This window comes from Photorhabdus sp. RM71S (assembly GCF_042879355.1).
GTDB lineage: Bacteria > Pseudomonadota > Gammaproteobacteria > Enterobacterales > Enterobacteriaceae > Photorhabdus > Photorhabdus kayaii.
Map to the genome: position 1 here is coordinate 57,672 of NZ_JBHFKV010000008.1, position 57,671 is coordinate 115,342.

42 protein-coding genes, 1 tRNA gene and 3 pseudogenes (2 of these 46 cut by a window edge) are annotated in these 57,671 nt (G+C 39.6%); 34 read left to right on the forward strand and 12 right to left on the reverse strand.

Features of this window, described 5'->3' with window-relative positions:
• From ACGF5R_RS06675 to ACGF5R_RS06715, 9 genes are all read left to right on the forward strand, one after another.
• Positions 1–8,561, forward strand: partial view of an amino acid adenylation domain-containing protein gene (locus tag ACGF5R_RS06675; RefSeq protein WP_387690204.1) — the 3' portion only. Its footprint begins 1,297 nt before the window's first position; only the last 8,561 of its 9,858 coding nucleotides appear in the window; its start codon lies beyond the left edge, outside the window; its stop codon occupies positions 8,559–8,561.
• Positions 8,558–10,435: a thioesterase domain-containing protein gene (locus ACGF5R_RS06680; protein ID WP_262980174.1), complete on the forward strand. Its 1,878-nt coding sequence runs from the start codon at positions 8,558–8,560 to the stop codon at positions 10,433–10,435. The genes ACGF5R_RS06675 and ACGF5R_RS06680 overlap by 4 nt, the downstream gene beginning before the upstream one ends.
• 40 nt (positions 10,436–10,475) lie before the next feature.
• Positions 10,476–12,122 (forward strand): cyclic peptide export ABC transporter, encoded by a 1,647-nt coding sequence (locus tag ACGF5R_RS06685; RefSeq protein WP_112876697.1) that lies wholly within the window; start codon positions 10,476–10,478, stop codon positions 12,120–12,122.
• Between the two features lie 178 nt (positions 12,123–12,300).
• Positions 12,301–13,044 carry an aspartyl/asparaginyl beta-hydroxylase domain-containing protein gene (locus tag ACGF5R_RS06690; protein WP_262980173.1) on the forward strand — a complete coding sequence of 248 codons (744 nt, stop codon included), beginning with the start codon at positions 12,301–12,303 and terminating at the stop codon, positions 13,042–13,044.
• 164 nt (positions 13,045–13,208) lie between these two features.
• Entirely contained in the window at positions 13,209–14,189 is a 981-nt protein-coding gene (locus tag ACGF5R_RS06695; protein ID WP_192880988.1) for a TauD/TfdA family dioxygenase, read from the forward strand.
• A gap of 2 nt (positions 14,190–14,191) precedes the next feature.
• Positions 14,192–16,615, forward strand: coding sequence for an acylase (locus ACGF5R_RS06700; protein ID WP_262980172.1), 2,424 nt, complete (start codon positions 14,192–14,194; stop codon positions 16,613–16,615).
• 296 nt (positions 16,616–16,911) lie between these two features.
• Positions 16,912–17,697 carry a cupin-like domain-containing protein gene (locus tag ACGF5R_RS06705; RefSeq protein ID WP_387690207.1) on the forward strand — a complete coding sequence of 262 codons (786 nt, stop codon included), beginning with the start codon at positions 16,912–16,914 and terminating at the stop codon, positions 17,695–17,697.
• Positions 17,698–18,485: 788 nt separating this feature from the next.
• Positions 18,486–18,965: a DUF2946 domain-containing protein gene (locus ACGF5R_RS06710; RefSeq protein WP_387690209.1), complete on the forward strand. Its 480-nt coding sequence runs from the start codon at positions 18,486–18,488 to the stop codon at positions 18,963–18,965.
• Between the two features lie 145 nt (positions 18,966–19,110).
• Positions 19,111–21,204, forward strand: coding sequence for a TonB-dependent copper receptor (locus ACGF5R_RS06715; protein ID WP_387690211.1), 2,094 nt, complete (start codon positions 19,111–19,113; stop codon positions 21,202–21,204).
• 61 nt (positions 21,205–21,265) lie between these two features.
• Here ACGF5R_RS06715 and ACGF5R_RS06720 read toward each other — a convergent pair whose 3' ends face one another.
• Both ACGF5R_RS06720 and ACGF5R_RS06725 read right to left on the reverse strand, forming a co-directional pair.
• Positions 21,266–22,060, reverse strand: a complete 795-nt coding sequence (locus ACGF5R_RS06720; RefSeq protein WP_112876691.1) for a family 16 glycosylhydrolase — start codon at positions 22,058–22,060, stop codon at positions 21,266–21,268.
• 415 nt (positions 22,061–22,475) lie between these two features.
• Positions 22,476–23,750, reverse strand: a complete 1,275-nt coding sequence (locus ACGF5R_RS06725) for a bifunctional O-acetylhomoserine aminocarboxypropyltransferase/cysteine synthase (RefSeq protein ID WP_112876690.1) — start codon at positions 23,748–23,750, stop codon at positions 22,476–22,478.
• Positions 23,751–24,341: 591 nt separating this feature from the next.
• On the opposite strand from ACGF5R_RS06725, the gene ACGF5R_RS06730 reads away from it, so the two are divergent.
• The 7 genes from ACGF5R_RS06730 to ACGF5R_RS06760 all read left to right on the forward strand — a co-directional run bounded on the left by ACGF5R_RS06730 (position 24,342) and on the right by ACGF5R_RS06760 (position 34,401).
• Positions 24,342–25,700: an MATE family efflux transporter gene (locus tag ACGF5R_RS06730; RefSeq protein WP_387690213.1), complete on the forward strand. Its 1,359-nt coding sequence runs from the start codon at positions 24,342–24,344 to the stop codon at positions 25,698–25,700.
• A 42-nt stretch (positions 25,701–25,742) separates the two neighbouring features.
• Positions 25,743–26,336, forward strand: a complete 594-nt coding sequence (locus ACGF5R_RS06735) for a tetratricopeptide repeat protein (protein ID WP_262980167.1) — start codon at positions 25,743–25,745, stop codon at positions 26,334–26,336.
• 444 nt (positions 26,337–26,780) lie between these two features.
• Positions 26,781–27,284, forward strand: a complete 504-nt coding sequence (locus ACGF5R_RS06740) for a tetratricopeptide repeat protein (RefSeq protein WP_387690216.1) — start codon at positions 26,781–26,783, stop codon at positions 27,282–27,284.
• 869 nt (positions 27,285–28,153) lie between these two features.
• Positions 28,154–28,900, forward strand: coding sequence for a Slam-dependent surface lipoprotein (locus ACGF5R_RS06745; RefSeq protein ID WP_112876688.1), 747 nt, complete (start codon positions 28,154–28,156; stop codon positions 28,898–28,900).
• 94 nt (positions 28,901–28,994) lie between these two features.
• Positions 28,995–30,482 (forward strand): surface lipoprotein assembly modifier, encoded by a 1,488-nt coding sequence (locus ACGF5R_RS06750; protein WP_262980165.1) that lies wholly within the window; start codon positions 28,995–28,997, stop codon positions 30,480–30,482.
• A gap of 52 nt (positions 30,483–30,534) precedes the next feature.
• On the forward strand, positions 30,535–33,534 hold the full coding sequence (locus ACGF5R_RS06755; RefSeq protein WP_192880987.1) for a TonB-dependent receptor domain-containing protein: 3,000 nt from the start codon (positions 30,535–30,537) through the stop codon (positions 33,532–33,534).
• Positions 33,535–33,615: 81 nt separating this feature from the next.
• On the forward strand, positions 33,616–34,401 hold the full coding sequence (locus ACGF5R_RS06760) for an energy transducer TonB (protein WP_112876686.1): 786 nt from the start codon (positions 33,616–33,618) through the stop codon (positions 34,399–34,401).
• A 129-nt stretch (positions 34,402–34,530) separates the two neighbouring features.
• Here ACGF5R_RS06760 and ACGF5R_RS06765 read toward each other — a convergent pair whose 3' ends face one another.
• Positions 34,531–34,986 (reverse strand): acetyltransferase, encoded by a 456-nt coding sequence (locus ACGF5R_RS06765; protein WP_387690218.1) that lies wholly within the window; start codon positions 34,984–34,986, stop codon positions 34,531–34,533.
• A gap of 426 nt (positions 34,987–35,412) precedes the next feature.
• Here ACGF5R_RS06765 and ACGF5R_RS06770 point away from each other — a divergent pair, with 426 nt between their 5' ends.
• On the forward strand, positions 35,413–37,359 hold the full coding sequence (locus ACGF5R_RS06770; RefSeq protein ID WP_387690220.1) for an autotransporter outer membrane beta-barrel domain-containing protein: 1,947 nt from the start codon (positions 35,413–35,415) through the stop codon (positions 37,357–37,359).
• A gap of 126 nt (positions 37,360–37,485) precedes the next feature.
• Here the strand turns inward: ACGF5R_RS06770 and ACGF5R_RS06775 are convergent, their stop codons facing one another.
• Positions 37,486–37,941 carry a GNAT family N-acetyltransferase gene (locus ACGF5R_RS06775; RefSeq protein ID WP_387690222.1) on the reverse strand — a complete coding sequence of 152 codons (456 nt, stop codon included), beginning with the start codon at positions 37,939–37,941 and terminating at the stop codon, positions 37,486–37,488.
• Between the two features lie 205 nt (positions 37,942–38,146).
• Positions 38,147–38,422 (reverse strand): FaeA/PapI family transcriptional regulator, encoded by a 276-nt coding sequence (locus ACGF5R_RS06780; RefSeq protein ID WP_112876683.1) that lies wholly within the window; start codon positions 38,420–38,422, stop codon positions 38,147–38,149.
• 540 nt (positions 38,423–38,962) lie between these two features.
• On the opposite strand from ACGF5R_RS06780, the gene ACGF5R_RS06785 reads away from it, so the two are divergent.
• The 5 genes from ACGF5R_RS06785 to ACGF5R_RS06805 all read left to right on the forward strand — a co-directional run bounded on the left by ACGF5R_RS06785 (position 38,963) and on the right by ACGF5R_RS06805 (position 42,881).
• Positions 38,963–39,358, forward strand: a complete 396-nt coding sequence (locus ACGF5R_RS06785; RefSeq protein WP_387690224.1) for a hypothetical protein — start codon at positions 38,963–38,965, stop codon at positions 39,356–39,358.
• Between the two features lie 1,011 nt (positions 39,359–40,369).
• Positions 40,370–40,855 (forward strand): polymer-forming cytoskeletal protein, encoded by a 486-nt coding sequence (locus tag ACGF5R_RS06790; protein ID WP_229015797.1) that lies wholly within the window; start codon positions 40,370–40,372, stop codon positions 40,853–40,855.
• A 334-nt stretch (positions 40,856–41,189) separates the two neighbouring features.
• Positions 41,190–41,726, forward strand: a complete 537-nt coding sequence (locus tag ACGF5R_RS06795; RefSeq protein ID WP_112876680.1) for a GNAT family N-acetyltransferase — start codon at positions 41,190–41,192, stop codon at positions 41,724–41,726.
• 80 nt (positions 41,727–41,806) lie between these two features.
• Positions 41,807–42,289, forward strand: a complete 483-nt coding sequence (locus ACGF5R_RS06800) for a YhfG family protein (RefSeq protein ID WP_112876679.1) — start codon at positions 41,807–41,809, stop codon at positions 42,287–42,289.
• A 7-nt stretch (positions 42,290–42,296) separates the two neighbouring features.
• On the forward strand, positions 42,297–42,881 hold the full coding sequence (locus tag ACGF5R_RS06805; RefSeq protein ID WP_387690226.1) for a putative adenosine monophosphate-protein transferase Fic: 585 nt from the start codon (positions 42,297–42,299) through the stop codon (positions 42,879–42,881).
• Positions 42,882–44,386: 1,505 nt separating this feature from the next.
• Here ACGF5R_RS06805 and ACGF5R_RS06810 read toward each other — a convergent pair.
• Entirely contained in the window at positions 44,387–44,809 is a 423-nt protein-coding gene (locus tag ACGF5R_RS06810) for a hypothetical protein (protein ID WP_240000694.1), read from the reverse strand.
• A gap of 58 nt (positions 44,810–44,867) precedes the next feature.
• Between ACGF5R_RS06810 and ACGF5R_RS06815 the strand changes: the two are divergent.
• The 3 genes and pseudogenes from ACGF5R_RS06815 to ACGF5R_RS06825 form a co-directional block, all read left to right on the forward strand.
• Positions 44,868–44,960, forward strand: a pseudogene (locus tag ACGF5R_RS06815) (hypothetical protein); the annotation flags it as partial.
• 442 nt (positions 44,961–45,402) lie between these two features.
• Positions 45,403–45,576, forward strand: coding sequence for a type II toxin-antitoxin system HicA family toxin (locus ACGF5R_RS06820; protein ID WP_112876676.1), 174 nt, complete (start codon positions 45,403–45,405; stop codon positions 45,574–45,576).
• Between the two features lie 56 nt (positions 45,577–45,632).
• Positions 45,633–46,049 (forward strand): type II toxin-antitoxin system HicB family antitoxin, encoded by a 417-nt coding sequence (locus tag ACGF5R_RS06825; protein ID WP_112876675.1) that lies wholly within the window; start codon positions 45,633–45,635, stop codon positions 46,047–46,049.
• A 337-nt stretch (positions 46,050–46,386) separates the two neighbouring features.
• Here ACGF5R_RS06825 and ACGF5R_RS06830 read toward each other — a convergent pair.
• From ACGF5R_RS06830 to ACGF5R_RS06850, 5 genes and pseudogenes are all read right to left on the reverse strand, one after another.
• Positions 46,387–46,656: pseudogene (locus ACGF5R_RS06830) on the reverse strand (helix-turn-helix domain-containing protein).
• A gap of 8 nt (positions 46,657–46,664) precedes the next feature.
• The gene (locus ACGF5R_RS06835; protein WP_158537752.1) at positions 46,665–46,814 is read right to left on the reverse strand and encodes a hypothetical protein; all 150 of its coding nucleotides are present in this window, start codon (positions 46,812–46,814) and stop codon (positions 46,665–46,667) included.
• A 566-nt stretch (positions 46,815–47,380) separates the two neighbouring features.
• Positions 47,381–47,483: transfer RNA gene (locus ACGF5R_RS06840), tRNA-OTHER, on the reverse strand.
• A 2-nt stretch (positions 47,484–47,485) separates the two neighbouring features.
• Positions 47,486–48,511 (reverse strand): siphovirus Gp157 family protein, encoded by a 1,026-nt coding sequence (locus ACGF5R_RS06845; RefSeq protein WP_240002997.1) that lies wholly within the window; start codon positions 48,509–48,511, stop codon positions 47,486–47,488.
• The gene (locus ACGF5R_RS06850) at positions 48,511–50,265 is read right to left on the reverse strand and encodes a hypothetical protein (RefSeq protein WP_112876673.1); all 1,755 of its coding nucleotides are present in this window, start codon (positions 50,263–50,265) and stop codon (positions 48,511–48,513) included. Before ACGF5R_RS06850 ends, ACGF5R_RS06845 begins: the two co-directional genes overlap by 1 nt.
• A 146-nt stretch (positions 50,266–50,411) precedes the next feature.
• Here ACGF5R_RS06850 and ACGF5R_RS06855 point away from each other — a divergent pair, with 146 nt between their 5' ends.
• The 8 genes from ACGF5R_RS06855 to ACGF5R_RS06890 all read left to right on the forward strand — a co-directional run bounded on the left by ACGF5R_RS06855 (position 50,412) and on the right by ACGF5R_RS06890 (position 56,990).
• Positions 50,412–51,773: a replicative DNA helicase gene (locus tag ACGF5R_RS06855; protein WP_387690228.1), complete on the forward strand. Its 1,362-nt coding sequence runs from the start codon at positions 50,412–50,414 to the stop codon at positions 51,771–51,773.
• Positions 51,774–52,316: 543 nt separating this feature from the next.
• Complete coding sequence (locus ACGF5R_RS06860) at positions 52,317–52,601, forward strand: hypothetical protein (RefSeq protein ID WP_387690230.1); 285 nt, start codon at positions 52,317–52,319, stop codon at positions 52,599–52,601.
• Complete coding sequence (locus tag ACGF5R_RS06865) at positions 52,561–52,986, forward strand: hypothetical protein (protein WP_387690232.1); 426 nt, start codon at positions 52,561–52,563, stop codon at positions 52,984–52,986. The genes ACGF5R_RS06860 and ACGF5R_RS06865 overlap by 41 nt, the downstream gene beginning before the upstream one ends.
• 15 nt (positions 52,987–53,001) lie before the next feature.
• Complete coding sequence (locus tag ACGF5R_RS06870) at positions 53,002–54,201, forward strand: helix-turn-helix domain-containing protein (protein ID WP_387690234.1); 1,200 nt, start codon at positions 53,002–53,004, stop codon at positions 54,199–54,201.
• Positions 54,202–54,301: 100 nt separating this feature from the next.
• Positions 54,302–54,895, forward strand: coding sequence for a DUF1367 family protein (locus ACGF5R_RS06875; RefSeq protein ID WP_049582240.1), 594 nt, complete (start codon positions 54,302–54,304; stop codon positions 54,893–54,895).
• Between the two features lie 54 nt (positions 54,896–54,949).
• Positions 54,950–55,465, forward strand: coding sequence for an antiterminator Q family protein (locus tag ACGF5R_RS06880; RefSeq protein WP_225816643.1), 516 nt, complete (start codon positions 54,950–54,952; stop codon positions 55,463–55,465).
• A gap of 179 nt (positions 55,466–55,644) precedes the next feature.
• On the forward strand, positions 55,645–55,845 hold the full coding sequence (locus ACGF5R_RS06885; RefSeq protein WP_074524840.1) for a hypothetical protein: 201 nt from the start codon (positions 55,645–55,647) through the stop codon (positions 55,843–55,845).
• Positions 55,846–55,946: 101 nt separating this feature from the next.
• Complete coding sequence (locus ACGF5R_RS06890; RefSeq protein ID WP_387690281.1) at positions 55,947–56,990, forward strand: DNA-methyltransferase; 1,044 nt, start codon at positions 55,947–55,949, stop codon at positions 56,988–56,990.
• Between the two features lie 43 nt (positions 56,991–57,033).
• On the opposite strand, the gene ACGF5R_RS06895 is transcribed toward ACGF5R_RS06890, so the two are convergent.
• The gene (locus tag ACGF5R_RS06895) at positions 57,034–57,435 is read right to left on the reverse strand and encodes a YjaA family stress response protein (RefSeq protein ID WP_112876768.1); all 402 of its coding nucleotides are present in this window, start codon (positions 57,433–57,435) and stop codon (positions 57,034–57,036) included.
• 160 nt (positions 57,436–57,595) lie between these two features.
• Here ACGF5R_RS06895 and ACGF5R_RS06900 point away from each other — a divergent pair.
• Positions 57,596–57,671: pseudogene (locus tag ACGF5R_RS06900) on the forward strand (phage holin family protein); it runs 105 nt beyond the window's last position.

The following is a 57,671-nucleotide window of genomic DNA, read 5'->3' on the forward strand; positions in this document are numbered from 1 at the left end:
TTACGCCGGTATCTTCGGGTGAATCATTCTCTAAATTTGATTTGGAACTCGATGCGATTGATGACAGTGACACGATTCTGTTTGAAGTGGTATACAACAGTAGCCTATTCCATGAACACACGATTGCAAGGTTACTCAAATCATTTGAAGTCTTGTTGATTGATATCGCCGAAAATCCTTATAAAACATTAGACTCTTTAGCGTTGTTAGATGAAGACGAGAAGCGCCGTTTAGGTCAACAATTGGCGATACCGTCTTCTATCGCAACAACGACAGAATCTGTGCAATGCCGGTTTGAACGTCAGGCAGCACAAAGATCTGATGCTACTGCTTTGGTATGGCAGGTTGCAGGAGAAAAGCAAACCCTGACATATCGCGAGTTAAACCAGCGGGCTAACCGATTGGCGCATCACCTAATCGAAAAGGGGGTTGGGCCGGGCAATATTGTCGCGTTATGTTTACCGCGTTCTCCTGAGATGATTGTCAGTATATTGGCTGTACTGAAAGCAGGTGCCGCTTACACCCCCATTGACGTTGACAACCCTCAATCCCGAATTAATCACATTATTGCGGATTGCCGGCCGGCGGTCGTGTTGACCAACAACACATATGCAGACAAGTTTGCTGAACTGAATGTCATTGTTGAGCGGTTAACCGCGGAAATGGAACAGTTTTCAGGGGCTGCATCGGATAATCCAAATGTCAACCATAGTTTGAATCAACTTGCCTACGTCATGTATACCTCCGGATCGACGGGCAAACCTAAAGGGGTCATGGTAGAGCATACGCAGTTGAGCCATTTTGTTGCGGCAGCATTGGCAATGTATGCCGTTAAACCTGACGACAACATATTACAGTTCTCCTCATTTGCATTTGATATTTCCATTGAAGAGTGTTTTGTCACCCTAAGTGCAGGGGCCACTCTGGTATTGAGGAACGATGATTGGCTCGACAGCGCTGACCTATTTTGGCAACAGTGTAGTCAGCACAACATCACTGTAATGAGCTTACCTACCGCCTTTTGGCATCAGGTGAGTAGTGGCGACGCTTTGGTGCCTGACACACTACGGTTGGTTATCGTTGGCGGTGAAGCAATTAATGCTGAAATTGTCAGACATTGGTTCGCATCAACAAACCGTCCTCCGGTGATGAATACCTATGGGCCGACCGAAACAACAGTCTTGGCGAGTTACTACTTGATTGAATCTGCGTTGCAGATTGAGCAATCGGTTCCCATTGGCAAGGTATGTGGTCATGTTAAAGCCTATATTGTTGATGAACGTTTGAATTTGGTGCCACAAGGCGTCATTGGTGAATTAGTTGTTGGCGGTAAAGGCGTTTCCCGCGGTTACTTAAACAGACCTGAGGAGCAGCAGAAAAGTTTTATTCAGGTTGCTTTTTTCGACGGTGAGGTTGAGCGGCTTTACCGAACCGGCGATCTGGTGAGGTTTAATGTTCATGGTGAGATTGAATATATTGGGCGCAAGGATAGTCAGATAAAAATTCGAGGTTTCCGTATTGAGCCAGGTGAGATTGAGAATCAACTTATTACGATTGATGGGATAAGGCAGGCAGTTGTTACGGTTGATGAGCTTAACGGCAATAAACAACTGGTTGCATATTACGTTGCTGATGCGCCGTTGGAGCCAGTGGCGTTGAAGGAACAAATCAGCCAAACCTTGCCGGAATATATGGTCCCTAATGCCTTTATTTCGCTAACCAGCATTCCAATGACGGTAAACGGTAAAGTTGACTACAAAGCGTTACTGAGTGTAGAGACACAAGAGTCATTACCAGAAAACTACTGTTTCCCGCAGGGGGAACTGGAAGAACAACTGGCTGGTATGTGGCAGCAGTTGTTAGGCCATCCTAAAGTGAGTCGTACCGATAACTTTTTCAAGCTAGGGGGACATTCCCTGTTGGCGATTAAGTTGGTATCGGAAATCCAGAAAACCTTAGCCGTACAGATCTCTGTTCGTGCAGTCTTCGAAAGCCAAACCTTGGCTGAATTTGCACAATTGATCGCAGAACAACAGACAGTCACTAGCGGCAATGCAGCGCTAGCGCCAATTACGCCTGTAGTTGAAATGGCACGAGTTGAAATGGCACGAGTTGAAATGGCGAGAGTTGAAATGGCGCGGCTTCCATTGTCGTTTGCTCAACAACGGCTTTGGTTTATTGATCAGTTAGATGGGCAAACGCCTCAATATAATATGCCGCTGGCATTAACCGTCAAAGGGGATTTCAATCTCGCTATCGCTGAACGTGCGATAAACATGATTGTCCAACGCCATCAGGTGCTGCGAACTGTCTATCGGCATGATACCGCCGGTGCATGGCAGGAAGTGTTGGATAAGGTAACCGTGAAGATCGACCGGATTGACTATCAAAGCCTTAGAGAAAAAAGTTGTCAGCAGCAGGTGCAAGAATTTATTCAGCAGCACGCGGAGCAGGCATTTGATTTAGCTAACGATGTCATGCTGCGAGCGGCCTATCTGAAGATAGCCGAAGATCAATGTGTTATGGTCTTCAACATGCACCATATTGCATCAGATGGTTGGTCAATCAAAGTGCTTGCTGATGAATTTGTCGACATATACAGCCAACTGCTTGAGGGCAGTCAGCAACCGGCTTTGCCATCGCTACCCATTCAATATAAAGATTATGCTGTCTGGCAACGGCAACAACTACAGGGTGAAACGTTACAAACGGAGCTTAACTACTGGCTAACTCAGCTTCATGAATTGCCTCCGGTACATGACTTACCGCTGGATTACCCGCGTCCATTACAACTTGGCAGCCGTGGTGGGCTATTTGAATTTAGTGCTGATAAGTCTCTTTTGATTGGGCTTAAATCGCTTGCCGGTCAACATAATACGAGCTTGTTTGTGGTATTGCATGCTGCATTTACCCTGTTACTTGCCCGTCATGGACAAAGCAAGGATATTGTCATCGGGACGCCGGTTGCGAATCGTTTGCAGGCGGAAGTTGAGCCGCTTATCGGCTTTTTCGTCAATATGCTAGTGCTGCGCACCCAATACCAAGCCGATCTCACTTTTGCTGAATATTTGTCACATATTCGCCAGGTTAATATTGATGCTCAAGCGTATCAGTTACTGCCGTTTGAATTGTTGGTTGAAAAAATGCAGCCGGAGCGGAGTACAAGTTATTCGCCGCTATTCCAAATTGTATTCTCGATGGATACCAATGAATCCAAGGTATTGCAATTGAGCGACGTCGAATTTGAGTACCTTGATAGCGAACATGTCACGGCTCAGTTCGATTTGACCTTAGATGCCAGTGAAAGTGAGGACACTCTTGATTTTAGTTTTGAATACAACTGTGAGCTATTCGAACGGTCGACAATAACCCGATTCAGCCAACGGTTCCTGACTTTATTGTCTGCATTAGTGAGTGAGCAATATCAAACGGCTCCTTTGACTAAACTGCCGGTGTTAACTGAGCAGGAAAGACAATATCTGTTGGTCGATATTAATGACAATTGGCAGCCTTATCCGGCTGATAAGTGCATTCATCAATTGTTTGAAGAACAAATGGAACGGAGTCCAGAACAAATAGCGGTTATTGACGGCGAGCTTCATCTCACTTACCGGCAAGTGAATGCTCAAGCGAATCAGGTCGCTCACTTTTTGTTGGGCAAAGGTTATACCTCGGATTCCTTTATTGCGGTTTGTATGGAGCGAACTGCGGCCTCGGTGATTACCGTACTTGGCATCTTGAAGGCGGGTTTAGCCTATGTGCCATTTGATGCTGATCAGCCATTGCAGCGGATTGAATACATTCTTCAAGATAGCGGTGCGCCATTAGTTGTGATTGATGATATTCAGCGTTTGCCTACTGAGGTGGCTTCGGCGTACAACGTCTGGAGATTGGATGAAATATTAAACCAGTCACGGATTGAGACCAATATTGCGGCGACGCAGAGTCATTCAACCGCGACCAATTTGGCTTACATGACTTACACCTCAGGAACAACGGGTCATCCCAAGGGTGTGATGGTTGAGCACACGGCGATGATTGCGCGTTTGTATGGTTGGGATGCGGTATTTGGTTTATTCCAGAAGCCGCCAACCGTATTACAAATGGCGGGTTTGGCTGTGGATATTTTTCTGGGAGACATCGTTAAAAGTCTGACCACCGGTGGTCGCTTGGTGATTTGCCGCAAGTCAGATTTAATTACCACAGAGGCTTTGTATCAGCTTATCGAACAACAACAAGTGACGTTTGGTGACTTTGTGCCGGTCATTCTGAGAAATTTACTCGATTATGCTGAACAAAACAGGGTCCGATTGAATTCACTGCGCCATATATTAGTGGGTTCCGAAGCTTGGTATGGTCGTGATTTGAACCGTTTGCAAAAACTGATGCATACCGATGCCCGTTGTTTCAATATTTATGGACAAACAGAATCAGTGATTGATGCCAGTTACGGTGATGTGACCCATCTCTCTTTGCCTGATGATGCCTATGTTCCCATTGGTACGCCGTTTGCCAACACCCACATTTATATCCTTGATGCTTATGGCGAACCTGTGCCTGTGGGAGTGGTGGGTGAAATTGCGGTAGGCGGCCCTGGTTTGGCAAGAGGTTACAACCGCAATAGCGAATTAACGCAACAAAAATTTGTTAAAGACAACCTTTCTGGTCGTTGTGGTTACATTTATCACACAGGTGATCAAGCTAGATTAAAATCTGATGGAACGTTGGCGTTTTTAGGGCGTAATGATGATCAAATAAAACTGCGTGGATTTCGTATTGAACTGGCTGAAATTGATGCCAAGCTTCGTGCATTGCCTGATGTGCAGAATGCTATTGCCGTGGTGCGGGAAATTGAGCAGGGTAATAAACAAATTATTGCTTATCTGCAAACGCCACAACCGTTATTGATTGAACAGATCAGAGAACAGCTACGGCATCAATTACCTCATTACATGATCCCCAGTGCATTTGTGTGTCTGGATGCTTTCCCGGTGAGTATTACCGGAAAAGTGGATAAAGAAAAACTACCTGCACCAGAAGCCAGTGCTTTTACCAGTACTGAATATGTTGCGCCACAAAATGACGTTGAAAGAACATTAGCGTCTATTTTTGCAGTTGTTTTGAAGCAGGAGAAAGTGAGCCGTTACGATAATTTCTTTGCTTTGGGTGGTGACTCAATATTAATTGTGCGTGTTGTTGCAATGGCTAAACAGGCGGGGTTGGCACTCAATGTAAAAGATATTTTGGCCTATCAAAGTATTCATGAAATAACGCAGCAGTTACCTGATTTAAACAACAAAAATGTCTCTTCTAAAGATGCTTATCACGCTTTTTCATTACTCACAGATGACGAACGGGCGGCATTAAAGGAGCCATCCGCATTGGATGATGCATATTCATTGTCGAGTTTGCAAATGGGGTCTATTTATCATCAGCTAAAAGATGAAAGTTACCACATTGTAGAACATTACTCGATTAATGCTGTATGGAGTGAACAAGCGTTTCGTCAGGCATTTAATGCCATAGTACAGCGCCATGAGTTATTGCGTGCGACATACAACTTCGAATTAGGAAGAGCATTGCAATATATTCATAAAACGATTGCTTTGCCGGTTACGCTTAATGATTGTCGCTACCTTTCCGTGCAGGAATTTGAGCATCAATTAGATCACTGTTTGGAACAGGAAAATAGCAACTTTTTCGTTGAAAATGAATTAATGTGGCGAGTTAATGTATTTATTGATGCTAATAATACATTTGCTCTGGTTTTGTCCCATCAACACGCTATTCTTGATGGTTGGAGTGTTGCCAACCTAAAAGTTGAGTTTATGGAGAACTATTTATCGGTGTTGTCTGGCGGTTCTATTCCACCAAGAGCTGACTTACCGCATTACGGTGAATACATTGCTGAAGAACTGGCTGCTATTGATGATCCTGAACACAAAGCCTATTGGCAGAACATAGCCAACGCTGCGGTATTGCCTGACTGGACAGGAAAAGGGTCAACACAACATTATTCTACTCGTCTTGAGCTATCTTATTTACATGACGATTTGCAACAACTTGCGACGCGTTTAAAAGTGCCGTTGCGCACATTGCTGTTGGCGGTACATGTTTATGTATTGGCGAAAGTCAATGGCACTGATTCCATAACCAGTTCGGTGGTAAGCCACGGGAGACTTGAAGTAGAAGGCGCTGAATCTTGTCTTGGATTATTCTTAAATACGCCGCCGGTTAATGCCGATATTCATCAACAAACCTGGGCGTCGTTGATTCAGCAATTAACCGAATATAGCGCTGCAAGCTGGCCTTATCGGCATTATCCGGTTGCTATGATGCAAGAGGAATTCAAGTGTGATTACTCTGGCGCTTTGTTTAACTATGTCGATTTTCATGTGTCTGATGAGTTACAGACAACGCAAGATGTTGAGCCTGAGCAGGCTTATGATCATGAATATGAACGAGTTGACTATGGTTATGATTTTGTTTGCCATCATAGTTCAGCTAATAGTTTTCTGGTTCTGCAATTAGCGTTGACACAATCGGTGTTTGGAGCACATCAGGCAGGTCAAATATTAGCCTATTATGAAACGGCAATAAAATCGATATTAGTTTCACAACATCATCGCTTGGGGCATGCGGATTATCTGGCATCAGGTCAAATCCAACACTTGCAACAATTAGCCCATAATCCGTCATCTATTGCTAATGATTGCCCATCTCTGACGCAATTATTTGCCCGAGTTGTGCATCAGATACCTGATGAAGTGGCCTTGTCAGGGCCTTGGGGAAGCATGAATTATGCTCAGTTGGCGTTAGCGGCTGACAAGCTGGCGGCACTCCTTGCTGCGCGGGGTATCGGGGTAAATGATACGGTGGGTATTTATTTATCAAGTAGTCCTGAGGTGGTGATTAGTGTCTTGGCTATTTTGAAGGCGAACGCAACGTTTGTGCCATTGGCAACCGATTATCCAACAGAACGCATTGCCCATATTATTAATGATGCTGATATTCAGCTTATTGTTTCACAACGTTCTGAAAGCCACACTTTGCCTGTTGATAAACAGCGTATTGTTATGGTTGATGAGATTGAATCGGTTGATACTGCGGTTGTGACACAAAACGTGGCATTATCAGCGCAAGAGCGTGTTGCTTACATCATGTATACCTCGGGTTCAACGGGTACGCCTAAGGGCATTAAGATCAGTCATCACAATTTACTGAGCTATTATGAGGCGGTTCAACGCTGTTATCCGACAAATTCTGCCTGTGTATTGCAAATTGCCAACATTGGTTTTGATATTTTTATCGAAGAATTAATGTTATCGGTATTTTCCGGTGGTCGTCTGGTTCTGGATAGCCATAAAACAGCGTATAGCGTTAAACAGTTATGTCAGATCATTGATGCACAAAAAGTCACACTGATTTCAGTACCCACAGCCTTATGGCATGAGTGGACGTATCAGTTAACTGCCGACGATGTTGAACAACTGGTTGAGCATTTGAAGATATGCATCGTGGGTGGTGAAGCAATGCGAATGGAGTTATTGGCGCTATGGCAACAAAAAACAGACGGAAGGATCCGTTTATTCAACACGTATGGGCCGACAGAAACAACCATTGTGGCAACCGCCATCGATGTTACACAACTCGATACCTCAACAAACTCAGTGGTGCCGATAGGACGTCCTTTGGCGCATTGTCAGACCTATGTTTTGGATTCTCAGGGTGGATTGGCACCGCCAGATGTTATAGGTGAACTCTATATTGCGGGTGATGCTTTAAGCTTAGGTTATGTGAATAACCCAGAGCAAAATGCGGCACAGTTTATTGAAATGGCTATTTTGCCGGAACAAACAGTACGCTTATATAAAACCGGTGATCGTGTTTATTGGAATAACGAGGGTGAACTGGTTTATGTCGGTCGTCTTGATAATCAGGTCAAGATCAGAGGTTTTCGTATCGAAACCCGCGAAATAGAGTCAGCACTGTCAGCGATTGATGACGTGGCGACAAGTATTGTGCGAGTGACTGTCGATGCAACCGGCGAAAAACAGCTATGTGCTTGGCTAGTGATGCCAGAGGGTGCCGAAACGGATGTTGTCATCCCCTTGATAAGAGAACAACTGAAAACACGATTACCAGAATATATGGTGCCAACCCTATATGCCGTGATAGCCGCTATACCAACCACGGCTAATGGTAAAGTGAATTTTGCTGCCTTACCTGAGCCAAAACCTTGTATTAAGAGTGGGTTAGAGCGTGTTGCAGAAACTGAAATTGAAAAACAATTGGTACAACTGTGTGCCGATGCACTGAAATTACCGTTAAGCATGGTGAAGTTAACCGCGTCTTTTATCGAGTTGGGAGGGAACTCCTTAACCTTGTTGAGATTTTTGCATCAGATACAACAGACTTTCGCTGTAGCGGTAAGCGTTGCCGATATCATGACGGCCGGTGATCTAGCCATGCTCGCACTGATAATTGAGCGTAAGCAGTTGCAACAGGTTGAACAAGCCAATCAGGGACATAACGCTGTGGCAGAAGAAGGCTGGTTATGATGATAAAAATAGACGCGGATAAATCAGGTGGAATAATACGAATCGTTGATATTATTCGGCAAACTTCGGCTGCGGGAGTGCAGCTATTTGTTGAGCACGGCAAATTAGGTTTTAAAGTCATGTCAGGTTGCGTTTTTACCCCTGAACTAAAAAACTTAGTGATTGCCAATAAAGCTGAAATTATTGCTTTTTTAGTGCCCAATGACGCCATTAAATTGGTGTCATTGGGCGCTGACCGAACGCCATTATTTTTGGTTCCTGGCGCAGCTGCTCCAGTATCATCTTTTATTGATTTAGCCCGAGAAATAAAAAACGATTTCTGCCTCAAGGTATTTGACGCAACTTCCCTATTCTTGGAAGGGAAAACAGTGACAGTCAAAACATTGGCTGAACGTTATGTGGCATTACTTTTGCAAGCTTATCCACAACAGCATTATCGATTGGTGGGTGATTGTGTGGGGGCATGTATTGCTTTCGAGATCGCTTTATTGTTGGAAAGTAAAGGGAAAATGGTTGACTTGATAGCGATTGATAGTTTTCTGATCGCCTATGAGCAACAGCCTTATACCCGCGAGGAGATCGATGAAGTGACTGCCGAGTTAGCTCAAGGCATTGAAGGTGAAGCCCTGGAAAGCTTTATTGAAGTTTATAAAAGCTACTCAATGATGACTTGCAATTATGTGCCATCAGCCAAGTTAAAGGGCAAGATGACATTCATTTATTGCGAAAGCTCCATACAATTACGGGCAGAAAAAGAGAAAATTATTGCATCCTTACAAGATTATGTCACACAACCGATTATTTGTGGCATGGTAAGTGGTGATCATTATTCAGTATTAAAACCGGGTTCTGTTGAATCTCTGGCTGAGGCTATATTGCGACAACGTTACCGGCCAGAGCCTTCATTCAAAAAATCGAATTTAACCTATCAGGAGTTGCTCGACATTGTGCAATATCGGGCCGATATTTATCGGCCTGTAAATGACATCAATCATTATCACCGAGTGAGGATATCACAGGTCGGATGTTGGTTTATTGAAATAGCGGATGGCCGTGTACATATTGATTTCAACGCTGATGATGCAATGTATGAACAATATGATTTTTATAGTGAGATTGAAATCAGTGCGGATTTATTAATGGCGTGCGTAACCAGCGAGGAACCCGCAATCGCTATCGCTAAGGCGATATTAGATCATAAAATTCAGGTACAACAAGGAGAAGAGCTATATCACTTATTATGGATTATTTTTGGCATCACGAAACCTGATGAAATTTTTAACTGGATTGATCAACAAGATAGCCAAGACCAATATTTAGGTGTTCAAACTGATGGAATTGCTTTTGACGATAAATGTCATATCAATTCTTACGATGGCACTTACTTTATGCCTGCTCATTACAGTGTGATTCATAAGGCATTAATATCTCTGCCGATCGAGTATCATGACTTTCAATTTATCGACTTAGGGTGTGGGAAAGGGCGAACTATTGTATGTGCATCCAATTACAATTTTAGTAAGATTACCGGAGTAGAGATTATTGAATCGCTAGCATTAATTGCACAGCAAAATGTTAATGTTATAAAGAAAAAAAAGAATATTGAAGTAATACAGGGTGATGTAAATGACTATCAGTTCAATGAAAATCATGTGGTTATTTATAACTATGATAGTTTTTCTAATGATCAGCTTAAGAAAATTTTACAGCGATTGAAAACAGATATTTATGACAAAGGCTATAAGGTTTTTATTTTGCAAATTAATGGTGATAATGCGATTTATCAGCACTGTCTTTGGTTAACGCCAAAAAAAATTGCCCAGGGTTTTATGGGGGGGTGGAATATCACTTTATGGCAAAGTGAAGGTTGTTAAAGTCTGGCAATAGTAAAATCTTATTTAGGAGTTAATCTCGATGATCTCTGATTTGGTTAAAGCCAATCGGTTAAAAATTATTCTTAATAGTATTGTTGGTGCTTTTAGTGCTTTCTTTAGTATTTGGCTAATATCCTTAATTACCGATGATGCATTGGAACAGATTAGTGTTGACTTATTATCATGGACAATTAAGTTCTTCAGTGGGCTGGTTTGTTTATTTATTGTAAGTTCTTTTGCTAATTACTTAATGACAAAGTTAAGTGTGAAAATTATTTTTGAGGTTCGTAGTGCCTTAGTAAAACGAATCTTGAATACCCCTTATGCCATTTTGGATAGGATTGGAGGACATAAAGTTCAGGCCAGCTTAACATCTGATGTAAGTGATATTTCTAGGGCTATTTCTACTATGCCACAGTTTATTTATCATGTGATTACTGTGATTGCATGTTTGGGTTTTTTGGCATTCAAATCGATTGGTCTTTTTGTGGTCATCTTGGTTATTCTCCCATTAGGAATTTTGGTTTCGTGTTATTTCATCAGTAAAGCCGAAGCTTATGATGATATATATCGTGATGATTATGATAATCTTCATGAGCAGTTTAAAAGTCTGGTGGATGGGGTTAAAGAGCTGAATAACAATGAAAGACGAAAAAAATCGTTTTTTAATCGAGGTGTTTTACCATCATTAGAAAAGATTAATGATTCTGATCTTAGATCGGAAATTTTTTGGAAACTGAATGAAAATTGGGGTCAAGTACTATTATTCTTGGTTCTTGGGGCTATTTTATTTTCACATATTATGTGGGGAATAGGGGAAAGTAACGATATTCTTACCTTTATCTTTATAATGACATTCTTACTGGGGCCTGTTGATTTTATTTTATCATCCCAGGAAACTATAGTAAAAGCGCTTATATCTCTGCGTAAGATTGATCGCTTGAGGTTTTCTGAAAACTTATCAATGGAGCCAAGGTTAACCAACACAGAAGAATTTAAAGAGTGGTCTCGAATTTCCCTGCGTTCCATTAGCTTTAAGTATGCCGGTGAAGGGAACTGTTTTTCTGTTGGGCCGATTAATCTGGATATTCAGCGCGGCGAAATTATCCTTATTAAAGGCGGTAATGGCAGTGGTAAGTCAACTTTTGCCAAATTGTTGATTGGCTTATTGAATAAATCTGAAGGTGATATTTTCATAGATGATAAGGTGGTTAATAAAGATAACCGAGAGAATTATCTGAATATGTACAGTGTTATTCATTCGGATTTTTATCTATTTGATACGGTAATTAATCGAAAAGGTGAACTTGCCGATGATGAATTAACTCGTCAATATCTGAAAAAATTGGATTTAGCAGCAAAAGTCACGGTTAAAGATGGAAAATTATCCACAACTAAGCTTTCTCATGGTCAACGTAAGCGCTTAGCGCTGGTTATCTCTTATATGGAAGATGCACCTATTTATTTGTTTGACGAATGGGCAGCCGATCAGGACCCTAATTATAGAAGATTTTTCTATCATGAATTACTTCCTGAAATGAAGCGCGATGGAAAAACTATCATTGTTATTAGCCATGATGATAAATATTTTCATATCGCCGACAGAGTTATCACGATGGATAATGGTTTAGTAGATAATATTGAAATCAATGTACACCCCGATAAAGTAGAAAATGCGGCTTTATAGCCCGCTATTGCTAAGATGTAATCATAATATACCCTATGGATTTCAAGATGCATCGCGGCGGCAAGGGAGCGAATCCCCGGGAGCATAGAGAACGATGTGACCGGGGTGAGTGAGTGCAGCCAACAAAGAGGCAACTTGAAAGATGACGGGTATAAAACATAAATATCAGGAGGTTATCATGTTGGAACTATTTGAAGATCAATTGGCTGGAATTAGAGAAAAATATGGGAGTGACTGTTTAAAAAGAGTAGAGGATATGTTTTATCCTTTACTACAACAAAGAGCGCCATTACAAGCAGATGCCAAATATATCATGCCCGGTCTTTCTACCTCGCCGTGGTTGGATACGAATTCGTTTCCGCAATTGCAGCCGTTAGTCACCTCATTGATGAATAATGCGGGTAAAATAAAACAGGAAATTAACGCAGTCATCAGTGGTGAGTCTCAATATATCACCGATTATGAGCACTATTTGGGAACTCAAAAAGATTGGAAAGCATTATATTTATTTAAAAATGGTCAGCCTAATAACGCCGTTGCCAATATTTTGCCCGCTACATGGCATATTTTTAATAATGAATTACGGGATTGGCATTGTCCTCTATTGGAAGTTCATTTTTCGGTGTTGCAACCGGGTACGGTGATTAAACCGCATTGTGATTTATGGAATTTCACCCTTAATTTACATTTTGCGGTCGATATTCCTGCTAGCAATTGTGAGATCATCGTTGCGAATGAAGCCAGATGTTGGAAAGAAGGTGAGTGTTTACTTTTTGATTACTCTTATCAGCATGAAGCTTATAACCGTTCAGATAAACATAGAATTTGTTTATTAATGGATATCTGGCATCCCAATTTATCATTTGCAGAACGAGAAGCACTGGTTTTGATCATTACCGGTATTCGTAAACTTTTTGGTTAGTTTATACCCTATGGATTTCAAGATGGATCGCGACGGCAAGGGAGCGAATCCCCGGGAGCATAGATAGTGCAGCCAACAAAGAGGCAACTTGAAAGATAACGGGTATATTTTTCTAGGTATGTGTTGCTGGCTATTGGCAACACAGTTTAAAAGGACAGCCTATTATGAATAGAAAAGGGCAGTGCATCGTGTCTGATATTCAGGAGTTTGATGACTTCATTTTTGAGCTTGACTCAGCAGAACAGACATATTTAAAGCAGGCATTTTTAAAGTCTTCTCTAAAATATGACATTGATAATTTCGAATATTTTTATTGGAAATGTTTTTATCAATCATTTAATTTGCCTGTGCGTTTACAGAAAAAACTATTTGATTTTCGAGCGTTAGAAAATGAAAATTATTTATTGATAAAGGGATTGCCTGTCCCTGATGATCTTGGCTTAACGCCTTTATCTTATGAACAAACAAATAGTTCTGAGGTAGCGGGTGTTCGTACTTTGATATCAACGATATTATCTCGAATTGGGTATATTTATTCGTTTGTCAATAAAAAGAACTTTAATTTTATCGATGATGTTTTTCCAATGGAACAATATAAGAATGTGCAATTAGGCACAAATAAAGAGTTTTTGGAATGGCATGTTGAAGATGGTTTCCATGATGCAAAAGCAGACTGGGTTGCTTTATATTGTTTGCGTGGCGACAAAAATGCCGAAACCTACTTATTTCAAACAAAGAATATTCATTTGGATGCTGAAACCATTGCTGAATTGCAAGAACCAAACTTTGAGATCGATGTCGATCCGACCTTTATGTCGAATATTGGTGGCCGCCGTCGTGTTGCCATATTAAGTCAACATAAAGAGCCAGAAATGATATTTGATCCAGCTTATATGCGTTGTTTAACACCAAAGGCAGAAGCCGCGTTGGAAAAGTTGAATCAGTGTATTAATGAAAATAGAGAGGCTTTTATATTATCTCCTGGAGAAATGTTGCTATTTGATAACCGTAAAGTCGCTCATGCGCGTAGCGAATATGAACCTCGATACGATGGTTATGATCGTTGGTTACTCAGAGCATTAATATTGGAATCAAAATTCAAAGCCAGAGATTGCTTTTATACAGGCACTTTAAGGGCAAAATAAAAATGACATCATTTAAAACAGTATTATTTAAAAAAATATCATTTAAAACAATCACATTACTGTCAACTATTCTGTTGACAATAAGTTGTGGCGGATTTAAAAGTTATTCAGAAAAGACGACGACAGCATTTGAAGCGAAAATTGTTCGTACTCATTATGGTGTCCCACATATTTATGCGCAAGACTTGGGAAGCCTGAGTTTTGGCAATGCCTATGCTCAGGCACAAGATAATATATGCATCATGGCGGATCATTATGTACGCATTCGGGGAGAACGTGCGCGTTTCTTTGGTGCTGATAGAGATAAGCAGGGGGATTCACTGAATTTAATTGAGGACTTCGGTTATAAAGCTTTAGCTTTGGTGGAACAGGCGCGTGAGAAATGGCCGCAATTAAGTACTGATTCACAGGTAATTATTGATGGGTTTGTTGCAGGTTATAATACCTACCTGTCCCATGTAAAGGAAGGGCGTTATACCTTACCAAAAGCTTGTCGAGATAAAGAGTGGGTAGTGCCTATTCAACGTGAGGATGTGCTGGCATATGTGTTTTCTATTGCGGTATTTCCTGGTTCTGCTCAATTTCTTGCTGATTATTATGCTGCTGATCCCAATAAAGATGATCAAAAACAGTTGGCTTCACAGACATCAAGGAATAATGGTTATTCCATTGGTTCGAATGGTTGGGCATTAGGCCGTGACAAAGTTGAAGAGGTCAATAGCATGTTATTGGCGAACCCCCATTTTCCTTATGAAGGCAACATGCGTTTTTGGCAAGTGCATCATGTCATGAATGGAAAGATTGATGTCATGGGAGCGTCTTTAATTGGTTTCCCGGGTATTGTTAATATTGGATTTAATCACAATATTGCCTGGACTCACACTTATTCATCGGCTGAACATGTCATTGTTTATAAAATGCAAACTGCTGCTAATAATCCGCTCAATTATGTGATTGATGGTGTTATTAAACCGGTAATGTCGAAACCAATTCATATTGACGTCAAAACCGATAGCGGTATTGAAACTGTCACGAAAGATCATTTTTATACTGATATTGGGCCTATTATTGAAAATGAAGACTTTGCCTGGTCCGAGTCTGAATTTTATGTCGTGAAAGATGTCAATCTTTACAATCTTGATATGATTGATCATTGGTTGGCGTTGAATCGAGCGGATAGTCTTGCCGATGCAAAACAATCTTATAAAGATTTTAATGGCTTGGCTTTTAATAACACGCTGTTAACTGGTAAAGAAGGCGTTGGTATTTTTATTGGTGATAAAGCTGTACCGGCATTACCTCTTGAAGCTATTCAATTATTGAATGACAACGAAACCCTAGCGGCGGCACGTGAGAAGTATGGCGTGACTATTTTACCGGGTAACTCATCATCAATGATTTTTACCGAAGCCTTGGGTTATGATCAGACCCCACAGCTTGTGGAAACATCCTATGTACAAAATTCCAATGGTTCTCACTGGGCAACGAATCTGGAACATTTGCTCGAAGGTTTTTCTCCACTTCTTGGTAACGAGCGGAAGCCACTATCATTCAGAACTCGTATGGGGTTGCAACTAATAGAGGATGCGGCGGGTGATAATAAGCGATTTTCTCTCATGGAGTTAGAACGGGCGTTATTCTCTGAGCGTTCATATTTAGCCGAACTGATATTAAAAGATGTGATTTACCTATGTGATAAAACACCTAGCCGATTAATTAAACTGGAGAATGGCATGAAGGTGGATATTACGCAGGCATGTCAATTGCTATCACAATGGAACGGTGAATTTAATGCGGATAGTCGGGGCGCGATTATATTCCGTGAATTAGCGTTTTTAATTGATCAGCAAGAACATTTTGCCGTACCGTTTGATATAGTCCACCCGGCAACAACGCCACGCCAATTAAAACAAAGTGAAGAGCTTGTTACCTTGTTAGCACGGGCGGTTGCTAATGTGAAGAATGTGGGGCTGGCTTTAGATATTCCGGTAAGTAAATTTCAATTTATTGAAAGTACCGCACCTGACGGTAAACCGGCAGGTAATCGCATGAGTTGGCCGGGGTTATTTCAAGAAGAAGGCGGCTTTAATATGATCGCGACATGGGATGGGGATGAAACCCTATTTCCTAAACATCATTATACTGTGGGTAATGATGTGGTGAGTGGTGAAGTATTGGAATCGGAGCTAACTGATCAGGGATATCATATTCGTTATGGGTCTAGTTGGATAATGTTGGTGGCATTTGATCAACAAGGGCCTAATGCGCGCGGGTTACTCACTTATTCGCAATCTTCTGATATTGATTCGCCTCATTTTGCAGATCAGAGCAGATATTATTCTCATTATAAACAGCTATTGCCGTTGCCTTATTGGTTAGAAGAAGTTCAGCAATCAACTATTTCGGAATTGATTATCCAACATTAAGTTAAGATTGCTTGGCACCGGTTCACAAGAAATTTTTTGATGTTTTTAACATATACCCTATGGATTTCAAGATGCATTGCGACGGCAAGGGAGCGAATCCCCGGGAGCATAGATAACGATGTGACCGGGGTGAGTGAGTGCAGCCAACAAAGAGGCAACTTGAAAGATAACGGGTATAAGCATTATAACTGGCTGGCTGCTTCAGCCAGTTATAGAAAATACTATTTATTCTTTGGAACGATATAAATATGATGGATTTTTCTAATTCTAGTTATCAGAAATGCGTAGAGTTCACCATGCCATCCATAGAGGATGTATCTGCTTGTATGATGAATAGAGTCCCTTTTATTATTCGAGGAGGCGCTGAACAGTGGGTAGCAAGAACAAAGTGGACATGGGACTATTTTCAGCAAAAATTTGGTCATCACCTGATAAAAGTATTTCGATCATCAAATAATAAAGATAATAAATATATGTCTCTTGGTGACTATATTGATTATATAAAAGATGTGGAAGAACCCGATCCTTATTATGCTTCTGCGTGGCCGTTTTCGCTCTATTTTAAAGAATTGGTGAGTGATTATGAGGTTCCTGACTACTTTTCTTGCTTAATTCGTCAACGTGTTTCAGACGATATTTTGCATAATGAAGCAGCATTACTATTACTTCGCTGGATTTATATGGGGCCTAAAAACAGCGGCTCTCGTATGCATTTGGATATTGCTTCTACTCATGCCTGGAATGCGGTGATTAGTGGTCGAAAAGAGTGGGTATTTTATGGGCCGGAAGAGGCAATGAAAATAGGTTATGGCAAAGTTGATGCTTTTAACCCTGATCTGGTCTTATATCCCGATTTCATTCAGGCTCAAGGAATTCATTGTATACAGAATCCTGGTGATATTGTTTTCACGCCTTGTACACACTATCATCAAGTTAAAAATTTGGTGGCGGGAATTTCGATCACTGAAAACTTTATTAATGACACGAACTTGGAGCTTGTTAAGCATTCCATAAACAACGACGATGATATATCACCTGAACAGGCGAATTTTATTCGAATGTTGATTCCTGAGTTAAGTTAACCTGAATTCTGTTTAAACCGTCACTCTCGAATGGAAAAATTCAGTGACGGTTTCTTCTTTATTTAAACAATAGGCAATGAGTCCACCTAACACGGCTAATAAATTCCTCTTGCTAGTACATGGTCGTGAACGTTCTACGACCATGATGTAGTGTGGAAAACCCGGTATATCAATAAATTGATGTGTGTAATGATGATTTATTATCTCTGCTTATCTTTATTCCATTTACAGGCCATTTAGCGGAATTGAGAAGAAACGCGGCGGGTTGTCCAGTTGTACCAATAACGAGCTTTCCGACTTTTAATGAAACGCTATATGGAATGGCATGAAAAATCTCAGGTGTAACTTCAACGAAGTTTTTAGTTAAAAACTGAATTGATTGAATGGAATCAGCTTGAAAACGCGTTGAAGTTGCCTTAAATAAAATCCAATAAAGACAATATGTTGGAGGGTATTTTTGAGAGGTTTAATACTTAAGGTTCAGTGTATGAGCGGTGATTATAAGTAATATCAAACCGTTAGAGTTAAATAAATCAGTATAAAAAATCACATGATCATTGTTTGTTGTGTGGTGAATATTGCCTTATTTGCACATAGGGAAATACCCTTGCCCGTGACGTTAATCTCTGTGATTTTGCTCGATGCTCATGAAAATAATCCCGCAGATTTTAAAAAAACAACAAATTCTGTCGTCAAAGCGACATTCCTGCATAAAGTGTTTTAACATTTGGTTGTTAAATACGTACAATCTCGTTCCTGAATGTGTTCTCTACAAGAATAGGCTTAGTTTGTCACTGATCCAATTTTACACATCGCGGAGCCGCCTGCCAGCTTGGCTCGGTATATTCGCGATACTGATGTTGTTCATTGCGCCAGTGATCTCCCGGTCACTGGAACATGTGCGCATTAGTGAGGCTCATTCATCGAAAGTGGTCGATTGCCATAGGGTGATGTCATCTGACGGTGATATGCCTTGGAATATGTCTCATTCTGACGTTTCTTCCGCATCATATGTTACTAACCATCATGATGGCATGCAGATGGGTATGCATGGTGGTGGTATGTCGATGTTGGAGGATATTGCCTGTGGATACTGCGTTTTTCTGATCCATATACCTATGCTGGATTTGGCGAATACACCGCTATTTTGGTCAACTTCGCTGACTTCACGGCCACCACCGATTCAAACCGTAGCTTCCTTTCTGCCGCATTTTATCTTTTCTGATTCGTTGCCTCGTGCTCCGCCTGAACAGATCTTATCTCATTAATTTAAACATAATGAAATGTCTTGTCCTGCTCATTATTGAGTCAGGAAAAGTCTGTTCATACCAAAAACGATTTGGTTGGATTCTATAACGTATTCCGCTGTTGATAGAAATATCTCTTCGGAAGGTGGATTCACATTAAGGAAAGATGATGTTCGAAAAAAATTCTCTTCATAAAAAAAATAGGCTATCCCATTGTATCCGTTCGGCGATGCCACTTTTTCTGCTAGCGACTTTTAATGGCTATGCGGCTGAAACTTCACCTGATTCACGTGATCATGTGCACGGTTTAAAAACCAATGATGGTGATGTGATCACGGTAACAGCACCTTTGCATTCTCCTTTGTCAATTGTCACCTCGCCAAAAACCCCCCGTCAGCCGGTTCCGGCAAGTGACGGCTCTGATTATTTAAAAACCATACCCGGATTTGCTCAAATCCGTAATGGCGGCACCAATGGTGATCCAGTATTTCGGGGCATGTTTGGTTCGAGGATTAAGCTCTTGACTGATGGCGCAGAAATGCTAGGAGCTTGTCCCGGCAGAATGGATGCCCCTTCATCCTATATTTCGCCAGAAAGTTATGATTTGCTGACAGTCATTAAAGGGCCTCAAACGGTGTTGTGGGGAGCTGGTGCTTCCGCAGGGACCGTAAGATTTGAACGTGAACATCCTCGATTTGATCAGCCGGGAGTCAAATTCAATGCCAGTGGATTGATGGGTTCAAATGACCGTTGGGATGGCAATGTAGATGCCAGTATTGGCAATGAATTGGGATATTTACGTTTAATGGCAAATAAATCCCGTTCAAATGACTACAAAGATGGTGGTGGGTATCGCGTTCCTTCACGTTGGGATAAATGGAATAGTGATCTGGCGTTAGGGTGGACTCCGGATAAAGATACATTGCTTGAGTTGACCGCGGGAAAAGGGGACGGAGAAGCTCGTTATGCTGGACGTAGCATGGATGGTTCGCAATTCAAACGCGAAAGTCTCGGTGTGCGTTTTGAGAAATCTAACCTCGGTGAAGTGCTTGATAAGGTTGAAGCCCAAGTTTATTACAACTATACCAACCATATTATGGACAATATAACTTTGCGTTCTCCGAATAGCGCCATGTCAATGGGTATGCCTTCTTCGAGTTGTAAACATATGTGTGGTATGCACATGAATATGAATCACGGTATGTCTATGCAACTGGATCGTCGCGTTGTGGGAGGGCGAGTCATGGGTACCTGGCTATGGCAAGACTTCAAATTGGAAAGTGGCGCAGATACGCAAACCAATATCCATCGTAATAAAGCAGGTAATGTATGGCAAAAGGATGCTCAATTCTATAACTATGGCCTATTTGGTGAGCTAACTTGGTATGCTACAGAACAGAGCGAATTGATAACCGGTGCCCGTCTTGATCGCAGCCGAGCAAAGAAATTTGCTGGTAATAGTGAAAAAGAGCGTAATGATACCTTGCCGAGTGGTTTTGTGCGCTTAGAGCATACTCTGGCTGATGTGCCAATGATGTTTTATGCCGGTATTGGTTACACCGAGCGTTTCCCCGACTATTGGGAACTGTTCTCGCCGACATATGGTCCGGTGGGGAGTGCCAGTGCTTTTGATGGGGTAAAAAGTGAGAAAACCACTCAACTTGATATTGGCGCTCAATATACTGGAGAACGTTTTAATGGTTGGGTATCCGCTTATATAGGGCGTGTAAATGATTTCATTTTATTTAGATATAGCCCGACAAACGCCCGCATTAGTCAGGCTGATAATATCAATGCCAATATCATGGGCGGAGAAATGGGCTTTGGTTATCAATTGACAGATCATTGGAAAACGGATGCCAGCCTTGCCTATGCCTGGGGAGAAAACCGGACGGATAACCAGCCAATGCCTCAGATCCCACCTTTGGAAGCACGCTTCGGATTGACCTATGAACGTGGTGATTGGAGTAGTACCGGTTTGTGGCGGTTGGTGAGCAGCCAGCATCGGATTGCTGTGGGGCAGGGGAATGTTGTCGGCAAAGATTTTCAAGATAGTTCAGGTTTCGGCGTACTTTCGGCCAACGTTGCCTATAAGGTTAACAAAAATGTCAAAGTGAGCGCTGGCATCGACAATATTTTGGATAAAGAATACAGCGAACACCTTAACCTTGCCGGTAATAGCACCTTTGGTTATTCAGCGAATACCTCAGTGAATGAACCCGGCCGGACAATGTGGGCGAAAGTAGATGTAAAATTCTAATGAGAAAATGGCGTCCAATTATTGGGCGCCAATATTTGTTTTCCCTTTTCCTGATCGATGACTATTTCTTATTACCGATATACGGATAAACTTTTACATAATCAACATCGAATGTTGCGGTTGTTTTATTTATCGGGCCATAACCTTGTGCTGGATAACTGCGAGGTACTTCGGAGCTTAAAATAATATATTGGTTGGCGATTGAAATTGGAACTTGATCTAATCCTGACAGATTTTGAGCAATATCATCGATATAAAATGTATAACCACTTGGTGTCCATGCCACAGCAAATTTGTGGAATTGGCCATCAACAAGTTTATTTGTAGACAATCTCTTTGACCACTCCTTATGAGCGCTACCATAACCATTCCAGTGAATAGCATGGTCATATTGATCCTGTTTCGCTTCGGCTAAATGTTCAAATACATCAATTTCGACACCTGATTTTTCTGGGTTTGTTAAATCGTGACCCATTGTCGGTGACTGGATCCAGAACGCCACTTGATTACCCTCTGCACGATTGAATCTGATAGCGGCTTCCCAATAGCCATATGCTTGTAGGAAACTTTTTTGTGTTGAAATCATGCCGCAATAATTCTGTAGCTTGCCAGAAGAACTATCGGAATAAGTTTTTATGGTTAAATGACCGTTCCGTACAATAACCGCTGATTGAGTATTAATACAATTTTTTCTGATACCCAGGCCACGGTAATCCCATTTTTGGGTATTAAGTGTTATGCCATCGAAATTATCTTCGAATGAGGGCGTGGAGCTAAATTCATTGGGGATTTTTGCCGAAGCATACCCGCAGATCAATGAACTTAATAACAACGTGTGGGTTAGCTTAATTTTCATCTATTTTCCTTGTATGTTTGACGTGAATAATAGCCATTTAGGCGTTATGACGCGTTTTCCTAGGATGAGTAACTTAATCGAATATTGGCAACAGGGTTACCGACTTAATTTATTACTCCTATGCTTTTTGTTTTTAGTTATTTTGGACGTAATTAATATTGATTGGTGAAAATGAAAATCGACAATATTGATTGGGGAGAAAGAATTGAAATAGATACAGTGAAGAAAGTTATTATGGTCAGTAAATAGAACCCCGCTCGCCAGAACGGGGTATATACCCGTTATCTTTCAAGTTGCCTCTTTGTTGGCTGCACTCACTCACCCCGGTCACATCGTTATCTATGCTCCCGGGGATTCGCTCCCTTGCCGTCGCGATGCATCTTGAAATCCATAGGGTATATAGGGTAACTCTGAATTATTTAGATGCATCCAGCGCTTGGGCAAGATCGGCAATAATATCATCGATATGTTCAATGCCGATTGACAAGCGGATCATATCTTGTGATACGCCAGCTTTAATTAACTCTTCATCATTTAATTGGCTATGCGTTGTTGACGCTGGATGACAGGCGAGTGATTTAGCGTCGCCAATGTTAACCAGTCGTACAATCAATTTTAGTGCGTCAATAAATCGTGCGCCGGATTGCTGCCCGCCTTTAATACCGAAGGAGAGGATAGCTGATGGCTTCCCATTCATATAGTGCTGAGCCAGTTCATGTTCTTGGTGGTTTGACAGCCCGGCATATTTCACCCAACTAACTTGAGGATGATCTTGCAGATAATGAGCGACTTTCAGCGCATTTTCAGTATGACGCTCCATTCTTAATGCCAGAGTTTCTAATCCTTGCAGGATAAGGAAAGCATTAAAAGGCGACAGTGCAGCTCCCATATTACGTAGCGGTACGACACGGCAATGTCCGATAAAGGCAGCCTTGCCGAATTGTTCGGTATAAACGACGTTATGGTAGGAGGGGTCCGGGGTCGTCAATATGGCAAACCGTTGCTTATGTTTTTTCCAAGGGAAATTGCCGGAATCTACAATGATGCCGCCAATAGAATTACCATGTCCTCCCATATACTTGGTTAAAGAGTGAATAACAATGTCAGCGCCATGCTCAATGGGGCGGCAAAGCACAGGGGTGGCGACAGTATTGTCAACAATTAAAGGGACGCCATGACGATGAGCCACTTCGGCAAATTTTTTCAGATCAACAATATTACCTGCCGGGTTACCAATAGATTCACAGAATACTGCTTTGGTACGATCATCAATTAGTGACTCCAATGCTGCGATATCGTCGTGTTCAGCAAATCGTGTTTCAATACCGAATCGCGGCAATGTGTGAGCCAGCAGGTTATAAGTGCCGCCATATAATTTAGCAACAGATATAATGTTATCTCCAGCGCTGGCAATGGATTGAATCGCACAGGTGACAGCCGCCATGCCAGATGCAACCGCTAAAGCAGCGACTCCTCCTTCAAGTAGAGCAACCCGTTTTTCCAATACATCATTGGTAGGGTTCATAATGCGAGAATAGATGTTGCCCTCAACCTTTAAATCAAATAGGTCGGCGCCGTGTTGAGTATCGTCAAACGCATAGGATGTCGTTTGATAGATAGGAACGGCAACAGCTTTGGTTGTTGGATCTGGGGAATATCCGCCGTGGATAGCAAGAGTTTCTGGTTTCATTTTCGATCTCTTCTTTTACGGTAAGATGACATATGTCTTTGATGGATGGTGTAAGCAGTTTTTGTTAAAACCATATACCCGTCATCTTTCAAGTTGTCTCTTTGTTGGCTGCACTCACTCACCCCGGTCACATAGTTATCTATGCTCCCGGGGATTCGCTCCCTTGCCGTCGCGATGCATCTTGAAATCCATAGGATATATTTCCGCTAATTCTTTATTAATTAAAGAAATAATTTGAAAAAGTGACTAATTATTTGCTTTAGCTATGTTAGTATTTTTATTTTTTTAATAATGTGGATGTTATCACAAAATAGTTCAATAATTTCATCCAAGTAACATTAACTATTAATATAGAAAATGGGAACAAAATACTTAAATAAATATTCAATCTTTTAGAAAGATCACAAAAATTTCTGTGAAATAGTTAGTTTTCGTTAGATTGCTTTAATTTATTTCTTCACTGTTGCCTGAAAGAAAATAGAAGGTATACTCATCGTTCTGATTTTTTCAAACTTTTTTAAATGATTTTGGTCGTAATTTATTGTTAGTATGATCAATATTGGCACTAACCAATAAATTAATGGGATTCTTATGGCTAAGTTTTCAAACCGGCGGGAGTTAAAACAACTTTTATTTTTCTCTTTCCCTATCATCGTTAGTCAGATAGCACGTACGGCAATGAGTTTTGTCGATATTGTGATGTCTGGTCACTATGCTACGGCTGATTTAGCAGCAGTAACATTAGGCAGTAGTATTTGGTTTCCTATATTTGTATTAGGATATGGGATGATTATCATGCTCGCAGCAGATGTAGCTAAGCAGAAAGCGCAACATGATGACGAAGGGATTAAAGCAAGTCTTAAAAATTACTTGTTTCTAGCGGTGATACTTTCGATACCAATAATTATTTTATTAATATTAGTTAGCTGGCTACTTTCACTCATAGGCATAGATGAGCATATTTTAGAAATTACCCAGGGCTATGTTCTTGCGATGGCATGTGGTGTTCCTAGTGTTATGATATTTAATGTTTTTCGTTCATTTCTACAAGGATTGGAAGATACGAAAACCGCCATGTATTTATCTGCTGGTGCTTTATTATTGAATATACCATTAAATTACATATTTATTTATGGAAAACTGGGTTTACCAGCAATGGGGGGCATTGGTGCGGGTATTACAACTGCGGTTATTAATAACCTAAGTGCTGTATGTCTGATTGCCTATTTTTTGCTAAAGAATAAATATCGTCGCTATAGGCCAGATTTCAGTTTACCAAAATATAAGGATTTAATCAGGACGTTTTATATTAGCATGCCAAGTGGATTGGCTCTTTTTGTTGAAATGGTATTTCTGGATGTAATTGCTATTACTGCCGCTCCTTTAGGTGCTCAAGTCATTGCTGCACATAATATTATGCTTAATATTACCTCTATCATCTATACCGTAACTGGGGGGATTGCAGCCGCCGTGACAGTGAGAGTCGGTTCCTATATTGGGAAGAGAGATAGAACATCATTAACAGGTACTATAAGGATCTCAATTGCTTTAATTTTATCTATTTCCGCAGTTATTGGCGTTTTAATCTACTATTTCGCAGGTTCATTTATTTCACTCTATACTAACGATAATGGAGTCATAATAATTGCGCTTAATATAATCTTTCTGTTATGCCTGTTCCAATTCTTTGACTCTTGCCAGGCGGCTTTATCCGGTATTTTACGGGGTTTTCATGATACCCGATCAGTATTTTACGCGCCGTTATTCGGGTATTGGCTAGTGGGTTTGCCATTGGGGTTTGTTTTAGCTTTGACAAACTGGGTAACCGAGAGTATGGGAATTATAGGATTTTGGTATGGGTTGGTTTTGGGGCTTTTTGTGAACGCTATTTTGCTGTTTATCATATTAAAGGTTAGACAGAAAGGAATGATTTCTCGGTTGGTTTCCTGACTTAACCACAGAGTATTCTAGTAAATAATTTAGGGCAATATCATGAAGTATATTATTTTAATGATGGTTTTATTGGCTTCTAATGTGTATGCGGAAAATATAGAAAAATATATTCCCAAAACGGTGTTTACAGGTATGCATTATGAGGATAAAGAAATTACTCTGAAAACACCCAGAACTGTTGAGGAGTTTCGTAACTTAGAGAAACTTGCAGCAAAAGGGAGTGCTGATGCTAATTTTTTGTTGGGGCGTTTATATAGTGATATTTCATTACCAAGTTCGGAAAGGGATTATCAAATAGCTAAATATTATTATGAGAAAGCCTTAGATTTAGATAACAATCACATATTGGCTTTATTTTGGTTAGGTGTGGTTTACGAATCTGGAGATAGCGATAAGCAGGATGCAAAAAAAGCATTAGAATTTTACGAAAGAGCCGGTAGCCAAGGTCTTTTAAAGGCATACAATAATATGTCTGTCATTTATTTACATGGTGATGGTAATGTTCCACAAGATTTAGAAAAGGCGAAAATATATTTCCAGAAAATAGCTGATATGGGGGATAAAGAAGCTAAGTTTTCTTTAGAGCATTGGGATATCATAATGATACAGTTAGGATATAAAGAACCTGAATGATATTCATATCAGTCTGATCGTTATTATATCTACATTTAATTCCCTATCTAAAGATGGGGGATTTTATTAAATTATTTAAATGATTTATCTAACTCTTTCAGTTAGTATAAAATACTATCAATATTGCTATTTGACAGCTTATTCATAAAAATCATTTTATAAAGTTATGATTATTAAATCTGTTATCAATAAAGATTTATATTTAAGTCAGAATTTGAGTTACATTCTTAATATATTTATTTTACTCAGTTTAGTAAGTAATATATTTATATTTTGGATGGTTGTTTTTCCTATTTGATAATATATTTGCCTTTGGAAAAATAGGAAACTATACTTTCTTCTGGTAAGAAAATGGAAAATGGCTTTGAAGTTGAAGATTGAGAATGTTCAAAATGAACCTCGTTCAGCTACAGAGTATTCTGATAAATAATTTAGGACAATCTCATGAAATATATTATTTTAATGATGGTTTTATTGGTTTCTAATGTATATGCGGAAAATATAGAAAAATATATTCCGAAAACGGTGTTTACAGGAATGAATTATGAGGATAAGGAAATTACTCTGAAAACACCCAGAACCGTTAAGGAGTTCCGTAACTTAGAAAAAATCGCAGCGAAAGGGAGTGCTGATGCTAATTTTTTGTTGGGGCGTTTATATAGTGATAGTGCATTAGTAAGACCTGAAAGAGATTATCAAATGGCTAAATATTATTATGAGAAAGCTTTGAGCTTAGATGGAAATCATATGTTGGCTTTATATTGGCTAGGTGGAATTTATAAATATGAAGGTAGAGATAAACAAGATGTGGAAAAAGCAATAGAACTTTATGAAAGAGCAGGTAGTTTGGGTCTTATAAGGGCATATAACAGTATTGCTATCACTTATTTACATGGTGACGGCAACGTTTCCACAAGATTTAGAGAAAGCAAAAATGTATTTCCGTAAGATGGCTGATATAGAGGATGAAGAATCTAGATATATATTAGAACATTGGGACATAATACTGATACAGCAGGGATATAAGGAGCCTGAGTGATGCTCATATTTTAACCTAACAGCTATCATATCTACATAAATTCCCTGTCGAAAGGTAGGGGATTTCTCTGATTTTATTTAAATAACTTAATTGAATTCTTTCATCTTGGAGCTAAAAGAGTATCAATATTGCCATTTGATTATTTATTTTATAAAAAATTACAGTTAATTTTAATTTACTTTAAAAAACTGTGGTTATTTAATTTTTCATCAATGGTAAATGATATTTAGTTAGAGTTTAAGTCATGTCAGTAATGTTTTCGTTTTAGTGAATTTAATAATTTATATATTAGTGATCATTCTCGTAATAAATATATTTATATCTGGAAAAATAATTTTTCCTATTTAAATCATTTAGATGAGATATATATTTTTGATTTTTATTTATCATTGTTAAGTATTTCTTAATTAATGTGAAATAGCTAATTTGGTGTTATATAGTTACCATGTGAACAATAACATTATAATTAATTTAATATTGAAATAATTTCTTATTTATACATCTATATGTATTGATTTTTTTACACACGTTATGGGTGATTCATCTAAGATTATATCCGTTGCTATATTAAGGTTATGGTAAATATTTATTTAATAATTAAATAGTTAGCTTTATTAATTGCCATTCTATACAAATAGATACGATTGTTTTATGATAATGATTATCATTTCATTTTTTATTAAAAGTACGTTAATATGCGCGCCAGTCTTCGGACGGTGCTAAAACTATGTAATAAGCAATACTCTAACATTTAATTAGTTAACATAAGGAATATGCTATGAACAAAGTTAAAGTGTTAATTGCAGTATTAGGTACATGTGGATTAGTAACACAAGCTATGGCTGATCCAGGTTTTGGGCAAACACAACAGTTTGATAGTCAGAAACAAAGTATCCAGGTAGGTGTGACTGATGCACGTGGTGGAGGTCATCCGACTCCGGGTGGAGAACCGGGAATAGGAGTTCAGTCTATTTGGGGGGGGAAAATTACTAGCTTTTCAAATCTTGCAAGTTATGCCGCAGCGGATGCAAATGGAATTCACAAAATTTCTATGCCGGGATCAGGTAGCCATAGTGGGATGGGGGTGTTCAATTTCAGTAAAGTGGCTAATGCTGATGTTTATTTTGGTGAATGGTCACAAAAAGGCACGGTAGATGATACTACTCATACCGCCTATTATTCTGGTAAAGATGTGACAACTAATTTACCTACCGGTGGCGTAGCAACTTATACGGTTAAAGGAATTAACCAATATAGTGGTAGCAATGCCCTGCATGGGACATTTACTGCTGATTTCGGTCAGAAAAGGCTTACTGGTTCAATAGCAAATAGTGCATTGACCGTTGGTATTAATTCTAGGATTAGAACAGATGGTTCATTTGCGGGTAGGGCGACTGCTGGAAATGTTGTAGGGACAAACAGCGGTCACTTCTTTGGCGATAATGCAGCTAGTTTAGCTGGGGTGGCTAAATTTGATGCGGATCACAGTAAAGATACTGCCTTTGGTGGAACTAAAAATCCATAATATGAATTTGTATTAGCTGAATAAGGCAAAGTTCATATGGGCTTTGTCTTATTTTGTTTATTTATCGGCTCGACTATGAAGCAGTGATATTCCGATGTTAAATATACCCATTATCCGTTTTTCCATATTGATCAATTGCTTGTTTATTTATCCCTCTTTGGTTCTGGCAGATGAAGATACCGGTAGAAGATTGTGGCATAACGTACAACGGAATTTACAGGATCAAGAAAAAGCGCTGGTCACGGATGAAACTGTAAATAAAAAAACGGATCATTTATCGATAGTACTTAATGGTCAGACTTTTAGTATTGAGAATAATGTGAATGATATTGGTCAGGCGCTCTATTTAGCCATTAATCATCAACAAGTGAAGGATGTCGAGCGCTTTTTGTTGATATACCAGAAGTTACCTGGACATGATATCCAATTGGTCCGTTTTGCTCGGGCAAATCTGGCGCGCTCTCAGGGTGACTTGGCAGCAGCAGAACAGCATTATCAGGCCATCTTGCAGCAACAGCCTGATTTTACCCGTGCTAAATTAGAGTTAGCTAGAGTCTATTATGAGAATCAAAAAAATAGAGAAGCTAGTTTACTATTTAATGAAATTTCAGCGGCTAGTCGCGATTATGAAAATAAATTACCACCGGCAGTCATTAAGAATATAACTAATTATCAGGAGGCGATTAATTTTCGCAATGCTTGGCGTGGGTCTTTTTCCGTGGGATATATCTTTAACGATAACACGAATATGTCGCCGGATAAGCCTCCTGTTTGCACACTTTATCGTGAAAATGGTGAGTGCGCAGTTGAACGTAATTTGCCTATGGCAAAGAAAGCAAATGGTATAAGTTATGATGCTACGTTGCGTAAGATATATCCGCTGAGTGGTCACCACGGTGTCTTTTTACGCTCGATGACTTATGGAGAAAGTTACCGTTATCATAGTGAGGAGAATGAAAATACCACTTCTGCTTATTTGGGCTATAGCTATAAAGCGCAAAAGGATGATTTCCTAATAGGGCCAGTTGTTGAGTTTAATTATGTTGGTAACCATTCTCGTTATCGTACTACGGGAATAAAATCCGAATGGATGCATATTCTATCTAAAAATCTGGTATTGAATTTGGAAGGAGAATATAAGCAGTTTCGTTATCATAAACTTTATAATCATAATGACGGTAATATGACCTCTGTTTATGCCACCTTATCTTATTATTTAACTGATCAAACCATTACCTTTGCAGGGGGGGATTGGGTTAATAAAACCAGTGTTGAGAGAGTAGATGATTATCAGCAAAAAGGTGTGCGAGCAGGCATTTCCACTCAATTGTATCCGGGAATTAATGCAGTGGTATTTACTGCATTGCGCCAGCGGCAATTTGGTGATTACAGCGTACCTCTAAATGCACGTCGTAAAGATAATGAACAATTCTATGCGGCAATTGTGAGTATGCCTAAATTTGAAGTTTTCGGTTTAACCCCAGTAATTACTTATCGATTTAGAAAAAATAGTAGTAATGTTGATTGGCTCTATTCCTATAATAAGAATGAAGTTTTAGTCAAGTTTGAAAAGTATTTTTGATACTGGTTGAAGTAACAAGTTATTTCAATCCACACTATGGCAGATAATGATTATGTATAAATTAAATAATAAATATAGCAAAATAACATTCATGCTGGTGTTGGCCTACAGTATGATGCCTTATCGTGCTGATGCAGAAACACTAGTAACCCCGGCTCAATCATCTAAACAGTCCGCTGAAAATAAGGCTGACCTCGGTAAAATTAACGTTTCAGCGACCAGTGAAAAAGATGAGGCAGGTTATGATGCGGTTTATGATAAAGATATTACCAATATTTACTTGGGTAAGGATTTGGTAGAACGCTATAAGGGCGCTTCACCGGCGGATGTTTTAAAAAGTGCAGTTGGCGTATTTAGTGGTGATTCGAGAAACAGTGGCGCATTAGATCCTAATATTCGAGGTATTCAGGGGCAGGGGCGGGTTCCTGTTACCATTGACGGTACTGAACAGGCAATTACCACCTGGCGTGGTTATAACGGTGCGAATAATCGTAACTATATTGATCCTAATTTGATCAGCAGCATTGAAATAGAAAAAGGTCCATCATTGACACGTGGAGTAAAAGGTTCGATCGGTGGGGCGGTAATGATCAAAACTCTGGGTATTGATGATGTGGTACCGATAGATGAGCAATTCGGTATTAACTTGAAATTGGAAACCAGCAGCAATGCAGTTAAGGAACGTGTACCTCATCTACAATTGGGACAAGATTATCGAGATGTTCCCGATTTTAATCAAGGATTTAATTATGTTGATCCTGCGTTAGAAATTACGCCAAAAACTTCAAAAGATAATAAATTATTGGGCCTAAAAGATAATGCGATACGTCTGGCGATAGGTACCCGGCAGGAATATTTTGATTTAATGGCAGCTTATAGTTATCGCAGTAAAGGAAACTATTTTGCCGGCAAGGGTGGTGCTCATCGCTATGATGAGCCCATTAATAAAAAGGATATAGAGATCCTTGATGGTGGGACCCGGTCATATGATCCTTATCTGCCTTTTGTGGCACGTATATATCGCCCTGGAAATGAGGTGCCGAATACTTCCAGTGAAATGAAGTCTTGGTTGTTTAAAAATACCTGGTATCTGGCTAATCAACAGACGATTGGGTTTGGTATCCGCGATACTAAAACGATTTACGGGGAGATTATGCCTTCGCGGCTTGGTTGGGTTCGGGCTGAAAATAATGTTGTACCACAGTGGCCGCTGGCGAATGTACATCAGCAGGCATTTAATCTGGATTATAAATGGAAACCTGACGGGAACAAATGGGTTGATTTTGATATGAAATTTTGGATTACCCGTACTATCAGCGATACCAATACTGCCGGGGGATATCCACGTGAACCGCGAGAGCGGGATGAAGCTTGGGATGTGGGGGGGCGGCAGGAAAGAAATCCGAATAAAGATGGTCGTCTGGTAGATACTGCTTCTACTAATACCCATAATAACCGTTGGGGAATTGATCTCTCTAATGCTTTCGAATTGACCTCAAATTTAGATTTAACCTTGTCAGCTAGTCTGCAACAGGAACGTTTAGGTTCTCATGATGATTATGAAGGGAAGAATTTTTCTAGTTTTCGATCACCACCAAGAAAAGGACGCCGTCAGGAGAATAATGTTGCCTTTAATTTTGACTGGCGTCCTACCCCGTGGCTGGCATTAAGTGCCGGCGCTAGGCGAATCAGTTATTGGTCTAAGGATGATTTTTTAAATGAACGTTTGGCGGCTCGTGATATTGGTTATAGTAAGGATAAAAAGTTGGTTGGCCAAGGGTTGCGATATCTGAGAACACTTACCGACCGGGAAGCTGAACTATATAAAAAGTTTGATGAATGTTTTGAGTGTCTGACTGATGATGAATTTAACGAATACACTGATAAAAAATTTACAAGTTCAAAAACACGAGATTCAATTCTTCGCCCTATGGTACCGGTAGACGTGCTTTGGAAATATCATGACGATGGTAAGTTATATAAACAAAATAATCCCTATTTTAATGGGAAACTTGATATGAACGAACGCGTTATTGATCCTGTGACGAATAAAGAAGTGTATAAATATGAATACAGTACCGTTCAGCAGAATAGCCGTTATATTGATGACTCTGGAGAAATATTGAGTACTGGTGATAGTGGTGTTTATAAAGCAAAAAGTGAGCAGGAGCGTTGGTCTAAACAACCTAAACGTAAAGATCATGCTTGGGCGCCGGTATTTTCCGCAACGGCTTATATCTCTGATAATGCACGTATCTATACCCGTTATGCCGAAGCAGTACGTATGCCGAGTATCTTTGAAGATACCGTTGGCTTTTCCTCCGGTTTGACTGATAAACCAGCACGCGCTTTTAAACCTGAACGTAGTAAAACAGTGGAAGTGGGTTATGTGCATGATTTAAGTCAGTTATTGGGTGCGGAGCGTAATGCGGATATTAGATTCGCTTATTACAATACTGTCATTGAGCATGTTTTTGATCGTGACAGTAACTTTGTATTTACTCAACTAGATAAACAGAAATTATCCGGTTTAGAACTACAGGGACGTTATGATAACGGTAGTTTCTTTACCCATTTTGGCCTATCTTATAATCTTAAGAATAAAGTTTGTGATAAAACTGCATCGCTTATGTTAGATCCAAGAAACCAGTTTGGTGTTCCTGAATGTATTGATGGCGGTTTTCCCGGTGGTTTTTTAAGGACAACTATTCCACCTCGTTATTCTCTTAATCTGAATATTGGTGGCCGGTTATTGGATGAAAATTTAGAGATCGGTAGCCGAGTATTATACCATAGCAGTGTGGAGAATAAGGATGAAAAATGGTTAATGAAAAAAATGCCCGGTGTTTATAAAGGGATAAGTAATAATCCGATGCGCTGGAATTCGGTAATGACTGTAGATGCTTATATTAATTATCAGGTTACGCCAGATGTAGTCGTTGAATTATCTGGCACCAACTTAACCGATCGCTATTATCTGGACCCGTTAACGCGTTCCATGATGCCAGCGCCTGGTCGGACGTTTAAGCTTAGTGTCACCAGTCGGTTCTGACTCTTTAAAGGAGATTTGCCGGTTGCGGTTAAGCGCGCTGGCAATCTCCACAGATAATGAACGGAAAGATGGCTTGAAGTTATGATGAAAAATCGTATTTATATTGGCTTGTGTGCTTCCTTACTGTTACATGCGGGTATTGTTGGATTTATGGCGCGGCATTTACTGCGTGATGACAGTGCGAATAATCAATCAGTGAATTCGCCAATAATTAGTATGTCAATAGAAATGGTTGCTTCGGCAGCACCGGCCGGACAGGAACAACCTGTAGAACCGGAACCTATTCCTCCCCCGTTACCGCCAGAGATAGTGGTAGCGGAATCACCACATGAGGCAAAAATAGTACTTAATAAGCCAGCGGATAAGCCACGCAAACAGGAACGTCCGAGGCCACCGCCAGAAAAGCATGTGGATGCTAAACCGAAGGACAAATCTCAGCCACAGAAAAAACCGGTAGAAGAGCCTCAACAAAAACAGGCAGAGCAAACGGAAGGTAACTCTCAGTTAGCGGGGAGAGATGCTGTGGATTCACAAGCAGGCGCCCGTCAGGCGACGACCAGTCAACCGATGACGGGCGTGGGAGCTGATGAGTTACAAAGCTATCAGGCTGCCTTGCGTCGTGAAATTGAAAAACATAAACGCTATCCGCGTCGGGCTAAGAAAATGAAGCAACAGGGGATAGTTCAGGTCAGGTTTAGCTTGCTGGATAGTGGCGATTTGACGAATCACCAATTAGTACAGAGTTCAGGCGCTGATGAATTGGATCGGGCAGCCCTTGCGGCGATTCAACAAGCTCGATCGGTAGGATTGAAACCGGCTGGTTTGCCAAAAGAGCTTACCTTAGCAATAGAATTTAATTTGAAATAAATATATACCCTATAGATTTCAAGATGCAGCCAACAAAGAGGCAACTTGAAAGATAACGGGTATAGGTTTGGGCAGCGAAGAGGCTGTCGCTGCCTTGATAATAGTGGCGTCATGTGGGGATAGTGTGAGTTAGATAGCTTTGGCGTTCGGCCGTTCAATTCGCATATGTAATAACGGAAACGGATTACCTTGACCGTCAATTTCTGAGCGGTTGAAAACGCTAAATCCTTGGTGCTGATAGAAACCTACTTCTTGAACATTTTGTTCATTAACATCAAGTTCATTGATACCTAATTCGCTAATAGCAAAATTCAGCAATGTTTTGCCGATGCCTTTGCCACGGGAATCTGGAGTGATAAACAACATTTCAACTCGATGCTGATCAACGCTAATAAAACCCTCAATTTCGTGTTTATCATTTATCGCTTTATAAACCGTCAGCATCGGTAAATAGATATGCAGAATCAATGGGCGTAGTTGATTAATATATTCGTCAGATAAAAAATCATGTGTTGCTCGTACCGAGGCTTCCCAGATTTCGATCAGTTTATTGAAATCGGCCTTCATTGCTTGCTGAATTTTCATATTCATTCTTCTTAATCTTTTATTTTTCTGAACTGAGATGAATTGATGCTATCACGTTTGTAGTGATGGATCGCTTCAGATATTACTTAAAGCTATCCATTATTCCTATCAGAATCTTATTCTGTCTGTTTTGTGATCTATTTCATGAAGCAGAGGAGAGAATTGAATCAATTTGGTCTAATATTACTTTTTATAGATAGTTGAATTTTAACCAAATTGATTAATTGAACAATCAAGCAACACTAAACTTTAAAACCTAAAAAAACAGTGCGGGATTCTCTCTGTTGCTAACTATAATGAGGTATTGGTTAATCAAAAAGGGGACTGCGTCATATCTCATTAACGTAGTTTCTATTCGGATTGATCATTTTAGTTGAACGGCTAGTTCAATGATAAATATAAAATAACTTCTTGAGGATCATATTAATGAAAAGGGCATTTATATTTACACCAGGCGTGTTAGCACTTTCGATAAGTGCAATTTCTAATGCACACACTTATGACCAGCTATATGTTTTTGGTGATAGTTTGAGTGACAGCGGAAATGGAGGTCGATATACGATCAATGGTACAACCAGTAAGTTGTATAATGATCTTATTGCTCAACACTTAGGGACTAAACTGACCAATTCTAATAGTGGGGGGAATAATTACGCAGTAGGTGGAGCGACTGCTGTTTCTGATTTAAATAAAGATCACAACACTCAAAATCAGGTAGATAATTATCTGGCAAGCCACGGTGGTCGTGCTGATCCTAATGGCATGTATGTTCACTGGATTGGTGGTAATGATATTCAGGCGGCATTGGGAGATTTGGGTAAAGCGCAAGGAATAATTGATAAGAGTGCAAAAGCCGCTGCATTCCAGGTACATACGCTTCTCAATACGGGGGCTGGGTTGGTGATCGTACCTACGGTTCCTGATGTTGGTGTCACTCCGAAGCTTATGGAGACCATTATCTCTAGAGGGCTAGAATCTAAAGTTACCTCAGGCAAACTTAAGGAGGCGATGGATAAAGTTCATGCGGCAGTCAACAAGTATCCAACAATCGATGAAGGCACCCGTCTTCAAGTTATCCAAGGTGTTTTCAAAAATATCGGACTTGAAGCTTCAGGGGGGGATGCTAAAAAAGCGGAGGAGATAACTCAACAATTGTTTGGTACTTATGAAAAAGTAAGCCGTAGTGCGTCAGAGCTGGTTGATAGCTACAACCAATTAGAAGATATCGAACTTAGCCAGAAGGGCGGCAATATTGTTCGAGTTGATGTTAATGCACTTTTACATGAGGTCATTGATAATCCTTTACGTTATGGTTTTTCCAATACAGTAGGTTATGCTTGTGCTCGGACTGTTAATGCCAGTGCTTGTTATTCCGATGTTCCCGGTTTTGATGCCAATCAACTCTTTTTATTTGCTGACGATTTTCATCCAACTCCAAACGCACAGCGTATGATTGGTGAGTACACTATTTCAATCCTTAATGCTCCACATCAGGCTATGTCACTGACGAATACCAACAATGTGCCGGTGAAGGGGGCGCTTGCTTCTCTTGACGGCCGTTTGCAACAGTTACGTAGCGTGGGTAATGACCAAGGTAAAATAGGCGTATTCGGTGGTTATAGTGGTAATCACAACAGTACACTGACTCTGGGTAGTGACTATCAGCTCACGGATAATATTCTGTTGGGGGGAATGATCTCTCGTTATCAGGATAAGCGCTCAGTTAATCATTTTCACGCTGATGGTCGTGGTTATGTCTTTACCACTTATGGCTTATGGCGTTACTACGATAAAGGTTGGATTAGCGGCGATCTTCACTATTTGGACATGAAATATGAAGACATTACGCGTGGTATTGTGCTCAATGAGTGGCTGCGCAAGGAGCATGCTTCGACTACCGGTCATCAGTGGGGCGGACGCATTACTGCGGGTTGGGATATTCCGCTGACATCTACAGTCATGACCAGCCCGATTATCCAATACGCTTGGGATAAGAGTTATGTTAAAGGTTATCGTGAATCAGGTAAGAGCAGCACGGCTATGCATTTCGGCGATCAACGTTACGACTCTCAGGTCGGAACATTAGGCTGGCGTCTGGACACCAATTTTAGTCGTTTTAATCCCTATGCTGAAGTTCGGTTTAACCACCAGTTCGGTGATAGTCGTTATCAGATTAGTAGTGCCATTAACTCAACTGAGACATCTTTCGTTAGTGAAAGTCAAAAGCAGGACACCAACTGGCGTGAATACGTTATCGGCATGAATGCTGCTATTACAAAAGATTGGGGCGCTTTTGTGTCAATATCACGTAATGATGGTGATGTTCAGAATCACACTTATGCTTTCAGTTTAGGTGTTAATGCCAGTTTCTAATTTCTGGTTAAAAGATACAAGTTGATAAAACAATAGCTTCCTGCTTATCGCAATAGTGTGGTTGTTGTCGCAGTAATGCCCGATCACCTTGTCGGGCATTTTTCATGACTAATTGATATGACTACTTTATAGCTTAGGTTGTTTGTAAATATCAGGTCGGACAATTTGCCAAACAAAGTTTTCTTCGTTTACCGGGGAATAACCCATTTTTTTATACAGCCACGGCGCCATAGAAGTGACTAGCATAATATGACGAAGCTGTGCTATTTGGGGATGTTCCAGGCAACATGTCATTAGCCAACGTCCTAATCCTAATCCTCGATAGTCGTCTAAAATAAAAACATCACTAAGATAACCAAAGGTTGTGAAGTCAGTCACGATACGAGCAAATCCTATCTGCTGAGTATCTTTATATAGACCAAAGTTCAAGCTATTTTCGATCGACAACTTAACTGTCTCCTTGTCGATCCCTTCTGCCCAAATGGAGTTCGTCAGAAACTGTTGTATGATCGTAATATCTAATTTATTTTTATCTGTAGTGACAACATATCCATCCTTTTCCCAACGATGCAATTTTTCCATTCTGGCTTCCTCTGAAATAAAATGATAATAATTGATTATGATATCTCTGCACTTGAATGCGTTGTTGAGACTTTTATCATAGAAAGAATATAGCGATTTGAATGAATAACACCATAGGGCCGTATGTCGTCTCTTCAAGTTTTCGACTATATAGACTGGCCCTACTGCACAGAGCAGACATCCTTTTCTTCAGATTTGTTTGACATTAGATAGATTTAATTTTGTCTTCCGGTATATACCATCGGAGAGAATTCTTAATGGGAGACGGAGTTACCATAACTAATCCTTTGTTAGCCAGTTTCAATAACAGATAACGTGCTTTGTAGATGGTGAAATCGCATTGTTCCGCTACATCACGCGTACTAGGCCATGATTCTGGTGGGGGAGCCGCTTGCATTTTACGAATAGTACATAATTCGGATATGACATTGAGTATTTGATCCGTCTGGGAAGGTTGAGTCGAATCTTTCCGGTTTTCCATATTAACTCCAGGCTTTATTGAACCCAGTTGGATATCTTGAGCAATTAGGATAATCCAACGGTTAATTTCAACACATGAGGGCAATCTGAATGTCCTATTCAGTCATAAAGAATTGCCGGGTATATCCTGTTTTGTCAAGGTTGGTTTTTATACGATGCAGAACGATTATATCGAAAAATTGAAATTTTAGATCTTTTAATTTGAAAAACAAATTGCATAAAGTATTTTATTCTTATATAGATATAATTTGCGACACTATAGATCGCAAATGATCGTATTGAAATGTTATCTAAGTATTTTGTTGTGAAATTATTTGGATTTGTATTTTTTGTTTTTATTAATTGAATTATTCTGTAATACTTTAAAGGTCGATAGGGTCATTGTTCATATATAAATATTTTTTATGGTTTATTCCTTACATCAAATTTTTTCTAATCTTGATAAGATTAAAATAGGATCACCAATAAAATTATTTATTTAAAATATGTTGTTTTTTTATGCTGATATTAATCGTTATTAGATTAATCGTAATAATTCGAAATGAAACTGAATAAAATTATAATAGCGGCCATGTTAATATTGGGTGTTGTGACTGTTGCAAATAAAGCTGATCGAAGCTATATCACAGTGACCTTTAATGGCGCTATTATTGCTATACCTTATTCTACCGATCAGGATCTTCTTGGTAAAACTATCAATCAGGGGAAATTTTCCAACGTAGTATTGAAAAAAGCGAGAGCTTCAATCCATAAAAGTCTTGAGAACCATTTGGTAAATTGCAGATTACAACCAGTAGTTCACCAGTTATTATCCAAGGCAACATTGAAAATATTGCTGGCTTTACCTTGGGTGACTAATAAGACTGATAAATCTTTGAAGTTGTGCCAGCGAAAGAAGCTTCATATATTCAGATTAATGATAAATTTTACTTTTTAATAACTATTTCTTGATTGTGAGACAAGTGAGGTCTGATTATTTTCAATAAAATTTTGGTGTTTAAGTTATCCCCACTATATAATTTTTCATTCATTATATCTCTCAATATTGAATTACTTTCATATCAATCTTATCTCTTTTCTATATTAATATAAAATTAGTAAATAATAGAAATAAATAAAAAATATTTTTAATATTAATCTTTTTGTATAATGATATAGTTTAAATGAGTAATTTATGATGGTTTATCCAATCTATAATTAATGTTATAAGGTTGTAATTGAGTCATTTATTCATAAAAGTAATTGATTTATTGGATATTAATTGTGTTTTTCTTGCACAGTAATATTGATATTTTTAATAAATTAATTCTATTATATAAATAAGTAAGATGTTTGTTAGATAAATATCAGTAAATATTAATTGAGAAATATTCTTGCAATACATCATCTGTAAATAAAATTAAACATTAATAACGTGACTTTATTGTTGATTTATGTTAACAATTATAAATATAAAGCATCTATTTTAATGTTAATTTTTCCTTGTTAATTATTATCGAAGAATGAATATATACCCAATGGATTTCAAGATGCATCGCGACGGCAAGGGAATGAATCCCCGGGAGCATAGGTAACTATGTGACCGGGGTGAGCGAGTGCAGCCAACAAAGAGGCAACTTGAAAGATGACGGGTATAGGTTTTTAACCGTTTAATAACGTTGTAAATACCTGCTTTCCTTTAGCATTGATTGTTATCTGCTCTGTTAAAATAGTGATTTTGGTTTTGTATTTTCTAATGAAAAAAGCATGAAAAATAACAAAAATGTGAACAAACATGGCAAAACATCGTTTTTCGGACAACATTTTTTTGAGCTGTATATGGATCATGTGGAGCATTGCTCTGGGATTCTATCTGGCTGGTAATTTTTTTGGCTGTACAGTGACAGCGATTCTCTCTTTTTTGGCTCTAATATTTTGCTTTATTCACATGAGGTCGAGATTAAAAACTATGTTTGGAAAAAAAGCAGAGGCAGCGGCTGTTGAGCCGGTATCTCAATTTGTTGATGATAAAAAGAACGCCGGTGCAGAAGCTCGTCGTTGTACTATTGTTGCCAAAAGTTCGGTATTTAAGGGTGATATTGATGTAGAAGGTGATATACAAATCTGGGGCAAAGTGATTGGCAATATCCGGGTGAAAGAGGGCGCGATCCGCATTATGCATGCTGGACGGGTTGAAGGTGAACTTAGCGCGCCAGAAATCATTATTGATGGTGACGTTGTGGGGACTTGCTGTGCAGCAACGTTGGATATTCTTGAACATGGTGAGCTGCGCGGAATCAGTCGTTGCGGCAGTATGTCTATCAAGCGCGGAGGCCTGTTTTTTGGGCAATCGGAACAGGTTGAAAACAAGACAGCATCTGAACGTGTTGTGCCAATAAAAGATACCAATAATGATAAATCTAAAGATAAGGCCACGGTAAAAACCAGTGCTTGATAAACCAGGCCCGTGTGATATCTGATTCAGATCCTTCCGGCACGGGCCACTTCCCTTTTAGTTTTTAACGAGTTGTTCTATTTTCTCTTTAGTTTTGTTTATTGTAGTAATCTTATACCCTATGGATTTCAAGATGCATCGCGACGGAGAGGGAGTGAATCCCCGGGAGCATAGCAAACTATGTGACCGGGGTGAGCGAGTGCAGCCAACAAAGAGGCAACTTGAAAGATAACGGGTATATCTATTTAATTGTTTTAATGACTCTGATTAAAGTATGTGGTATGCCGTATAGGTAGGTGTTCTGTTTGTTAACTAATATTGGGAGGAGGAGAATATGGCTGTAGTGTTGGAAACAGACAGATTAATCATGCGGGCATGGAGAGAGGAAGACAGATTACCATTTTGCTATTTGAATAGTAACGTAGAAGTCATGGAATATTTTCCTACCACCTTGACGGCGGAACAGAGTAATACCATGGTGGATAGAATTATCCAGAGATTTGAGCAACAGGGAGGTTGGGGATTATGGGCTGTGGAGCTGAAAGAAACCGGGGATTTTATTGGTTTTGTCGGTTTGAATATTCCTATAGCGGAATTACCGTTTTCACCTTGTGTTGAAATTGCATGGCGTCTTAATAAGCCATTTTGGGGTAGAGGTTATGCCAATGAAGCAGCACGTAAGGCATTGAATTTTGCTTTCACCCAATTGAAACTTGAGGAAATAGTTGCATTTACGACAATTTCCAATTTGCGATCTCAAAAAGTTATGGAGCGGCTTGGCATGGTAAAAGATGAAAATACTTTTTTGCATCCTTCATTACCGGATGGGCACCCGCTTCATGAACATGTGCTTTACCGGATTCGTCAATAATAGCGTTATTCTCTTTTCTGGTTTTCGTTACTTTGATGTTTTATACTATTGCTGCATAGATATGTATCTTGGAAATTCAAATGAAATATGAGTTAGCTGTTATGGCGGCCTTGACTAAATTAGATCATCCTAATACCCGTTCAATTGTAGAAGCGACAGGGATATCTGAACGTAAGGTGCAACAGGTTTTGCAAATATTGCAACAAGACTTAGAGGTAAAGATTAACCGTATTAGAAATGGGAAGGTTAGTTATTTTGAAGTTATTTCTTGGGGGATATTTGAAAGCGGCCAGGTGATTAACTGTAAATTGAGCGATTTGGATCTGGCTAAGTTTAAATATTCCCGTCAGCAAGAGAAAAATATTAGAAACCAAAAGAATAGAAGAGCAATAATGACAACTTATAATGAAAAAAAACATTATTTTGACCGTGTAAAATTAAAAAACTATAGAGATAGCATGCGCCTTGAAGGGATGAATATTGTTATGAATAGTTTGCCTGAAACACCGAAAGAGCAAAAAAATCTTAAAGATAAACTCATTAGGAAATATAGTTTACAATGAGGTGGTTATGATAGATAAATATGGAGCAGGGCAAGATCCCTACACATATCCGGGTATAGACACATTGATTAATAAATTAGGTATTCGTGATCCCATTGTGCTTGAACAGGCAGAAAGGGAACTCACTGAACTTGCTATATTGAATATTTCATTCCAGGAACCTCCTTACGATTTGGTCTTTTGGTGTCAACTTCATAAACAGATATTTTCTGACTTATATGATTGGGCTGGTCAGCTAAGGATAATTGATATATCTAAAGGGGATACCCGTTTCTGTCATGCTAAATGTATTGAGATAGAAGGGAATAGGATATTTGATATGCTAGAGAATGAAAATTATCTTGTAGGATTAAACTATCAGAAAATTATTAGAAAACTTGCTGAATATTATGCAGAATTAAATGTGATTCATCCTTTTAGAGAAGGAAATGGCCGAACACAGCGACTATTATTTGAATATATTGTTATAAACTGTGGGTATAAAATCTCTTTCGAATCTATAGATGCTAAACATTGGATTGAGGCTAATATTTCTGCTTATCAATGTAACTATCAGCCATTAATAAGGATTTTTGAAAATTGTGTCTCTTAAATTATATAATTTTGAGATGATATAATGAATTATTTACTAGTATTTTTTATCTAAGATTTTTGGTGACTTCAACTATTACTTACAGACAGAAAAATAGTTTTAATTATGGGGTTATATTAATAATAAGACGATTAGGTATTTAATATATTTTCCTGCTGAGATAACCTTCCGTGGAGTATTTATTTTTCTATGATTAATAGAGTTTCATTCTATGAGCTTGCCGATTAAGCATTCCACTTAATTTGGATTGAATGTATTTAAAGTGATTGACGGTTTAAAAAATATAAAATAAATAAAACCGTACAATGAAAGCGACAAGAACAAAACTATCCTTGTCACTTTATTTATTAAATATATTATTATCAATTGATTTAAAGACAAATTGTCCCAAGGAAAAGGCTAATAATAATTACTGGCGCACATGTCTTAGCGCATTTACCCAGAGATCTCTCAGAGTAATAACATAAATTTGCCGACGCGAAGTTAGGCGAGAAAGCGGTAATGCTCAATACTAAAAAACAAATTGATAGCTTTTTCATGGTTGGTACCTCATCAGGGGATTATGTAGAGTAAAATAATTTATCCTAGCTACTAATTATTGTTCAATAATAGGTAATAAGTTCTCTTTTCGTATAATTTTTTGTTGTATTGTTGAAAATTTGTTGAAGTAACGCTGATGGATTTGTGATAAAGAGTAGAGAAATAATTTTTATCAATTAATAATAATGAATAATTCAGTGTTGATTGTTTTTATATTTTATCTTTTAATATATTTCCTTATATTATTTTTGAAAATGATAATATACTCTTTTTAGATTTATTTTATTAAAAATATAATAAAAATTTTTCATTTACACTATTGCATTCAATATTAACTATAATATAACTTGCAATAAATTACAGAATCTTGTGAGTGATATTATATTTACAGGATTATATAATAGGTATATTAGAATATTCAATTATGTTCAGGTGACGGCAGATTTAGCATAGAACATCACTCAGAGGAAATAACAGGAAATGGAGAGGAAGTTATCCGATATTGTTTATAAATAGCTTGGTATATTTTTGGTCTTAAAAATTATTTATTAATGTTAACTTACCCAGTAATTATTAATCACTATTAGTGATAAAAATAATTCATCATGCTTTATTTAAGATCTACTATAGTTAAAGTGCATTATAAATGTGTAATTTATGTAATTAAATTTCTATTGTATTAAATTCTTTTGTGAAGCTCGCAGTTAATTTTGTCGAAATAAGATATCTGCTAATTTATGTTTTACAATAAGTAAAAACTAAGTTCATTATGAATGAACTCAATAATTTCCCCATAAAATATATGGGCGCAAAACATCTAATGAGCTATTTTTATATCCTATGGATTTCAAGATGCATCGCGACGGCAAGGGAGTGAATCCCGGGGAGCATAGCAAACTATGTGACCGGGGTGAGCGAGTGCAGCCAACAAAGAGGCAATTTGAAAAATAACGGGTATATAACTGCTAGTTCTCAACCACATTCAGTATGTTCATAATGCCCTGACTCACAAAATTTTCATCAGAATTTGTTTCACCACCAAGAAGCATAATAACCTCTCTATAAAGAAAATCTATTTCCTCAATTCCTGTTTCTATATGATTAGGGTTCATTGCCAGTGAGAAATGCTCAGCAAAACTTTCATCAATATCTTTGAGCTGGCTAATCATTTTGAGAAAACCTTGTAGTCCCCAATGACGATGAAGTCGGATATAAGAATCTGCAATATTGAGCAAAAACTTAGAACATGCAAATTCGAAAAATCCGATGTCATCTTTCACTTGATGTACCTTCCGGTATAGGTTTTCAATTAGCAATGCACTTTTCCTCCTATTTTCTATAGAAAATGTTTCTACAATAGGCGACTCGACTATAGGTGTGGCTGCCATATCTGTAATCCATGTTGCACCTCCAGTACAACAGAGTATTGCAGCTAAAGCCGGTGTTTTTGTTGATGCCGAAGCGATATGCGAAGCCGCATCACGTCCTTCAATGCGTTTTGTTCAGCCCAGAACTGAAGCTCAACAAGCAATGCGTGCTCCACTGGTTTTGCGAAGATTGATAATTGATGACATGACCGGCCTATCGGCCTGATGAGAAACCTAACGGTTAAGATGGCTTATGAAAGCCGAGTGGTTTTTTAGGAACATTAGGCGCGGAACTCATCGAGGCGCGGGCATCCTTGCCTATAGTGACGCCGGATAGATTTAAGCAAGCCAAAAATTGTGGTTAAGGAATTAGCTGAACTGACCGCCGCGCATACGCACCACAACACAGGTATGCCGGAGAACGCCAGCGCGATAAGGAACATGGCCTATAAATCGGATGGGCTGAAACAGAAATACTTGCCAGTGATTGGCTAGATTAATTGATCTCTCTTCGGTAGAGGTTATTTTTACCCTTTCTAGGTGGTAAACAAAAGCGTTGACCAAGTAAGCATAAATGTTTACTGTGTTGGTATGTTCAACAGAATGGAGGAGTGGTGAAGCAAAGCGAGTTTAGACGGTGGCTGGAAGCTCAAGGAGTCGAAGTTTCAAACGGGACAAACCATCTGAAACTGAGATATCGGGGGAAACGAAGCATTATGCCGAGACACCCTAGCCAAGAGATCAAAGAGCCACTGAGGAAAGCAATCATTAAGCAATTAGGATTGTGATAAAAACCAGCCTCGCAAGGGGCTGGTTCTCGCACAACAGGTTCACCATTAAAAATATGCGATATTTAGTCACACTAGAGCCAGTAGAAGAGGGCGGTTATTTCGTCTCGTTCCCGGATATCCCCGAAGCTTTAACCCAAGGCGATACACGGGAAGAGGCGCTAGAGATGGCACTTGATGCGCTAATAACCGCCTTTGAATTTTACTTCGAAGATAGTGAAAAAATCCCGCTTCCTAGCCCTGTAGGGCGGGATGATGATTATGTCGATGTGCCTTTAAGCGTGGCCTCTAAGGTGCTTATGCTCAATGCGTTTCTTGATTCCAAGTTAACGCAAATTGAGTTAGCTAGCCGTATGGGGGTGAAAAAGCAGGAAGTGACCCGTATCTTTGATTTACGGCACTCAACCAAAATTGATACGGTGGGTAAGGTCGCATTGGCTATCGGACATCAGTTAACGTTGTCCATTGAATGAAAATCACCATTAATTAACAGGCTGCGTTAATACGTGGCCTTCTTTCATATCCTCATAAAACGCAACCAGATGCACACAGCACGGTTATTAATCAAACTAATACGTACCTAGGTTAATAATGCGATATCAATTAGCGCTACGGGTTTGTGTTCTGATGGTCTGAAACACAATTATCTCGCCCGCAACATGCGGGCTTTTTTACACCTTCATAGAGCTATGAATACAATTCTGATATTAAAGAATGGGCAATGAGTGTAATAAAAAACTGATAATTCAGAGTGTTATATTAGTTTAGTGGTTTAAAAGTTGTCGTTACTTTTTCGGATATAGAAATAAATTATGTGATATCAGAATTGTTTGGTAAATCATTTCGAATGGTTCGTTTGATAGGCTGCTCATTTTCATCAAAATACCGACTGGGCCATATCTCAGCAGGGGTTACACCAATTTCCTGAGCGATCAACAATTCCCCTTTAGGCTAGGGCCGCGTTAAAGCATTTGCTAATGTTGAAGAATTTAAACCGTGCTCTCTGGACAATGATGCCAGCGTCTTATTCTTCTTGCGTATCGCGGCGATAATATCGGCGGTGTGCCAATCTTTTTTCATATTCCTGCTTACCTCTTTGGTGGTGGCGGTTCAAACAGGGTTCGCAGTACCGGAGAGTAACCATTCCGGCGAGGCATAGCCTCCCCTGCTTGAACCGCCATAGAAGCGATAGCAGGCACACTGGTAAGGAAATAATCTCTTACCAGTGGGTTACTCATTCAAGGCTGCGACCCCCTGACCATTGGATTTTGCCGATGGCGACACTACTCTAACCGATTGTATTATCTGACTCAAGAATCAAATAAATACCTTAGTGACGGTTTGTCTCACTTCGCTTATGACGAAATAAACGAACTTATGATGAAAACGGCACTACACCGCACCCGCCTGCACACTTTGGATCAAAAGAAGACAATGGAGAAAATTACAATGCAATGATATTAAAGGAAAAATTATGTTTTACGTGAAAAATAAGATCATGAAAGAGAGCCGTGCTTTATCATAGAAATCAGATAGGGCGCGGCTTTAGAGGATATACAGAACTGAAATTATTTTCTCCTTTTGCATTATGACAAGGAGAAAGTGAAAGCATTAAAGTGTGTTTAATTCATTAATAAGCGCAGGGTTACGTTCAAGCATCTTAAGTAATTTCAGTGATGAATCAGCAGGAATACAGTGGTGCAGGTAGTGTCCATTGATGCCCATAAAAATAAAATGGGTGGACGTAAAGTGGACATAGGCAAAGAAAAAGGGGCTACACTTTCGTGTAACCCCTTGATTTATTTGGTGGAGCTGGCGGGAGTTGAACCCGCGTTAATTGTTTTACATCTTATTGTTATAAATAACATTTTTATGAAATATCTTTGCCGCGTATTCTTTGCAGCTCCTTTCATGTCCTACTACTGGCCTGTTTAGGTTTGTATGTGCTGTTATCATATTCCTTCAGATATGAGCCGTAATGTCTGAAAAGCATCTCTGGACCTTTATGCCCCATTTGAGCGGCAAGCCAGAAAAGATTAACCCCTTGGCTGATGTGCTTTGTTGCAAATGTGTGCCTTGTTTGATAAGGGTTGCGATACCGAATTCCCGCCTTTTTTAGTGTGGGTACCCAGGCTTTTTTACGAATGGCATCTGCACCTGCCCAAGCTTCACCTTTTTTGGGGTCCTCAAAGACCACTCCACCTTTCATAAAAGTGAATGTCTTCTGATTTAATAGGGCTGATATAGCGTTAGTGTCCAGTTCAACTTTTCTGGTACCGGCTTTTGTCTTCGTTCCTTTTATTATTCCTACTACTCGTGCCGATTGGACATGTACGGTTTTGCCAATGAAGTCGATATCTTGCCATCGAAGCGCGCATAACTCGGAGCTTCTAAGCCCTGTATGTATCGCAAAAAGGAATAAATTTTCCCATTGTTTTTGTTTATTGCTTGCTGCTGACAGTAATGCAGTAACCTCGTTAGGAGATAGAGGGTCAACAATATATTCGTTATCGTTTTCTATTCGTTCAGTTTGATACCGTGATGCTGTTACTAAATTCACAGGATTCATACTAATCAGGCAATCAGTAACTGCTTCATCTATGGCGCTGCGTAAAAATGACAGATTATTCCTGATTGTTTTCAGAGCAGTTGATCGTTTTTGAATCCAAGTTTTTAATATTGCTGGTGTTAGGTTTTTTACTTGCCTTTCGAATGATTTTTTACGGTCAGTAAGTCGCTTAGACTCATCAGCAAGAGTCTTGGCTTGGCCTTCGATATTGCGAACATGGATCATGATAGCATCAAGTTTATCACCGATAGTACATTCGATACTTTCAAGTGTATCGGCGATATCTTCTGGCGAGAATTCGCCAGTTTCTACCAACTGTTGTAATTTTTCATAATCTGCTGCTAATGCAATTGCGGTTGTAGTCATTAGTTTGCTTTCTCTAATTGAGTTAAACATTCTTTCTCTATTTCATTCAAGCGACGCAGACGACCGGATAAGTACTTTTCGTAATCCTTGTCTCCTTTGGCCTTGGCGTTGCCTAAATGAATGCCTAATTCACGGATAAGGGTAGATGCTATGCCGCGAATTTCATTTTTGCTGACAGCGGTACGCATAGTTTCTGTATTACGGGTGAACTTATCGTCTAGTTCCTTGCGTAATCTGACTAGATCCTCGGCCTTATCACTGGCGGCCTTGATTTCAAATTCAATGTTGTTGTCGGCCAGATATTCAGGGTTATCATGCATACCCATAAATACATCAGCAGAAAATCCAAGCATCGATAACGCTTTCTTTATGGCATCGGTGAGTGATTTCTTGATGGCTTCTCCATCTGTTTTAATTCCATATTTGGTTCTGTACATGTATGGTGTTGCACCATAACTTTCAATTTCAGCGCAAATGTCACATTCGACCAGATACCAAAAGAGAATTTTGATAGAGTGATTTTGTTCACATATTAATGTGCCGTCAGAATCACGTAAGAATCGGCTCCCAATTTGTTTATTTTTATCGTCATAGATAGGTTCTGACATGGGGGCGCCATTGATCAGTTTTTCTTCTGTGACATTACAGCCCCATCCATAACCGAATGGTCCGAATAGTTCTGTTGCCCGCATAAACATATAGTTACTGTTTATGCTTGTACCGTTGAACCCCATTCCCTCTAATGGTTTTGTAAAGTGGGGATCGGTGCGTTGGACTGCTTTCCAGATACGGAGATTCGTTTGCTGCTCATCGCCTTGTGCCTTGATAGTTTCTTCCAGCAAATTGGCACGATGTTGGAAGTTATCATCATTGGTGTTCAGGGTAGCAGCAGGAGGCAATGAGGTGACTTCATCATCCGCCGTAGTGTCTTGTGCAGTCTTTTCTACCGCTTTGTCCTCTTTGGTTTGCTTGGTTTTTCTGGTCTTAAGAGACGTGATTTCGCTTTTTTTCTCTTTAACCTGTAGTGCCGCCTGTGGGGGTTCAACCTCATCTGGAGCGACATCTGTTATTGAGGCTTCTGATGTTGACATCGGATAATCGGAAACTTTGGGTTGCTCTTCTGGTAATTCAATGGATATGTCGGTATTACCTAAAGCACAGTTTAAAAATTCCTTCATAGCGATGACATCGGCCAGAAATTCAGGACGGCGTTTACCTTCACGCACGATGCTGAAAAGCGTTTCTCTTGGAATGGACAGAGCGTCGGTTCTGATGCGAAATGCGGTGGACCATTGCCTCCATGTTTCATTGTTGTCTGCTATCAGTTGCTTAGCTTCTTTTATACTATGTGACATAATCGCCCAGCAATGAAAGTCACCGTCTAGTAATGCCAGTGCAATTTCCAGATCTAACGTGGCGTAAGTGTGGTTAAAATCACGTGTAGTAATAGATGAGTTTTTCGTTGGTTCGAGTGTTCTAGCCTGCCATGTGGTGCCGTTGAACTCGTATTCAGTAGCAAATTTTTCGTCAAATTTACCAATTGGTGGGCGAGGGGAGCCTTGTATATCTTTACAAATAATCGGTTTTGATGTGTTGAAGTTGCTCATATCGTCCGCATACTCTTCCCCAAGGTAAACAATGGCCATAGCTTTAGCCATTTTTTCGGAATTGGTTTTGAGTGCGATTGCAAGTGGTACGGCCCCATTTTTTTGAGCTTTTTTTGTCGGCTCAAAGACACAGATATATGTGAACATTGGTCTTACCTCTTTAATGAATTGCTTTTTTTGCTAGTCTTATTGATGCCTTAATCCCGGCTTTTGGCATTTTGACTTTTGGATATAATCCCTTGACAGCATTTGAATAAACCATTCCCGTCGTTGGGTAATATTCAACCCGCCTTTTGCCACCGATAATAGATATATGCATAGTTTCGTTTGTTGTATCGCTATTAACGCAGGATGCTTACGATGTTCTTGCAACGTTACCAGAAGAGGCGTTTAGTTCAGGTTTTTTGCGTCGTGTCTACGTTGAAATCAAAAAACAAGCGTTCAGTAGCTCCCTGATTGATCCAATATTCATCGCTGAGGCTATGAGTGGAGATGGTAATACATTAGCTAATGTCCTGGAGTTGAGTAAGAGCCCTGTTTGGAATGCAAACCTGAAAGGCTATGCCAATAAAGTTAGTGAATATTGGTATGTTCGGCGGGTTACAGCAGTGATCAACGCCGGTCAACAGGCGTTACTGGAAACTAAAAATCATACTCAAGCACAACATGTCATAGCGGGCTTTATGTCCACTATGGGGGAGTTAATGCGAGATACTGGCAACCTAGTTCCCGTGCACATCAAGACATTGGTTGAAGGGTACATTGACACACTGGAGAGGCGTAACTTAGGTGAAGATAGTCGCGGCATGATTATGACAGGTATTGAGCCATTTGACTCGTTGACGGGAGGATTTAACCCAACTGATTTAATTCTCATCGGCGGTCGTCCCGGCATGGGCAAAACAGAACTGGCACTTTGCATGATTGAGGGTATGACGAGGCATGGAGGGGCAGTATTGCTGTTTTCAATGGAAATGGCAGCACAACAAATTACAGAGCGTATGGTTGCTGGTTCTGCCCAACTGTCAGTTTCCAAATTGAGAAGTGGTGAATTTTATGATGAAGATTGGGTTCGTATATCTAACGCAATAAGCGAGTTAATAGATCGTGATATTCATATTCTTGATGCTAGTGAATTAAGCGTTGAGCAAATATGTGCTATCAGTGAAACTCATAAACGCAGGTATCCGAATCTGAAAGGAATTTTTGTTGATTATCTGGGATTGATAGAAAAGCCCAAAGCCGAACGTAATGATCTTGCTATCGCTCAAATATCTAGGGTCCTCAAAGGACTGGCTAAACGACTGCATACACCAGTTACCGCATTGAGTCAGTTATCAAGAGAAGTTGATAAGCGGCCAATGCATCAACGTCGTCCTGTTGCGGCTGATTTAAGAGATTCAGGTAGCTTAGAGCAAGATGCAGACAGGATTATTTTTACTTACCGGGATGTTGTTTATAGCCCACGAAGTCCAGCCAGAAATTATGCTGAGATTATTTTGGATAAAAATCGTCACGGTGAAACCGGAACGATATTCCAGGAATTTAAAAACGGGCATTACTTACCAACTGATCAAATTGTTGCTGCTGAAATATGTCGTACACAGCAACAGACTAAACAAAAAGAGCGCCGATATGCGGACAAAGCATTTTAACTAAAGACCAAAAGAGGCAGACCAATATGACCATAAACAGTAAACTGATTTTATTAGATAATTGGGGTATTTATGAATTATCCCATTTTGGGTGCAGTGCCGAAAGCATCGCTATCTTACAAAGTTAGACTTGAAAGCTAGTCGATTCAATGTAAACGCCAGCAGGATGCTGGCTTTACCAAAATAGAATTGCTGGTGGATAACTAAGAGCTGGAGATGCTGAAGCGCAATTGTACTCTTCGAAGACCGGATAGGGAACCTTACAAAGTTAATGAATACCTCACTATGCTGATTAGGATGGATGATCATTCATGAAAAAAGTAGGTAGTTCAGTTGCATAAACAGCAAAGTGAAAAGTGTGTGGGAAAGCCTTTTTGTAGCTGAATATTGTTTTTCTAGTGAAGTGGCCTGCTGGAACACACTGGGATGGTATAAGAGTTGAAGTTGTATTTGTAACGTACAAATTACATATTAAGTATATTGCTTGCGTTCAAAACGAAAAAAAATACCATAAAATCTGCTTAACGCAATCAGGGTATCTAAATGAGCATTAACGACACACAAAGTGATATTACCGATTTGATAATAAACGCTTTCAGGCGTGATTTTTGGCTTAACGTACAAGATGAATTATATGCTAAGTATGCCGCAGCACAGGAAGTAACTATAGGCGATATATTAAAACTTGGTGAGCAGGAGCAACGTAGATTTAGGCCTCAGGCTAGGCACTATGGCCTTAACTCAGCTTTGAGGGAAGCTGCAAGTCGTTCAGGTTATCTTTGTTACGATGGATACATCCCCGAAAGGGGAGCATTATATTATTATTGATTCAGAAGGTGTTAAAATTAGCCGTATTGGGTTAAATCACGATGAGCGCCACATAAGGGGCGCGAAACATCGTTCATTGATAGCCCAATTGAATGAAAAATTTGAAGGCTATACTCCAGATCTTTTTAGAGAAGAAGATAGTAAACATCATAATGACATTGATACGTTAGGTGTGTTGTTAATAAATATTAATCCACCATATCATGAATCTCAGGCCAGCATGATGGATTTAAGGATTGTGGTTCCTTTTACCAATATGAAAGGTTTTCACTATAATAAATCTGTAACGGAGCTTTTAGCGCTCTATACTGGAGAGAAAAAGATAGTCATTCCTGATATGGTTTTACCTAAGCTCAAGAAGCGCCTGAAGGATCAGGAAAAATAGAATAGGTGAGACATTATGAGAGTGGGAATTTCTGGTTTCCAATCTGAAAGGTTGACACAGATAAGAGAAGCGAGGGGATTATCGAAAATTAACCTTGGTAGATTAGTGGATCGTTCTCCATCAACTATTACCAAATGGGAAAACGGTAATCATTCCCCCGATGCAGAAGTATTGCATAGCTTAAGTCAGATTCTTAATTGCCCGGTAAGTTGGTTCACAAAGCCTATTGTTAAGTACGAAAAAAAACCAGTATTCTTCCGAACACTTTCAACCACGGCAAAAGACTTATGTATCGCCTCAGAGCGATACATGGGATGGTTTCAAGAGTTATCATGTAAGATGCAAGAATATCTTGATTATCCAGAAGTTAACATTCCTCATCTTAACGTAAAGGATTACAGAGCGATAGATGATCAGTTGATTGAAAGAATGGCTTTTGAGTGTAGGAAAGCTTGGGGATTAGGTATTGCACCGATAGATGATCTATTACTTGTAATGGAGAATGCGGGGATAGTCTGTTCCAGATTTGAACAAGGTAGTTCTGTAATGGATGGCTATTCTCAATGGAATGATTTAGATAATAGACCGTATGTGGTTTTAGCTAGTGACAAAGATAACTATTATCGTAGTCGATTTGATGCTGCTCATGAATTAGGTCATATAGTCTTACATCGATATATAAATAAATTTGATATTATTAATTTTAATCCAATAGAAGAGCAAGCACATAAGTTTGCGTCGAGTTTCATGTTGCCGGAAGAGTCATTTTCTGTAGAGCTTCCGCCATATCCTACATTACAGAATTTCATATCTTTAAAAAATCGCTGGGGGATGTCGGCACAATCTATGATCCTTAGAGCGAGAAATTTAGAGTTAATATCTTCTCTGGAATATCAGAGGTTATATAAAAATATTTCTGCTAGAGGTTGGCGAAAAGGAGAGCCGCTTGATGATCTTAGAAAACCAGAGTCGGTTCGTTTGTTACCTAGGTGCTTGAACCTATTATTGGATTCTGGAACTTTTAGTAAAAAAACACTTCTTGAGGAATTTGGTTTCCCAAAAGGAGATTTAGAGGATTTATGTTCAGTTCCTAAGGGATTTTTGTCAGAATCACAGGTACTTGATTTTCAATCCAGAATACAATTGAAGAATAGTATTAAGATATCTACGACACGACAAGATACAAACGTCGTTAACTTATTTAATAAAAAGTAAAATTGGGAATTAATACTAACACCTGTTATTCTATTCGTATCGGCCTGAACATCCGATAACCTAAACAAAAGCTGCTGTGTCATAACTTTGAGGATAAGTGATGACGCAGCATAGTTTTATCAAAATCTCGAATGACACCCTGAGACCGGCGACTCCCGCAGCCAGGGAATACCTGCACTTCAAAGTGAAGTGTGGCGATGTGCTTTATGCGGATTTTAAGAAAGCACGTAACCCGCGTTTCCATCGTAAATATTTTGCCCTTCTGAATCTTGGCTATGAATACTGGCAACCTACTGGAGGCACTATTTCCCCGAAAGAGAAAGCGCTTGTGCGTGGCTACGTACAATTTCTTGCACACTTCGCGGGCAGTGAAGATGTCTTACAATCCGCTGCGGATGAATATCTTGCTGGCATATCCAAAAACCGAGCCCAGAACATTACTGCCACCAAATCCTTTGATACCTTTCGGCGCTGGGCAACAGTGGAGTCAGGGCACTATGACACTTACGAGATGCCTAACGGAAGTCTATATCGTGAACCTCGTTCAATCAGCTTTGCCAAAATGGAAGAGCTGGAATTTCAGGAACTTTATAAAGCCACATTAAACGTGCTTTGGAACTTTATATTGTATCGCAATTTCCCGACTAGAGAAGCTGCTGAGAATGTCGCCTCTCAGCTGTTCGATTTTATTTAATGCAGAGCGAGACTAATGACCAAAAGTGAAAAAGGAAGTTGAAGAGGTACGGCTATGTCGGGTGTGATGTTTCCAACGGATGGGCTACAGTTGAGCCAATCACAAGAAATCTGGTTGCAGGATTGGTTATCTAAGTTTGGCGCGTGGGTTTACTCTGGCAGGTTTGATAAACGTCAGAGCAGTATGATTGCTGAGTTTATGGCGACAGTAGAGCCGAGAGGTTATCCAGAACGTCCGATATGTAATGATGATGATGGTATGTTAATCGCTAGGGTAGTAGACCATATTTACCATATTGATCGGGTTGCATTTGGGATGTTGCTTAGTCGATATGTTTATTGTGTATCTGATAGAGCAATTGCCAGGCATTATCATGCAACGGTTCAGCCAAGAATTATGATCCGCAGAAATGGTATGTTGCGTAAGCGAAAGCCATCAATGTCAACTTGTCGGCGTGAGGTTGAGGAAATATTAAGAACAACGGAATATTTGATTTATCAACCATTGCAAGATGCCTTTATAAGACGGGAACAGGAAAGAAAATCAAAACTTTTGTCACGAACGTGTTGACATCTTTGAACTTATGAGCCACTATTCTAGTATACGTCGCGATAGTAGCATTCGTGACTGATAGCCTCGCCCAGTGCGGGGTTTTTTATTGCCTGAAATCCAGATAAGACTTGCTGTTGTCATCGGTCAGAGTTACATGTGTGTCTATGCACATTAACTGACCAAAGGTTTAAATTATCATGCTAAAACATGAAGATATGACAACAATAGCCTCATGTGTTTTAGAAACCGTACCGATGTATGACTGGGTTTCTATTCCTGATGTTTCAACTCTGACGGGGCTATCAACGCCGCGTTGCCAATTACTTTTAACTCAATTTTGTCTGGCTGGATTGATGGAAAGCCGGGACAACGACACCTTTTTCAAGCGTTGCCCCTGATGGGGTAACTTCTTAAGCGGTGAAATGGACGGCTGGTGAAGTTGACGACGCCAGCCATTCGCCTGTTCTGTGCTGACCTGAGAGTAAGCCAGTATCGATTTATGGAAAATATTGTGAATTTAAGTGGTATCACATTAATTAATGACGACTCTCTACGATTTATCAAAACGTTACCAGACAGCTGCATAGACTTAATTGCCACTGATCCGCCCTATTTTCGGGTGAAAGAGTGTGGTTGGGACAGACAATGGGAGGATGTAACGGCTTATCTTGCGTGGCTGGATGAAGTACTGACTGAATTCTGGCGTGTGCTGAAACCCAACGGCAGTTTGTATATGTTTTATGGTTCGCGTCTGGCATCTGATACGGAAATCCTTGTTCGTGAACAGTTCAATGTGCTTAACCACATTATCTGGGCAAAACCTTCTGGTCCGTGGCGCAGACAGAATAAAGAAAGTTTAAGGGCTTATTTCCCTGCTACTGAACGGATCATATTTGCTGAACATTATCAGGGGCCTTATCAACCCAAAGGTGATGGGTATTTCCATCAGTGCCGCGAACTCAAGCAATATGTCTTTAAACCGCTTGTGGACTACTTTCGCAACGCACGGAAGGCGTTAGGTGTCACAGCAAAAGAAATTCATAAGGCAACGGGAAAGCAGATGGCCAGCCACTGGTTCAGCGATAGTCAATGGCAATTACCCAATGAAGTAGACTACCAAAAACTGCAGGTACTGTTTGCCCGAATAGCCAAAGAAAAACACCAGAACGGAGAATTAAACAGGCCGTATCATGAGCTAGTAGAATCTCATCTTACTTTATCACGCCAGTATGAAGAATTGAGTCGGGAATATGGGCTGCTGCGTCGCCCGTTTTCTGTAACTGTTGATGTTCCCTATACCGATGTATGGATGTTTCCCGCTGTTCAGTATTACCCTGGCAAACACCCTTGTGAAAAGCCAGCCGATTTGATGGCACATATTATCCAGTCTAGCAGCCGGGAAGGAGATCTAGTGGCAGATTTCTTTATGGGATCGGGCGCAACACTAAAAGCAGCACTAAAGCTGAATCGTCGTGTCTTGGGTGTAGAATTAGAAGAAGAATACTTTAATCAAACTAAGCAGGAAATTGGGGCGATGATATGAATAACTACCTCGCTGCGGTGAGGGGTTATTTGAGTTTCTCTCATTAGTTGTTATGGCGAAATAATGAATTGTTGGATAGTATTTGGCGGATTTCATCGTCAGAAAGTGGTAGTAATCTCGGTGAACAGAGATTAACGTTTTGACTTGAAGTAATGCTCTTAGCGAGATCTATATAAGCTCTGAATTCAACTTGACTGTGTCCACCTTCATTCATTTCCATCGGCTGAATAATCACATGATGGTTTGATAAAAAAAAGTTATACCAAGTATTTTTCCTCACTTTTTTTATTAGTTTTTTAAGCAAAAACATTGCAGGTATCATTTGCCCTAGTAATAAACGAGATGTAGTAAAGGGAGTGTCGGGGGTACCAGAGACTTCTTTACCAGTGCTGACGTTGCGAACAACAATTTTATTAATATATAGTCGTATGTAAATTAAGCTCATAAAAATGTGTATGTCAGGTAATGCAAATTTGTTATAAGTATACGTTCTTCTCTTAATACAGTGAAGTCTGATTCTCACTGAGTCTTTTAAATCAATACCGGGCAAATCAGCCCAAACAATTAAATTAACTAAATGATCACCCCATCAGTAGGATGGAATTATGCGTATGGACAAATACACCAGCTCCATTGCATATACTTGGGGCGCTTACAGCAATGCTTGGCGCTCTGTCGCTG

Coding starts and splice junctions, on each gene's coding strand:
- ACGF5R_RS06715 (WP_387690211.1), top strand. CDS start 19,111: ATGATGTTCGAAAAAAATTCTCTTCATAAAAAAAATAGGCTATCCCAT.
- ACGF5R_RS06895 (WP_112876768.1), bottom strand. CDS start 57,435: ATGAGCTTAATTTACATACGACTATATATTAATAAAATTGTTGTTCGC.
- ACGF5R_RS06825 (WP_112876675.1), top strand. CDS start 45,633: ATGCGATATTTAGTCACACTAGAGCCAGTAGAAGAGGGCGGTTATTTC.
- ACGF5R_RS06730 (WP_387690213.1), top strand. CDS start 24,342: ATGGCTAAGTTTTCAAACCGGCGGGAGTTAAAACAACTTTTATTTTTC.
- ACGF5R_RS06765 (WP_387690218.1), bottom strand. CDS start 34,986: ATGAAAATTCAGCAAGCAATGAAGGCCGATTTCAATAAACTGATCGAA.
- ACGF5R_RS06850 (WP_112876673.1), bottom strand. CDS start 50,265: ATGTTCACATATATCTGTGTCTTTGAGCCGACAAAAAAAGCTCAAAAA.
- ACGF5R_RS06705 (WP_387690207.1), top strand. CDS start 16,912: ATGCCATCCATAGAGGATGTATCTGCTTGTATGATGAATAGAGTCCCT.
- ACGF5R_RS06685 (WP_112876697.1), top strand. CDS start 10,476: ATGATCTCTGATTTGGTTAAAGCCAATCGGTTAAAAATTATTCTTAAT.
- ACGF5R_RS06695 (WP_192880988.1), top strand. CDS start 13,209: ATGAATAGAAAAGGGCAGTGCATCGTGTCTGATATTCAGGAGTTTGAT.
- ACGF5R_RS06770 (WP_387690220.1), top strand. CDS start 35,413: ATGAAAAGGGCATTTATATTTACACCAGGCGTGTTAGCACTTTCGATA.
- ACGF5R_RS06750 (WP_262980165.1), top strand. CDS start 28,995: ATGTTAAATATACCCATTATCCGTTTTTCCATATTGATCAATTGCTTG.
- ACGF5R_RS06735 (WP_262980167.1), top strand. CDS start 25,743: ATGAAGTATATTATTTTAATGATGGTTTTATTGGCTTCTAATGTGTAT.
- ACGF5R_RS06870 (WP_387690234.1), top strand. CDS start 53,002: ATGAGAGTGGGAATTTCTGGTTTCCAATCTGAAAGGTTGACACAGATA.
- ACGF5R_RS06775 (WP_387690222.1), bottom strand. CDS start 37,941: ATGGAAAAATTGCATCGTTGGGAAAAGGATGGATATGTTGTCACTACA.
- ACGF5R_RS06805 (WP_387690226.1), top strand. CDS start 42,297: ATGATAGATAAATATGGAGCAGGGCAAGATCCCTACACATATCCGGGT.
- ACGF5R_RS06720 (WP_112876691.1), bottom strand. CDS start 22,060: ATGAAAATTAAGCTAACCCACACGTTGTTATTAAGTTCATTGATCTGC.
- ACGF5R_RS06845 (WP_240002997.1), bottom strand. CDS start 48,511: ATGACTACAACCGCAATTGCATTAGCAGCAGATTATGAAAAATTACAA.
- ACGF5R_RS06885 (WP_074524840.1), top strand. CDS start 55,645: ATGCTAAAACATGAAGATATGACAACAATAGCCTCATGTGTTTTAGAA.
- ACGF5R_RS06760 (WP_112876686.1), top strand. CDS start 33,616: ATGATGAAAAATCGTATTTATATTGGCTTGTGTGCTTCCTTACTGTTA.
- ACGF5R_RS06780 (WP_112876683.1), bottom strand. CDS start 38,422: ATGGAAAACCGGAAAGATTCGACTCAACCTTCCCAGACGGATCAAATA.
- ACGF5R_RS06860 (WP_387690230.1), top strand. CDS start 52,317: ATGAGCATTAACGACACACAAAGTGATATTACCGATTTGATAATAAAC.
- ACGF5R_RS06725 (WP_112876690.1), bottom strand. CDS start 23,750: ATGAAACCAGAAACTCTTGCTATCCACGGCGGATATTCCCCAGATCCA.
- ACGF5R_RS06880 (WP_225816643.1), top strand. CDS start 54,950: ATGTCGGGTGTGATGTTTCCAACGGATGGGCTACAGTTGAGCCAATCA.
- ACGF5R_RS06785 (WP_387690224.1), top strand. CDS start 38,963: ATGAAACTGAATAAAATTATAATAGCGGCCATGTTAATATTGGGTGTT.
- ACGF5R_RS06835 (WP_158537752.1), bottom strand. CDS start 46,814: ATGAGTAACCCACTGGTAAGAGATTATTTCCTTACCAGTGTGCCTGCT.
- ACGF5R_RS06690 (WP_262980173.1), top strand. CDS start 12,301: ATGTTGGAACTATTTGAAGATCAATTGGCTGGAATTAGAGAAAAATAT.
- ACGF5R_RS06700 (WP_262980172.1), top strand. CDS start 14,192: ATGACATCATTTAAAACAGTATTATTTAAAAAAATATCATTTAAAACA.
- ACGF5R_RS06865 (WP_387690232.1), top strand. CDS start 52,561: ATGGATACATCCCCGAAAGGGGAGCATTATATTATTATTGATTCAGAA.
- ACGF5R_RS06755 (WP_192880987.1), top strand. CDS start 30,535: ATGTATAAATTAAATAATAAATATAGCAAAATAACATTCATGCTGGTG.
- ACGF5R_RS06795 (WP_112876680.1), top strand. CDS start 41,190: ATGGCTGTAGTGTTGGAAACAGACAGATTAATCATGCGGGCATGGAGA.
- ACGF5R_RS06740 (WP_387690216.1), top strand. CDS start 26,781: ATGAAATATATTATTTTAATGATGGTTTTATTGGTTTCTAATGTATAT.
- ACGF5R_RS06745 (WP_112876688.1), top strand. CDS start 28,154: ATGAACAAAGTTAAAGTGTTAATTGCAGTATTAGGTACATGTGGATTA.
- ACGF5R_RS06890 (WP_387690281.1), top strand. CDS start 55,947: ATGGAAAATATTGTGAATTTAAGTGGTATCACATTAATTAATGACGAC.
- ACGF5R_RS06680 (WP_262980174.1), top strand. CDS start 8,558: ATGATGATAAAAATAGACGCGGATAAATCAGGTGGAATAATACGAATC.
- ACGF5R_RS06800 (WP_112876679.1), top strand. CDS start 41,807: ATGAAATATGAGTTAGCTGTTATGGCGGCCTTGACTAAATTAGATCAT.
- ACGF5R_RS06790 (WP_229015797.1), top strand. CDS start 40,370: ATGTTTGGAAAAAAAGCAGAGGCAGCGGCTGTTGAGCCGGTATCTCAA.
- ACGF5R_RS06810 (WP_240000694.1), bottom strand. CDS start 44,809: ATGGCAGCCACACCTATAGTCGAGTCGCCTATTGTAGAAACATTTTCT.
- ACGF5R_RS06875 (WP_049582240.1), top strand. CDS start 54,302: ATGACGCAGCATAGTTTTATCAAAATCTCGAATGACACCCTGAGACCG.